We start from the raw sequence: 56,335 nt of genomic DNA, 5'->3' as shown, positions 1-56,335 counted from the left end.
CTGCGTGCTGTTCGTGACGACGCGGCCCGAGCCGGGTCCGTCACTGGAAGACGAACTGGTTTCCAGTCACGTCCATTCGCTGCTCGCCGCCCATCTGACTGACGTCGCAACCTCCGACCAGCATACCGTCAAGCCCTGGTTCAACGGCAAGATCGACTTCTCACCGCCGGTGGTCGATCTCAAGGACCGCGGCTTTCCATTGCTCGGCGGGCGGGTGGATTACCTCAACGGACGGGTGGTTGCCGCGCTGATCTATCGGCGCAACGGTCATGTCATCAATCTCTTCATCTGGCCGGCCGCGAGCGTCCCTGCGCCTGCCGGCGAGCGCGAGGGCTACTCCCTTCTGAACTGGACCCAGGCAGGACTGAATTTCTGGGCGGTTTCCGACCTGAACGAGCCGGAACTGAAGCAATTCCAGCAGGATTTCGCCGAAGCGACACCGAAGTGACGGCTGCGCTCCAGGATCGCGAAAAAGCCGGCGCCGGATGCCCTATAGCGTTTTGCGATCAGACGGAGTCACCAGGGATCGCAAAGACGCGTCAGAACAATGAGCTGGAGCAAATAAGCGTTCAGGCTTGAACGCGCTTTGCTCTAGGCAAGTCCCAGGCACGGCAAAATCGGGGGCGCCTATCCCACTGCGCGGCGGTAGAGATGCCAGGTCGCATGGCCCAGCACGGGCATGGCGACGATCAGGCCGAGCAGTGCGGGCAGCGAACCGAGCACCAGGGCACAGGCGACGATGAAGCCCCAGGCCAGCATCGGGCCGGGATTGGCGCGCACCACGTCCACCGACGTCCTGACCGCCGTGCCGATCCGCACCTTGCGGTCGAGCAGCATGGGGAACGACACCACGCTGATCGCCAGCACTACCAGCGCGAACAGGAAGCCGACGCCGACGCCGAGCACGATCATCGCCCAGCCCGCGGGCGTGGTGAAGACATCCGAGACGAAGGCGGAGACCGAGACCGGCAGGGCGGGGCCGAGCGTATAGCGATAGATCAGCGCGGCGACACCGAGCCAGAGCGCGAAGATCACCGCCAGGATCAGGCTGAGACCGAGGATGGCGCCGAAATTGGGCGAACGTGCCACGTCGAGCGTATGCGCCCAGGTGGCCTCGAGGCCCTGCTCGCGGCGGCGGCTCATTTCATAAAGGCCGATCGCGGCAACCGGGCCAACCAGCGCAAAGCCCGATACCAGCGGGAAGAGCATCGGCAGCATGCCGTTGCCAAAGGCGAATTGGGCCAGGACCAGCCCGGCGAGCGGATAGATCAGGCCGATGAAGATGACGTCGGTGCGATAGGCGCCGAAATCCTGGAAACCCTTGGTCAGGACCTCGCGCAGATCGGCAAAAGCGACCTGCCGGACGACGGGCGTCGAGGTTTCGAACTGGGCGGCGGGCCGATGCAGGGTGGTGCCGAGCGCGCCCACGCCATTGGCGGCACCGCGGACGGCATCGATACCCCATTCGACGGGATTTCTGATCGTCATGGTCCTACTCCCGAAAGGAATGAAGGCCGCGACCGAAGTGGAACGCCGGGCGGGGTGCCGACGCCGAAACAGCCACGACGAGCGCGACCTGTAGATCCGCGACAATACGCCTCATGCGCGCGGATGTCAGCCGTCTATCTCGTCAACATCCGGTCACTTGCGCGTGTGCTTGCCGCCCGTCCAGCCATTGGTAAGAGTAGGTATTCGGAACCGCCGCGGATTCGCCAATGATCACACTTCTCGCGCTCTCCGGCAGCCTCCGCCTCGGCTCGTCGAACACCGTGCTGCTTGAAGCCGCGGGATTGCTGGCACCGGCCGGCATGCAGATCGAACCCTATCAGGGCATCGGCACCTTGCCGCATTTCAATCCGGATCTCGATGACGACAATCCGCCCGAGACCGTCCTGGACCTGCGGCGCCGGGTCGGTGCCGCCGATGGCCTCCTCATATCCTGCCCGGAATATGCCCGCGGCATTCCCGGTTCCTTCAAGAACGCGCTCGACTGGCTGGTCGGCAGCTTCGAATTCCCGGGCAAAGCCGTCGCCCTCTTCAACGCCTCGCCGCGCGCCAGCGACGCGCAGGCAGCCCTGCGTCTGGTGCTGACGACGATGTCGGCCTGCATCGTCGAAGAAGCCTCGATCACCCTGCCCTTGCTGGCGACCCGGCTGGACGCAATGGGGATGGTCGAGGATCCCGAGATTGCCGCCTCGGTCAAGGCGGCGCTGGCAGCTTTCGCGCGGACGATCGAGACCTCGGCACAGGCGGAGCCGGAAGGCTCCGGCTAGCCCGCCCGTACCAGCCTGCGCACATCGGCTTCGAGCTGGCGGGTCAGGGTCTTGCGGTCGGTAGCGGCGTCGCAGGCGATCGCCTCGCCCCAGCTCACCACGGCGTCGATCGGCGGGCCTGACAGAATGCCGACGAGATGCGGCGCCAGATCCATGTCGCCGATCCAGGCAACCTCCTTCATGGCGCCGCGGCCGATCGGCAGCCCCCCGCGCTTGGCATAGCGCAAGGCGAGCGGCTGCACATAGGCCGCCGCCTCGCCGCCGTCGAGCGCCTCGCGCGCGGCCCCCACCAGGGCGGAACGGAAGGGCAGGACATGCACGCCATCGCCGGTGGTGCCCTCGCCGAACAGCACCATGGCGTCGCCGGCCTTCAGTCGGGCGCCGATGGCGGCGGTGGCATGGCCGGTCTTGTGGCGGCGTTCGCGCTCGATGAAGACCGAGCGCTGCAGCCGGGCGAACAGGCCGATCACAGGCCAGCCGCGCACCTCGCTCTTGGCGATGAAGGACAAGGGCGCCAGGGCGCCCAGCACCACGATGTCGAGCCAGGAAACATGGTTGGCAACGATCAGCAGCGGCCGCTGCCGGGCCTGGGTGCCGTTGACGGCAACGCGAACACCGATGATGGCGAGCACGCCGCGATGGAAGAACACCGGCAGGCGCCGAGCCAACGCCCAGTCCTGCCTCACCGCCAGCCATTGCAGCGGGATCAGGGGCATGGCCAGCAGGGCGACGGCGGCAATACGGCAGATCGCCTTGAGGCGCATGGGAAGGCATCCGGGAAAATCGGAGCCTTCATAAGCGAAAGAGCGGCCGGAGGGCAAATGAGGTTTCCCGGGCGCGCGGACGTCCCGTCACCTGCAAGCGTAGTGCTTCCAAGAGCGGGCAGGATGCCCGCGCACCCGGGAAATCTACTCTGCGGCGGTCATCAGGCCGGGCTTCTTCTCGGCGGTAATGGCCGGCTCGCCCGGCGCGGACGGCCTGACGTCGTGCTGCTCGGGCTCGGGCAGGACGTCGTCGGTGCGCGCCGGCAGGTTCTCCGGCTTGCGCGCGAACCAGCCCGCAACATGGTCGAGGGCGAGATAGACCACCGGCGTGATGTAGAGCGTGAGCAGCTGCGAGACGATCAGGCCGCCCACCACGGTGACGCCGAGCGGGCGGCGCAATTCGGCGCCGGCGCCGTGCCCGAGGGCAATCGGCAGGGCGCCGAGAATGGCGGCGAGCGAGGTCATCATGATCGGGCGGAAGCGCAGCACCGCCGCCTCCACGATGGCTTCCTTGGCCGGCAGCCCCGCCGCCCGGCGCTGCACAGCGAAATCCACCATCATGATGGCGTTCTTCTTGACGATGCCGATCAGCATGATCAGGCCGATCATGGCGATGATGGAAAGGTCCATCGAGAACAGCTGCAGCGTCAAAAGCGCGCCGATGCCGGCCGTGGGCAGGCCCGACAGGATTGTGATCGGGTGGATGAAGCTCTCATAGAGGATGCCGAGCAGGATATAGACCACCAGCACCGCGGCGAAGAGCAGCAGCGGCATGCTGGCGAGCGAATCCTGGAACTGCTGGGCAGTACCCTGGAACTGGGTGGCGATCGTCTTGGGAATGTCGAGCTCCGCCGTCGCCTGCTGGATGGCGTCGACCGCCTGGCTGAGTGCCACGCCGGGCTGGAGGTTGAAGGAGATCGTCACCGACGGCAGCTGGCCGATATGGGAGAGCGAGACCGCCGACGGCTTCTGCTCGATGCGCGCCACGCTGTCGAGCGGGATCAGCGCCCCTGAACTCGAGCGGACATTGAGCTTGCGCATCAGGTCCTGCGGCGAGCTATAGGCCTGGCTCGCCTCCAGGATCACTTCATAGGTGTTCTCCGGCGCATAGATGGTCGAGACCTGGCTGGTGCCATAGGCCGCATAGAGCGCGGAGCGGATCTGGTCGACGGTGACGCCGAGCTTGGCGGCGTTGTCGCGGTCGATCGAGACGACGGCATCGCGCGCCTTGATCTGCAGGTCGGAATTGACGCCGGTGATGCCCGGAATCTGGGCCATGCGCGCCTGCAGCTTCTGGGCGTTGGCCCTGAGTTCGTCGACGTCGGGCGACATCAGGGCGTATTGGTACTGGCTGCGCGAGCGGGTGGCACCGATATTGATTGACTGCACCGCCTGGAAATAGGTGTTGATGCCGGGCACCTTCGCCGCTTCCTGGGCGAGGCGCTTGATCACCACGTCGATCGGGTCCTTGCGGGCCGGCTTGTCGCGCAGCTGGATGTTCATGCTGCCGGAGCTGATCTGGCTGGTCGCCCCGCCGCCGATGCTCGACAGGATGGCGACGACGTCCGGATCCTTGCGCAATTCGGCGACGACGGCCTGCTGGCGCGCCATCATGGCCTCGAAGGAGACGTCGTCGGGCCCCACGGTCGAGACGGAAACGAAGCCCATGTCCTCCTGCGGGAAGAAACCCTTGGGGATGTTGACGAAGAGGATGGCGGTGACCACGAAGGTCGCCGCCGTCACGGTGAGCATGAAACCGGGCGAATTGACGGCCCAGCGTACCGTGAGGGCATAGCCCCTGGTCAGCCAGTTGAAGCCCGCTTCGAACAGGCGCAGCAGCAGCCCCGGACGCTTCTCTTCCGAATGCTCCTTGATCAGGCGCGAGCACAGCATCGGCGTCAGCGTCAGCGAGACGACGCCCGAGATCAGGATGGCGATGGCCATGACATAGCCGAACTCGGAGAACATGCGCCCGATGATGCCGCCCATGAAGATCACCGGAATGAACACGGCGATCAGCGACAGCGTCATCGAGAGGATGGTGAAGCCGACCTCGCGCGAACCGATCAGGGCCGCGGCGAAGGGTTTCTGCCCCAGTTCGACATGGCGGACGATATTCTCCAGCATGACGATGGCGTCGTCGACCACGAAGCCGACGCATAGCGTCAGGGCGAGCAGCGAGATGTTGTCGATGGAAAAACCGAGCACATACATGCCCGCGAAGGTGCCGATCAGCGAAATCGGCAGGGCAATGGCCGGGATCAAGGTGGCCCGCGCGCTGCGCAGGAAGAAGTAGATCACGATCACGACCAGCAGGATCGACAGGCCCAGCGTGAACTCGACATCCTCCACCGCCGCGCGGATCGGCACCGAGCGGTCCATCAGCGTGTCCAGGCTGACGCCGACCGGCAGGCTCTCGCGGATCTTGGGCAGGGTGTTCCTGACCGCGTCGACCACGGCGACCGTATTGGCGTCGGGCTGGCGCTGGATGGCAATGATGATGCCGCGGGTCTCGTTGCGCCAGGCCGCGGTCTTGTCGTTCTCCACGCTGTCGATGGCGCGGGCAACGTCCTGCAACAGCACCGGGGCGCCGTTCTTGGAGGACACCACGATCGGCATATAGCCCTTGGCATAGCGGATCGGCCCGGTGGCATCGAGGATGAGGTTGCGGCCGTTATTGCTGGTCGAGCCGACAGGCGTGTTGGAATTGGCCGCGGAGATGGCCTTCTGCAGGTCGTCGAGGGTGAGACCGCGCGCGGAAAGCTGATCGAGATCCGCCTCCACCCGCACGGCATATTGCTGCGATCCCCAGATATTGACCTGGGCGACACCCGGCAGGGTCGCCAGCAGCGGCTGGATGTTGGACTGGGCGAAACGGTCGATATCCGACATGCGCGCCTGGTCGGAGGTCAGCGCCATGAAGATCACCGGCTGGTCGGCCGGATTGACCTTCCTGAAGCTCGGCGGCGTGGTCATCTCATTGGGCAGCTGGCGCTGCGCCGTGGCGATCGCCGCCTGCACGTCCAGCGCAGCGCCGTCGACATTGCGATTGAGATCGAACTGCAGAACGATCTGCGTCGAGCCCAGATAGGAGGTCGACGACATCGTCGAGATGCCGGAAATCGCCGAGAATTGCTTTTCGAGAATGGCGGCCACCGAGGACGCCATGGTTTCCGGGCTGGCGCCCGGCAGGGTGGCGGTCACCGAAATGGTCGGGTAGTCGACGCGCGGCACGGCCGCTACCGGCAATTGCCGATAGCCGAACCAGCCGGCCGCAATGAAGGAGACCATCAACAGGATGGTCATGACCGGGCGGCGGATGCACAGTTCCGAAAGCAACGGCTTGTCTCCCGGTTTCAGCTTTTGGCACTGGTATTGGCGGCAGTGCTCTCCTTGGCTCCCGCATTGATGGCGACCGGCGCGCCGTCGACCAGGCGCAGCACCCCGTCGACCACCACCTGCTCGCCGCTCTCGACGCCCTTGGCGAGCACGGCGTCGGCGCCGCTGACGCGCGCCACGGTCACGGGCCGAAGCTCAGCCGTTTTACCATCTTTCACCACGAAGACGTAGCTTCCCTTCTGGCCGAGCTGGACGGCCGCGTCGGGAACCACCACCTGCGGGCTGGCATCGGGCAGGAACACCTGCACGTTGACGAAGGCGCCGCCCCACAGGATCTCGTGCGGATTGGGGATGTCGGCCTTGACCATGATGGTGCCCGTGGCGGCATCGATGGCGTTCTCGACGAAGGAGACCTGGCCGGTCAGGGTATTCTTTCCGGTGATGGCGTCGACGCGCACCGCCCCCTTCGCCATGGCCTCGCGCAGCTCGGCCAGGCGCGACTGCGGGATGGAGAAGGCCACCACGGCCGGGTCGAGCTGGTTCACGGTGGCGAGCGGGCTGGTGTCGGAGGTGCGCACCGTCGAGCCGGGCTTGACGGGGATCGAGCCGATGCGCCCGGGAACGGGGGCGCGGATCACGGTGTAATCGAGCGTTACCTCGGCTGCTTCCAGAGAGGCCTGGTCCGCCTGGAGTTGCGCCTGCCCGACCTTGAGGGCGGTGGCGGCGGTATCGCGCGTGGTCGCCGCGCCGGCATTGCGGGCAAGCAGGTCATTGGCGCGGGAAAGGTCGATCTGGGCCTGGGCGATCTGGGCCTGGTCGCGCGCGATCTGCGCCTGGATCTGCGCGATCTGCGCCTTGATGGCCCGATCGTCCAGCGTGAAGAGAACGTCGCCCTGCTTGACCTCGGAACCCTCGGCGACGCGAACGCTGGTCACCGCGGTGTTGTCGATGCGGGTGCGGATCTGGATGGAAGCATAGGGCGTGGCGGTGCCGACGGCATCGATCACCATCGGCATCTGCTTGGCGACCGCCTGGGCGAGCACCACGGGCACGGGCGTGACGTTGCGTTGGGAAGATTTGCTTCCCCCGGCCGCCTGCGGCGCTTCGGGAGCATGCAATGCATCGGAGAAGCCGGGAAGGGCGGCAATGAGAGTCTTGGAGGAAGGCACCGCCTGCACCAGCCAAGGCACCAGCGTGGCGCGCTGCCACCAGGCCAGGCCGACGATCAGGACGAGAACAAGCACCAAATTGAGAAGACGCTTCATCGAGCCGCCATCAGATCTGTATTAGGTCCGGGCAGGCGAGGCCTCCCCCTTTTTTCACGACGATACCCCCCGCCGCCGGTCATATCCGGAAACGGGTATAATGATGTATCAATGCGTACAAATTGCAGCGAGTATGTGAACGCATTGTTTCTCATCCGGCACAACGAGCCTCTAGCCGCACACGTTTTCGTGTAGGGAAGCCGAAATTTCGTGATCGACCAGCCAGCCGCAACGGCTCGGGATTTATAGTCTACAAAATTGATAGAAAGATGTTGACCGTTGCAACCGGCTTGCCTAATCGTCCGGCCCCAGGGCCGCAAACCGCAACATTCACCGCAGTTCGGCTGTCATGAGGTATGAAATGGGTAAGTTCTGGAACAAGGCGGGCATCGCCATGCTGGCCGGCCTGTCGACCATGCTGGTGGCCACGGCGCAGGCCGAAACCCCGCCCGGTCTGCTGGTGGTCGGCCAGTCGATCGACGATGCCGTCAGCTTCGACCCGGCCGAAGGCTTCGAATTGACGACGGTACAGGCGTTCAATGCCCTGTATCAGCGCCTCGTGCAGTCGAACCGGCAGGACGGAACCCGCATCGAGCCCGCTCTCGCCACCGCCTGGGAGGCCGGCAGCGACGGCAAGAGCCTGACCTTCACCCTGGCCAAGGATGCGAAATTCGCCTCGGGCAATCCCGTGCGCCCGGAGGACGTGATCTTCTCCTTCTCCCGGGCCGTGAAGCTCAACAAGTCGCCCGCCTTCATCCTGGGCGAACTCGGCTGGAACGCGGAGAATGTCGACAAGTCCGTCACCAAGACCGATGGCGGCAAGGTCAAGCTGACCTGGCAGGCCGATGTCGGCCCCGCCTTCGTGCTCGCCATCCTGACCGCGCCGATCGCCTCCATCGTCGACGAAGCCACGGTCTCTGCGCAGGCTGCCAATGGCGATTTCGGCAATGGCTGGCTGAAGTCGCACTCGGCCGGCAGCGGCGCCTTCAAGATCAACACCTATACCGCGCATGAAGCGCTGGTGCTGGACGCCAACCCGGCCTCGCCGGGCGGCGCCCCCAAGCTGCAGGGCGTGATCCTGCGCAATGTGCCTGATGCGGCCGCCCGCCGCCTCCTGGTCGAACAGGGTGACATCGACATCGCCCGCGGCCTGGGCGCCGACCAGATCGACGCCCTCAAGAAGGAGGGCAAGCTCAACGTGCTCGCCGTACCCTCGGCCCGTTCGGATTATCTCCTGATCAACACCAAGGCCAATGCCGCCCTCGGCAATCCGGCCTTCTGGGAGGCCGCTCGCTATCTCGTCGACTATGACGGCATCGCCAAGAACCTCCTGCGCGGCCAATCGCAGGTGCACCAGGCCTTCCTGCCCACCGGTTTCCCGGGCGCGCTGAACGACAATCCCTACAAGCTCGATGTCGACAAGGCCAAGAAGATCCTGGCCGATGCCGGCATCGGCCCGACCAAGATCGCCTTCCCCGTCTTCAACGAAGAGCCCTATCTGCAGATCGCCCAGTCCCTGCAGCAGACCTTCGGCCAGGCTGGCCTCACGCTTGACATCCAGCCCGGCGTCGCCAGCGACATCTATGCCAAGGGCCGCTCGGGCCAGTATGAATTCACGCTGCGCTACTGGATTCCGGACTATTTCGATCCGCATTCCAATGCCAGCGCCTTCGCCGTCAACCGCGACAACAAGTATAACACCATCGCCAAGCAGGCCGGATGGGTGATCCCCGAACTCAGCGACGAGACGGCCGCCGCGGTGAAGGAGCAGGATCCGGCCAAGCGCGCCGCCCTCTATGAGGACCTCCAGCGCAAGCTCCAGAAGAGCGCCCCCTATGTGCTGATGTTCCAGGGCAGCGACCAGGTGGTGCTCAGCAAGGCCGTCAAGGGATATGCCCAGGGCCTCAACGCCGACCAGGTCTATTACGATCAGGTCGAGAAGTGACTTGATGTCTCGCTCCGATCGTCGGGATTGGAACGAGACACTCTTCCCTCCCAGGGTGCCCGCTCATAAGATCCGCGCCACCTCCAGGATCGACGATGCAAGCTGATGAAACGCCGGGCGCCAGGCCCTTCCTCCGCCCGGTGCTCAGGCTGCTGCGCTGGCTGCTGTCCGTCGTGCTCACATTGTTCGGCCTGATCGTCGTCACCTTCATCCTGACCCGGCTTTCGGGCATCGATCCCGCCCTGCAGCAGGTCGGCGATCACGCCAGCCAGTCGAGCTACGAGGCCGCGCGCCGCGAACTCGGGCTCGACCAACCGCTGGTGATGCAGTTCCTGCGCTATCTCGGCCATGTCGTCCAGGGCGATCTCGGCATGGCCACCGCGACGGGCCAGCCTGTCCGCTCCGACATCCTGCGCACCTTCAGCGCGACGCTTGAACTCGCCACCGCCGCGGCGCTGATCGGCGCCACACTCGGCCTGGCCCTCGGCGTCCTGGCCGCGCTGCGGCCGCGCGGCCTGGTCGACACCATCGCCCGCCTGTTGTCGCTGATCGGCTATTCCACGCCGATCTTCTGGCTCGGCCTGATCTTTCTGCTGCTGTTCTATGCCCGGCTGCACTGGGCGCCTGGACCGGGCCGCCTCGACATCGTCTTCCAATACACCATGAAGCCGATCACCGGTTTCGCGCTGATCGACGCCTGGCTTTCGGGAACGCCGGGTGCCCTGCGCAGTGCCCTCGCCCATCTCGCCTTGCCGACGGCGGTTCTCGCCCTCTATGCCATGGCCGGTATTTCGAGGCTGACGCGCGCCGCCATTCTCGATCAGCTTTCCAAGGAATATGTGCTCACCGCCCGCGCCAAGGGAGCCGGGAGCCTGCGCGTGGTGCTGGTCCATATCCTGCCCAATGTGGCCGGCACGCTGATCACCGTGGTCGCCCTTGCCTATGCCAGCTTGCTCGAGGGCGCGGTGCTCACCGAGACGGTGTTCGCCTGGCCGGGCATCGGGCGCTATCTCACCGTCGCCATGTTCGCCGGCGATACCGCCGCCATTCTGGGCTCCACTTTGGCGATCGGCATGGCCTTCGTGCTGCTCAACAGCCTTACCGACCTGCTCGTCACCCGGGTCGATCCGGCCGCATTGGCGGAGCGCGGCTGATGGCCTTCCTTGCCTCCGTCCTGTCGGCCCTGCGCCGTTCGCCATCCGCCCTGATCGGGACGAGCGTACTCGTCCTGCTCGTCTTCATGGCGCTGGCAGCCCCGCTGATCGCCCCCTACGATCCCGACCTGCAGGACAGCGCCATCCGCCTCGCCGCCCCGTCCTGGCAGCATTGGCTCGGGACGGACGGCTTCGGGCGCGACCTGCTTTCGCGCCTGATCTACGGCGCCCAGCCGACCCTGCTGCTGATCGCCCTGGTCACCGTGCTGATGGCCCCGCTCGGCGTGGCGGTCGGGCTGCTCGCCGGCTTTTTCGGCGGCCTTACCGAGCGGGTACTGATGCGCCTGACCGACATCGTGATGTCCTTCCCGCGCCTGGTGCTGGCCTTCGCCTTCGTCGCCATTCTCGGCCCCGGCCTGGTCAATGGCGCCCTCGCTTTGGCCCTGACGAGCTGGCCCGCTTATGCCCGGCTCGCCAGGGTGGAAACCGCCGCCCTGGCGCGCAGCGACTATCTCGCCGCCGCGTCCATGGTCGGCATCAGGGGGCCGCGCCTGCTTCTCGGCCATGTGCTGCCGCTCGTGCTGCCCTCGGCCATCATCCGCCTGGCGCTCGACCTCGCCGGCATCATCCTCGCCGCGGCGGGCCTGGGTTTCCTCGGCCTCGGCGTGCGCCCGCCCATGGCCGAATGGGGATCGATGGTGGCGGACGGCACCAAGGTCATCTTCGACCAGTGGTGGATTGCCGCCGCGCCGGGCCTCGCCATCTTCGTCACCAGCCTCGCCCTGAACCTGCTGGGTGATGGGTTGCGCGATATCCTGGATCCGCGCCATGACTGATAGCTTGCTGCAGGTCGAAGATCTTGTTGTCGAGACCAGGGACAGGACGGTCCGGGACGAAGAGGCCGGGACACTGCCCCGCCAGCTCGTGCACGGCATCTCCTTCACGGTCGGACGCGAGAAAGTGGCGATCGTCGGCGAATCCGGCTCGGGCAAGTCCCTCACCGCCCGGGCCATCATGGGCCTGCTGCCGACCAGCCTTGCAGCACGCGCCGCCGGGCTGAGGCTGGGCGAGACGGATCTCGCCGGCCTCGATGCCCGGGGCTGGCAGCGCCTGCGTGGCCGGCGCATCGGCCTAGTGCTGCAGGATCCGAAATTCTCGCTCAATCCGGCTCACCGTATCGGCCGCCAGGTGGAGGAAGTCCTGCTTCTGCATGGCCGCCTGTCCAAGGCAGAACGGCGGCGAAAGGCCCTCGCCATGCTCGCTGACGTCGGGCTCGACGATCCGGAACGTATCTATGCCAGCCTGCCAGCCGAACTCTCCGGCGGCATGGGCCAGCGCGTGATGATCGCCGCCATGCTGATCGGCGAACCCGAGTTGCTGATCGCCGACGAACCGACTTCCGCGCTCGACCATGTCGTACGCGATCAAATTCTCGCCTTGATCGAACGCCTGGCGCGCGAGCGTGGCATGGGCCTGCTGCTGATCAGTCACGACCTGCAGCAGGTTTCCCGCTTTGCCGACCGCGTCCTGGTGATGCGCCGGGGCTCGATCGTCGATGCCCTCCCGGCCAATCAACTCGCCCAGGCAACACACCCCTATACGCGCGGCCTGTGGCAGGCCCGGCCCTCGGCGGCGACCTACGGCACCCGCCTGCCGGCGCCCGACACGCCGCAAGCGCCTTACCCGGGGGATGCATGGCCATGACGGCGCTATCGATCGATGATCTGGAGGTCAGCTTCCAGCGCCGCGGCCGAAGCTTTGCCGCCGTGCGCGGGGTGAGCTTTGCCGTGGAGCCGGGCGAGACTTTCGGCCTGGTCGGCCCGTCGGGCTGCGGCAAGAGCACGGTGCTGCGCGTTATTGCCGGACTGAACCTGAACTGGCAGGGCAGGATCTCGGCATTCGGGCATCTCCTGCAACCGGGGCACGCCATCGACGGCACGCTGCGGCGCGACATTCAGATGGTATTCCAGGATCCCTATGCCTCGCTGCACCCGCGCCACACGGTCGCGCGCGTGCTCGGCGAACCGCTGGAAATACGGGGGCTGGCTGATATTCCCCGCCGTGTCAGGAGCAGCCTGGCCGATGTCGGCCTCGCCGCCGAGATCGCCGGCCGCTATCCGCACCAGTTGTCCGGCGGCCAGCGCCAGCGCGTGGCCATCGCCCGGGCGCTGCTGCTCGAACCCCGCCTGCTGCTGCTCGACGAGCCGACCTCGGCGCTCGACATCTCGGTACAGGCCGGCATCCTCAATCTGCTCAACGATCTCAAGCGGCGCCATGGCATGACGCTGGTGCTGGTGAGCCATGATCCCGACGTGATCGGCCATATGTGCGACAGGGCGGCACGCATGGCGGGCGGCCGGATCGAGGCGCTGCTCGACCGGCAGGATCTGGCACGCGGCTGAAGCTTGGAGAAAGGGCGATTTCCCTGAATCGCCCTTTCTCTCTAACCCTTTGTTTTGACCAAGATCGGATTGCCCTTGAGCGTGTTGCTGACGGTGCAGATCCGCTCCGCATCGGCAATGATCGCCGCCTTGGTCGCCTCGTCGAAATCGCCGCTGACCTCGATCGCGACATGGAAGCGTTCGATCCGCGAAGGTTTGTCTGCGGCCTTTTCGCCCTTCACCTCGGCACGGACCTCGCCGAGCCTGTCGAGCACGCCGAGATTGCTGGCAGCGATGCGGGCGCTGAGCACGAGGCAAGCCGACAAGGAGGCATAGAGCAGGTCGAGCGGATTGAAGCCGGCCTCCGAGGGACGGGTGACCACACCGATCTCGCCGCCGGTGACCGATGTCACCACCGGCTGTCCCAGGCGGGAGAGCACGGCCGTCGCCCCCGTCTGCCTCGGCTTCACTTTGACAACCGACATACCGTTCTCCTCAAGGCGTTTTGCGACCGGATGCCCCCAACGCGATGCCGGAGCAAACAGCCACCTGCCGACACGTCCAGGCCTTCGGCGGGGGGCGCGAACGAACTTCGCACTCCCGCGTTTAGCGATAGGCGGAGACGGTTCAGCCTTCCGGCCATGGTGCCACCAAATTACCGCTCTAGCCTCGGCGCGGTTCCAGCGCCTGGCTGCAGGCGCTCGCCGTATTGCTTTCTTCATTCAACAGGCCGGAGACATTTTCAATGACCTTGACCATGCTGAACCGTCGCACCCTCCTTGCGTCCGCGACAGGCATCGCCTTGGCGGCCGGTGCCGGAACCGCTCCCGCCGGCGCCGCCGCCTCGGCTTCCGCCGGCCCGAAAGGCCCGGCCGAACTGCCGCCTCTCCCCTATGAGGCCGCGGCTTTGACACCCATCATCGATGCCGAAACCATGACGCTGCATCACGACAAGCACCATCAGGCCTATGTCAGCAATTTCAACGCGGCGCTGAAACAGGAGCCGTCGCTGGCAGATCTCAGCTATCCCGATATCCTGGCCGGTCTGGACAAGGTGCCGCAGGGCGTTCGCCAGGCGGTGCGCAACAATCTGGGCGGCCATGTCAACCACACCATGTTCTGGCAGATCATGGGCGCCAAGGGCGGCGAGCCCGAAGGCGACGTCCTCGCCGCCATCGAGCGCGATTTCGGCGATGTCGCCAAGCTGCAGGAAGCGTTCGGTGCCGCCGGCGCCAAGGTCTTCGGCTCAGGCTGGGTGTTCGTCACGGTGACGGGCGAGGGCAAGCTCGCCCTCGATACCAGGCCCAACCAGGATACGCCGCTGATGGACGGCAAGCGCGTGCTCTTCGGCAACGATGTGTGGGAACACGCCTATTACCTGACCTATCGCAACCGCCGGCCCGATTACCTCAAGGCGTGGTGGAAGGTGGTCGACTGGCGCAAGATCGGGGAACGCTATGCGCTCGCGAAGCAAGGCAAGCTGGTGATCTGACGTTCGTAGCGGGCACGAGAGAACAGATAGCAAAAAGCCCTCCCCGCGGCTGCGGGAGGGGCTGGAATGCGGGCGCGCTGCGCGAACTCAGTAACGGTAGAGTTCCGGCTTGAACGGGCCGTTCTGGTTCACGCCGATATAGGCCGACTGCTTGTCGGTGAGCTTGGTCAGGGTGGCGCCGACCTTGGCGAGGTGGAGCGAGGCGACCTTCTCGTCCAGATGCTTGGGCAGCGTGTAGACCTGCTTGCCGTATTGGCTGGGATTGGTCCACAGCTCGATCTGGGCCAGCGTCTGGTTGGTGAAGGAGGCCGACATCACGAAGGAGGGATGGCCGGTGGCGTTGCCGAGATTGACCAGGCGGCCCTCCGACAGGAGGATGATGCGATGGCCGTCGGCGAACTGGATCTCGTCGACCTGCGGCTTCACATTGGTCCACTTCAGGTTGCGCAGGCTGGCGACCTGGATCTCGCTGTCGAAGTGACCGATGTTGCAGACGATGGCGCGGTCCTTCATGGCGCGCATATGGTCGATGGTGATGACGTCGACATTGCCGGTGGCGGTCACGAAGATGTCGGCGCGCGGGGCGGCCTGCTCCATGGTGACGACTTCATAGCCTTCCATCGCAGCCTGCAGGGCGCAGATCGGATCGACTTCCGAAACCAGCACGCGGCAGCCGGCATTGCGCAGCGAGGCAGCCGAGCCCTTGCCGACGTCGCCGAAGCCGGCGACCATGGCGATCTTGCCGGCCATCATCACGTCGGTGCCGCGGCGGATGCCGTCCACCAGCGATTCGCGGCAGCCATAGAGATTGTCGAACTTCGACTTGGTCACCGAGTCGTTCACGTTGATGGCGGGGAACAGCAGCGTGCCCTTCTTGGCCATCTCGTAGAGGCGATGCACGCCCGTGGTGGTCTCCTCGGTCACGCCGCGGATGGCGAGCGCATTCTTGGTGTACCAGCCCGGATGCGTGGTGAGGCGCTTCTTGATCGCGGCAAAGACGACTTCCTCTTCCTCATTGGTGGCGCCGTCGAGGAAGGCGGTGTCGCCCTTCTCGGCGCGCAGGCCCAGATGCATCAGCATGGTGGCGTCGCCGCCATCGTCGAGGATCAAATTGGGCGTGCCGCCATCGGCCCATTCGAAGATCTTGTGGGTGTATTCCCAGTATTCTTCCAGCGTCTCGCCCTTGACGGCGAAGACCGGCGTGCCGGCGGCGGCGATGGCCGCGGCGGCGTGGTCCTGGGTCGAGTAGATGTTGCAGGACGCCCAGCGCACGTCGGCGCCGAGAGCCTTCAGCGTCTCGATCAGCACGGCCGTCTGGATGGTCATGTGCAGCGAGCCGGCGATGCGGGCGCCCTTGAGCACCTGGCGCGGGCCATATTCGGCGCGCGTGGCCATCAGGCCCGGCATTTCGCTCTCGGCGATCTCGATTTCCTTACGGCCCCAATCGGCCAGACCGATATCCTTGACGATGTAATCGTGCGTGCTCATTCGATGCTTCCCGCATTTGACATGGCGGGCGTCTAGCACAGTCGGCCGTTGTCGGCAATAAGGATATAAGGATTTCTTTATGTGATAGGCCGGGTGTGCCTCCCTCTCCGCCCGGCACCACGCAAAAGGGGCGGGCCAAACCGCCCGCCCCTGTTTCGATCGGATGCCGTGATCCGGCAGGCCGTGCCTTACTGGCCGAGCTCTTCCCGCGTTGGGAGGCGACCATTCGGCGTCAGCTTGTTGATGATCTCGGGCAAATGCTGCGCGAGCTGGCCGAGCAGGTCGTTGGGATTGACCCCCGCTTTCTGAGCGAGGTTGTTCAGCGTGTCCTGACCGAGGACCTGCCCGAGTTGGCCCGGCTGGATGGGCTGATTTTGTCCGCCTCCGATCCAGGAATTGATCACGTCGCCATGGCCCGATTGCTGGAACTTCTCCAGCAGGCCGCCAAGGCCGCCGAGCAATCCGCCATCGCCGGAGGTATCCGCCTGCTGCGCAGACGGCGCCGGAGCCGGAGCAGGGCTGGAGGCCTGCGTATCGGGCTGGGCCTCATCGCTGCTGCCCCCCTTCAGCCATTTCGCGAGCAGAAGCGCGCCGGCCGCGATGATCAGCGGCTTGGTGAAATTGTTCTGTGGCACCGCATCGTTCACGGCAGTGTCGAAAAGGCCCATGTCTGCGTCTCCTCGTGTAGGAATAGGGTGCCGCGATAGCCGCGGTCGCCTCTAGTCTTGTGTATCCTGTCTCCGACGACAAGCATTTTACAACAATGAATGCGGCAAAATTTTTTCCGAGATTGGTTTGCCTTACGGCAGGTTAGGCCTTGCCAAAAGAATTTGTCACCCTACGATCGTTTAATGGTAAGATTCGGATCTGTTATCCGCCACGAGGGAAAGGCGACTCCATGGGTATCTTGTCTTGGATTATTCTGGGCTTGATCGCGGGCTTTATTGGCAGCAAGGTCGTCAACAAATCGGGTTCCGGTTTGCTGATGGATATCGTGATCGGCATTATCGGCGCACTCGTCGGCGGGTTCATCGCCAAGGCCATGGGCATCGGTACCGTCGATGGCATCAATATCGGCAGCATTCTCATCGCCATTGCCGGTTCGATCATCGTGCTGGTGGGCTACAACGCCCTGGCCCGGCGCTGACCTTGCCAGGATCACACTGTACTGAAAGGCCGGTCGACCGGCCTTTTTCTTTGGAGCCAAGAGTCCTTAGAGCCAAGAGCGCTTGGCCAAGCGCGATCCGTTTCAGATCCTCGCCGGCATGCGTCCTCGCGTTCGAAGCGATCGCATCACATCCCAAAACGCGTCAGCGATGCAGCACGAAGGCCGGGTCGTAGGGCACGCTGAATTCGCCGACATCGGACAGCACCGCCAGCCTCTCGGCGCGTGCTTCCACCTCCGTCACCCTGTCCCATCCCGCCGGCACCGGCATGATGCCGATGGCCTGCCGCAGGTCGACCTCACCCGACGGCGTCAGGCTGATCGAGGTCGCGATGCCCTGTTCGCTGTAGTCGTTCGGCTCGATCGAGGCCTTGTGGCCAGCCAACAGATAGGTTCGCACTTCCTCAAGGCCGAGCACGCCGCGATGGCGGCTGTTCCAGGGACTGTAGTAGCGGCCGCCATTGCTCATCCACAACAGGGTGGAGGGAAAGTCTTCCGGCCGCTTCAGGCTAAGCACCAGATCCGCCTCCCGGTGGCGCAGCGCAGCGCCCCAGGCGAGTTCCCGGCCCGGCGCCTCGGGCATCATCACGCAATCCTCGTGGTTGCGGTCGAAGGGATAGCAGCTGAGATTGGCCGTGCCGCCATCGGCAAGGGGAGCCTTCTTGAGATCGCCAAAGCGCGCGGGATAGACCAGGGCCGAGCGCCCTCTGAGCGGATCGGCCTCCTGCGGATCGGCAGGCGTCTCGACGAAACGCTTGGGCGAAAAGCTCAGATGGCCGCCCTGCGGCAGCGACACCATCATGTGCAGGCCCACGGAGACGGCGCCGTCGCCTCCCTGGAACAGATGGCGCTGATAGAGAAAGGGATGGCCGTCGCGCAGGGTGAACTCCTTGACGACACGCGCCCCCATCACCCTTTTTTCCAGCTCGAAGCGGGCCTGGCGCCCGCCATCGACAGCGCGGGTTTCCACGTGTTTCCAGGCCGAATTCGCCGGCCAGCCATGGGCCGGCGAGCCATCGATATCGCTCAGGCCGAAAGGGGCGCACAGGAAATCGCCCGACAGGCGCTGCAGATGGGCCGGCGTATCGGCGGCATGCGCTTCCTCGAGCCAGGGGGCGCGGTGCAGCGGCGCGACCTGGCGCCCGTCGCGCTCCACCACGAGTTCCCGGATATGCCCGACCGCAAGATCCAGAGTCACGCGGATGCCGCGCGCTTCGACCGTGACAAACTCTTCATCGGCGGCCATCGACTGCGTCTCCCCTGAATCGGCTGGTTTTTATTCGTGTCAAAACAACAGGATAGAGTTCTTGCACCGCCAGTATGATCCAAACTCGGACGGACGCAACAGGCCGGCTTGCCGGGGTCACCGGTTTGTCCTGCCAGGGTATCTCGGTCACCTTCAAGAAGACGCTTGCAACCATATCAATGCACTAATATATTAATCGACGCCACGCAGGGACCGATCACCGGAGCCACCCATCATGCTGGACACGCTGCGACATGCGAATGTGAGGCCGCGCTCCACCGCAACCAATGTCTATGAGATGTTGCGCAGCGACATCGTACTCGGCGTGCTCAGGCCTCAGCAGCCGATTCGTGAAGCCGAGATCGCCGCCAGCCTTTCCGTATCGCGCACACCGGTACGCGAGGCCCTGCTGCGCCTTGCCAATCTCGGTCTGGTCGAGATCTTTCCCCAGAGCGGCACGGTGGTGGCGCCGATCCGGGTCGAGAAGGTCAAGGCCGCCCAGCTGATCCGCGAGGTCGTCGAGGTGGAGGTCAGCCGCAGGGCCTGTCAGGCGGCGAACCAGGCCGATCTCGACGCGCTGGCAGGCATCGTCGACGAACAGGAATTCGCGGCGAGCCGCAAGGATGTGCGCCGCTTCTATGAACTGGACGAAGCCTTCCATCGCCGTATTTTCGCAACGGTCGACTGTCTCGCCGCCGCGGACGAGCTGGAGGACATGAAAGCCCATCTCAATCGGCTGCGCTTCGTCACCGTGAACTGGCCGAACCGGCTGGAAGCCATCATCGCCGAACATCGCGACATCCTTGCCGGCCTTGCGGCTGGCGACGAGGACGCCACCGTCATCGCGATGCGCAACCATCTGCGCACCATTCTTCAGGCGCTCGACAGTTTCGTCACGCGCGCGCCTTGAACCAGAGCCGCCGCAAAGGTGGCCGCCACAACGACAAAACCAGGGCTGCGGCAATGACCGCAGGCAGGAGGGAACCCATGATCTTCACCAAGCTACGTGCGGCGGCCGTTGCCGGCCTGCTCGCCGCGGGATTGCTGGCTCCGGTGAGCCACGCCGCCGACAAGCCACAGCTGACGGTGTCGCATGACAAAGCCGGCTGGCAGGCCAATTTCGAAGCCTATGGCAAGGACGACCCTACCGCGAGTTGGCTCGTCACCCCCTTCGGCGATACCACCAATTACCAGGCCGCCGTGAGGGCCGCCCTGCCGACGCCCTCGGCGCCCGGCATGTTCACCTGGTGGTCGGGCTACCGCATGAAGGATCTGGTGGAGGCCGGCCTGCTGGAGGACCTGACCGCGATCTGGAAGCCGCTGCTGGCCGAAGGCAAGGTCAAGCAGGAAGTCGCCGATGCCTTTTCCTTCGACGGCAAGATCTACGCCGTGCCCAACAATGTCGCCTATTGGGCGATGTTCTACAACAAGAACGTCTACAAGGAGCTCGGCCTCGAGGTTCCCAAGACCTGGGAAGAACTGGAAGGCAACCTTGCCAAGATCAAGGCCGCCGGCAAGGTGCCGATCGGCCAGACCATCGAGGGGCGGTGGCCCGCCTTCATCTGGTTCTCCGAATTCCTGGTGCGGTCCGATCCGGATTTCTACGTCAAGCTGATGGCCGGCAAGGCTAAATATACCGATCCACAGGTCGCGGCGGCCTTCGCCACCTGGAAGGACTGGATGAGCAAGGGCTGGATGGATGACGGCACCTCGCCCTTCGGCTTCACCACCGGCGACAGCATGAACAACTCCTTCGCGCAGGGGAAGGTCGTGCACATGCTGGTCGGCACCTGGTTCGCCGACACCGTCACCAAGGCCGGCACCATCGAAGGGCGGGACTGGGGCCTGTTCGTGCTGCCCAACAAGACCGCCAGCCTGCCGCCGAGCGTGATCTTCGAGGCAGGACCGCTGCTGGTGTCGAAGAATTCCGACACGCATGACACCGCGGTGAAGGCTGCCGCCTATTGGATGAGCAAGGAAGGCGAGCAGCGCTGGGCCGACCTCACCGGTTTCCTCGTCGCCAACAGCGATGCCAAGCTGCCGGCCGACAAGGAAGTCGCCAAGCTCAACGACACCGTGGCCAAGGGCAATTACAAGCTGCTCGGCCGCTACTGGGAATCGACGCCCTCGCCGATCGCCGAGGCGGCCGTGGACGAAATCTCCAAATTCGTGCTCGATCCGAATTCCGCTCCGGAGGTGATGCAGAACCTGCAGAAGATCGCGGACGATTACTGGGCTGCCCAACCCAAACCGTGAGAGAAAGCGCGACCTTTGCCATTGCCGGGCCTGTCCCGGCAATCCAGCCAGCCTTCCCGCACGGGCAAGGCCCTTGGGGGCTGGAGGCCCGGGTCCGAGCCCGGGCATGACAACCGGGAGTGCATTGTCGTTGCCGATCTAAGGGCGAATTGAGCGTGCATGTCCTTGTGCCGCTCGGAAAAAGCCAGCGATGCCCCCGCCTGACCTCGAACAAGAAGCCCGACGCAGCGATCATGACTCCCCTGTCCGACCACAAGCAGCGCGAAGCCTATCTCTATGTCGCTCCCGCGGCGTTGATGGTGGGCGTCTTCCTGATCCTGCCGATGCTCTACACCACCGTGCTCGCCTTCACCGACTGGAACGGCATGACCGCGCCGCGCTTCATCGGCCTCGCAAACTTCTTCAAGCTGGTGGCGGACACCAATTTCACCCGGCCCTTCGTGAACACCCTGAAATGGATGGTGCTGGGGGTGGTGCTGCCGGTCGGGCTCGGCTTCTTCTTCGCCTATGCTATTTCGGGGCTGAAGGGCGCGAAGCTGATGCAGATCTGCATCTACATTCCCGCCACCATCTCGGCCTCCGCCGCCGGCATCGTCTTCGGCTTCGTGCTGCGCGATCAGGGCGCCCTCAACATCCTGCTGGACGCCATCGGCCTCGGGGCGCTCAAGGTGAACTGGCTCTATGTCCAGCCCTACAACACCTATGCGATGATCGGGGCCTATACCTGGCAGGCGACCGGCATCAACGTGATGATTTTCCTGGTGGGCCTGCAGAACCTGCCCAAGGAACCGGTGGAAGCGGCGACGCTCGACGGCGCGGGCGGCTTCGTGCTGGCTACCAGGATCATCATTCCCATGCTGATGCCCTATGTGGTGATCGCCTCGCTCCTGGCGGTGATCAACTCCTTCAAGGTGTTCGACACCATCTGGGTGATGACCGGCGGCGGGCCGGCCCGCATGTCCGAAACCCTGGCGGTGACCATGTACAAGGAGGGTTTCGCCAACTTCAAGATGGGCTACGCCTCCGCCGTCGCCGTGGTGATCTCGGCGCTCTCGCTGGTGTTCTCCTATCTCTATCTGCGCAACATGCTCGCGCGGGAAAGCCAGGTATGAGCAGGCAACGCACGATCACCGCGGCCCCGCGCGACCTCAGGAAGACCGTGGCCTCGGGCGCCATGCTGGCGGTAACGCTGGTCTGGCTGTCGCCGATGGCCTTCCTTGTGATGAACACGCTCAAGACGGCCACCGACTACACCCGCGGCCCGCTCAAGCTGCCGACCAGCTTCAACCTCCTCGACAACATCGCCAAGGCCTGGGCGCAGGGAATCCAGGGCGGCTTCATCAACTCGCTGATCTATGGCGCGGCGAGTTCCCTCCTGGCCGTGCTGCTCGCCGCCTTCGCGGCCTATGGCATCGTCAGGCTGAAGCTGCCGCGGGGGCTGGCGTGGTTCTTGTTCATCTATTCGGGCACCATCTTCCCGCTGCAGATGTATCTGATCCCGCTGTTCAAGAGCTATATCGCCCTCGGCATCTACGATACCAAGCTCGGGCTGTTCGCCTTCTACACCGCGATCTGCATTCCCTTCGCCACCTTCGTGATGCGCGGCTTCTTCCTCACCGTACCCTGGGACATCCAGGAGGCGGCGGAGATGGATGGCGCCTCGAGCTGGCAGGTGTTCTGGAAGATCATGATGCCGCTCGCCAAGGCGCCCTTCCTGATGCTGACCCTGGTGCAGTTCACCTGGGTGTGGAACGACCTGCTCTTCGGCATGATCCTGGTGCGCTCGCCGGATGCCCGGCCCGTCCAGGTCGCCCTGCTCGGCATGCAAAGCCTCTATGGCCAGGCCGACGCGCCCACCATCATCACCGCCACCCTGATCGTTTCGCTGCCGACGCTCATCCTGTTCCTCATGCTGCAGAAGCACTTCGTCCGCGGCCTGGCCCTGGGAACCACGAGCTGATGCGCCATTCATCCCCTTTCTCCTTCTGCAACCGGATAATGCGATGAAGATCGTCGACCTCAAGGCCACCACCGTCGCCGTGCCGCTCGAGGCGCCGCTGCGCCATGCCGCGGGTGCGCATTGGGGGCGCTTCATCCGCACCATCGTGGAAGTGATCACCGACGAAGGGATCATCGGGCTCGGCGAGATGGGCGGCGGCGGTGAATCGGCCGAGGCGGCGGTGCGCGCCCTGCTGCCCTATCTCGAGGGGCATGATCCGCTGCAGCTCGAGCAGTTGCGCTGGAAGATCATGAATCCCACCGCCTCGCTCTATAACAATCGCATGCAGCTCCATGCCGCCATCGAAATGGCCTGCATGGATGCCGCCGGCAAGAAGCTGGGCATCCGGGCCTGCGACCTGATCGGCGGGGCCGTCCGCGAGGCGATTCCCTTTGCCAGCTATCTTTTCTACCGCTACCCCCATGAAGCGACCGGCCAGGGCGGAGAAACCGGCCCCGACGAAATCGTCGCCCACGCCCGGGAGCTCAAGGCGCGGCACGGCTTCACCAGCCACAAGCTGAAGGGCGGCCTGTTTCCACCGGATCATGATGTCGAGACCTTCCGGGCCCTGGGCGCGGCCTTTCCCGGGGACCGGCTGCGCCTCGACCCCAATGCCGCCTGGTCGGTGGAGGAAGCGGTGCGCGTCGGGCGCGCGATCGAGGATCTCAACAACGATTATTTCGAGGATCCGACCTGGGGTCTGGAAGGCATGCGGCGGCTGCGTGGCCTCGTGCGCATTCCCACCGCAACCAACACGGTGGTGGTGAATTTCGAGCAGCTCGCCGCCAATCTGCGCCTGGAGGCGGTGGACGTCGTGCTGCTCGACACTACCTTCTGGGGCGGCCTGCGCCAGGCGCACAAGGCCGGCACGGTGCTGGAGACCTTCCAATATGGCGCCGCCGTGCATTCTTCGGGCGAGCTCGGCATCCAGCTCGCCTCGATGCTGCATCTGGGCGCGGCGCTGCCGAATCTCTCCTTCGCCGCCGACGCGCATTACCATCATCTCACCGACGACATCATCGTCGGCGGCCCGCTGCGCTATGTCGATGGCACCATGACGCTGCCGCAGGGTCCGGGCCTCGGCGTCGAGCTCGACCGCGACAAGCTCGCCCGCTACGCCGAGTATTACCGCGAGGTCGGCGGCTACACCTATGACCGCGACCCCGGCCGTCCGGGCTGGTATTCGATCCTGCCCGAACAGCGCTTCGCCGATCCCCGCAAGTAGAGGCCCGTTCAGGCTGCCCGATAGCGCTCGGCCGCATGCTCCTGACGGAAGTTCGGCAGCATGGCGCGACGGGCGGCGTCGAAGGCCTCCCACTGCCCCGCATCCGGCAGAGGCGGAATGGTGATGGCTTCACGCCTGTCGAAGCCGACCAGCGCGGCGTCGACCAGTTCGCCGACCTCCATTACCCCCTCCAGCGCATTCACGTCGCGGCCGGAGCGCTCCCAGATCTCGGTGCGGGTCGCCGCCGGCAGCACGGCCTGGGTATAGAGACCGCGCGCACCGAACTCGACCTGCAGGGTCTGCGACAGGGTGAGCACGAAAGCCTTCGTTGCCGCGTAGATTCCCAGGGAAATTTCCGGGGCGAGCGCCACCACCGAGGCGATGTTGATGATGGAGCCGCCCCCCGCGGCCAGGAAGCGGGGCGTCACCGCTCCGGCCAGGCGGGTCACTGCCGTCACGTTGAGGCGAATGAGCTTGTCCAGCGCTTCCGAGTCCTGGTCGGCAAAGCTGCCGCGGGAGGCAGCACCGGCATTGTTGACCAGGATGCCGATCTTCGCGTCCTCGCGCAGGCGCGCCTCGATGCGTAGGAGATCCTCCGAAACCGTCAGATCCGCCTTCAGGACATCGACGGCGACACCGTTCTCCTGGCGAAGGCGGTCGGCAAGCGCATTCATGCGCGCTTCGTCCCGCGCCACCAGCACAAGGTCATGGCCACGCCGCGCAAAGCGTTCGGCATAGGTCGCGCCGATGCCGGTCGAGGCACCGGTGATGAGGACCGCGGGAAGGGATTTGGTCATGGCAACTCTCCAAATTTATTCATGATGATTATCATGTATAGTGCATTCATGATGGATATCATGTATAAAGTCAAGCGAGACAGGAGGAGCCGTGATGAAAGTCAGTCGTGAGCAGGTCGCCGAACATCGCCACCGCATTCTGGATGCGGCCGCGCGCCTCTATCGGGAAAAGGGGCTGGAAGGGGTGAGCGTCGCGCAGATCATGGCGGCTGCCGGCCTGACCCATGGCGGCTTCTATGGCCACTTCAAGTCGAAGGAGGACCTGATCGCCCAGGCTCTCGCCCATGTGCTTTCCGAAACCAAAGCCGCCAAACCTCCGGGCCGGACGATGGCCGCCTATGCCGCGGCCTATCTCGACCGGAGCCATTGCGATGCGCGGGCCGAGGGCTGCCCCTTTGCCGCGCTGGGCTCGGAAGCCGTGCGCGGCTCACAGGACACCCGTGCCGTGCTGACCCGCTCCCTGCGCGAGCAGATCGAGGATTTCAGCGCGACCGCCCCCGGCGAAACGCTGCAAGAACGGCGCCGCGCCGCGATTGCCGGCTGGGCCGCCATGGTCGGCGCGCTGATTCTGGCTCGTATCGCCGATGATCCCGCCCTTTCCGACGAGATCCTGGAGGCAACGCTCCGGCAGGTGACAGCTCCGTAGCGGACCCGGCCTTCTGCCCCGGCAGGTCCCTGCGGTTCGGTCGTGCGCGAGTCAGGCCCAGCCGAACAAGGTGGGCTCGGGCTTCGGCAGGACGCCTTCGATCTCAAGCAGGCGACGCTTGGTCGCCACGCCGCCATAGGCCGAGAAGCCGCCGAACTTGCCGCCGGCCGCCATCACCCGATGACACGGCATTACGATGGTGAAGGGGTTCTGCCCCATGGCCTGGCCGACATCGCGCGCCAGCAGGGGGTCCCCCAATTGCTTGGCGATCTCGCCATAGGTCATGGTGGAGCCGGGAGGGATGGACCGCGCCACGGCATAGACCCGGCGATTGAATTCCGGCACTGCCGTCATGTCGAGCTCGATGAAGCCGAGATCGGCGGCTTGCCCCGCCAGCAGGGCTTGAATGGCGGTGATGGCGCGGCGGACCGGCGCCGGCGGTTCGCTCTCCACCGCCCCCGGCAGGGAGCGCAGCATGCGCGCCCTCAGGCCCGCCGGGCTATGGGATGGCAGTTGCACGCTGACCAGGCCCTTGTCGCCCCAGGCCAGGGCGCAGGTGCCGATTTCCGTGTCGAACAAGGCAAAGTGGGGGGAAGTCATCGCTTCGTCTCCCTGTGGTGGAACTTGGCGCGATATCACCGCAAAAAGCCCCGCGCTTCCACCCGATATCTATGGCGGGCAAGTATTGTCTGCCAGACCCGTGGCGCTGTCTAAAACTCCACCATAAAGGCTTTTAGTTTACCAAACGGCATCACCAGGCAGGCCTTCGCAAACTCTAATCGCTCCAAACAAGGGCTGAGTGCGAGAAAATCCGTTCATATCCGTTAAAAAAGCAGGATTTCCGCGCGTTTCCGGTGTACATGCGATGGCGATATCGAACCGGTCATGCGATAACGCGATCGGACGAATCATCGAAAGGATAACATCATGCCTGTCAGCACCAGCGATCTTGCCGACCGTATTGCCGCCGCTCATGGCCTGACTAAGACTGCCGCTAAGGCAGCTGTCGAGGACGTTCTGAAAGGGATCACCGAAGCGGCTGTCAAGGGTGAGGAAGTCTCCCTGAACGGCTTCGGCAAGTTCAAGGTGCAGGCCAAGCCCGCACGCGAAGGCCGCAACCCTTCCACCGGCGCGACCATCAAGATCGCCGCCTCCAAGAAGGTCGTCTTCCAGCCTGCCAAGGCGCTGAAGGATGCCGTGAACGGCTGATTTCGCGGGCCGCAAGCCCCGTTTCAAACACGGGACGGTGTCGTCATGACACCGTCCCGTTTTATTTTGCAGGCACGAACACCGCCTCCGACTGACCGAATAATCGGTAAAAGCCCGGTTTTTTGTCATGCCCGTCCAATCAAATATTATTTTTGATCGGCCCCTCAAGCCGGCGGCATGGCCAGCCCGCAGCCGCGCAGGACGATCTCGCCGATGGCGAGCGCGGCCGCCTCGAAATCCTTCTTGGTCAACCGGCTGACCTCCATGGCGTCGCAGGCCAGTACCTCGAAATCGGCGTAGAACTGCGTCGTGCTCCACAGCATGATGAAGAAATGCGGAATGGCGATCGGTGCCATCCTGCCGGCGGCGATCCAGCCTTCGATCACGGCGGCCTTGGCCCGGGTCGCCTGCTTGACATGGTTGCGACCGGCCTTGTCGAGGAATTTCGCGCCGCTGAGGATCTCGTTGGCGAACAGCTTCGACTGGGCGGCGAAGCGGCGTGAATAGTCGAGCTTGGCCCGGATATAGGCCATGATGGCCTCGGCCGGATCGCGCCCGGGCTGCAATTCCTCCAGCGCCGTATCCCAGCTGGCGATCAGCCGGTCGATCAGGGCGCGGTAAATATCCTCCTTGGCCGGGAAGTAATAATAGACATTCGCCTTGGGCAGCCCCGAATGCTCGGCGACCTCGGCGATCCGCGTGCCGTCGAAGCCCTTGCGGGCAAACAGGTCGATCGCGGCGGTCAGGATCGCGGCCTCGTTGCGGGCCCGGATACGCTCTTCGCTGTCCGAGCCGTCCTTACGCGCCTTCTTTGCGCTGGTCGTTGCCACCTTCTCCTCCCGCACTGTGCAATGCGCCCCGTGTCCCGGAAATGCCGGTATCGGAACCCGATGTCAAAACCTGACCGAAGCGTCAGATTTTTTCAACAGATAACTTGACGTTTTGGTCAGGTTTTGCCTATCCTTCTCGCAATTGAGGGGATGCAGGGACGATGCCAACATCATTGCGCGAAATCATGCGGGAGGTGCTGGATGGCTGGCAGGCCGACCTGCCGCCCGCCTGGCGTGCGGTCCTCGCCTCGGTCGAGCTGGGCTTCGCCGACATGGATGCCGGCCTGACGCTGGAACCCTGGGAACCGGTTTTTCCCGTGCGCAAGGGGCGGCTCTTTCCCGGCCAGCCCAAGGGCGCGCATATGCTGCGGGCCTTCGACGGCCTTGATCCCGCCCAGGTGCGCTGCGTGGTGCTGGGACAGGATCCCTATCCCAGCCCCGATTTTTCGACCGGACGGGCCTTTGAGGCCGGCAATGTCGCGCAGTGGCGCGAGCTCGAAAAGATGTTCTCGGTCAGCATCCGGACGGTGATGCAGATGATCGTCGCCGCCCGTACCGGCGAGGCGGGCTGGACCGGCAGCACCGCCGACTGGCCGCGCCTGCGCGCCGCCATCGAGGCCGGTATCGTCGCACTCGAACCGGCCGATATCGTGGCCGATCGCTGGGTGGCCAGCGGTGCCCTGCTGCTCAACGCCTCGCTGACCCTCAGCCGCTTCCAGGTTTCGATCGATCCGCATCAGAGCCAGGGCCATCTGCCGCTGTGGCGCCCCTTGATGATCGCCGTGCTGCGTCATCTCGCCGGCACCGGCCAGCCCGTGGTCTTCCTCGGCTTCGGCGAGGCGGCAGCACAGACCCTGCTGGCCGCCGGAATCCCGGAAGGTCCCGATTGCATCCTGCGCGAACACCCCGCCCGCGGCGATGCGGTGCTCAGCCTGCCCAATCCCTTCATTCTCGGCAACGAGCGGCTCAAGGCGCTCGGCGCCGCTCCCATCGATTGGTGAAACCATGCCTCGTGACGCCGAGTATGACTATGTGATCATCGGCGCCGGTTCGGCCGGGTGCGTCGTCGCCAACCGCCTGTCGGCGGACCCGGACAATCGCGTGCTTCTGCTCGAGGCGGGCGGGCGCGACCGCAATCCCCTGTTCCGCCTGCCCATGCTGATGGGCAAGCTCTTCAATTCCGGGCTCTACAACTGGAACTACCGCACTGAACCGGAGCCCCATCTCAACGATCGCACGCTCTACTGGCCGCGCGGCAAGGCCCTCGGCGGCACTTCCACCATCAACGGCATGATCTATGTGCGCGGCAACGCCCATGACTATGACCGCTGGGCACAGATGGGCCTGCCGGGCTGGTCCTATGATGAGGTGCTCCCCGCCTTTCGCCGCTCCGAGGCCCATGTCGAACGCAATGGCGCCTACCACGGCACGGACGGCGCCCTCACGGTCTGTCGCGCCCGCGGCCGCAACGGGCTGTTCGATGTCTTCATCGAGGCCGGCGTGCAGGCGGGCTATCCCCGCAACGACGACTTCAATGGGGCCGAGCAGGAAGGCTTCGGACGCTACGACTTCACCATCCGCAAGGGCAAACGCTGGTCGACCTCCCATGCCTTCCTCCGTCCGGTGCTCGATCGCCCGAACCTGACGGTGGAGGTGAACGCGCTCAGCCAACGCATCCTGGTGGAGAACGGCCGCGCCACCGGCGTCCAGTTCTCCCAGGCCGGGCGGCGGCGCAACGTGTGGGCCAGCCGCGAGGTCATCCTGTGCGGCGGTGCCGTCAACTCACCGCAATTGCTGATGCTCTCCGGTATCGGTCCGGCTGATGAGCTGGCTAAGCATGGCATTGGCGTGCTGCACGATTTACCGGGGGTCGGGCGCAACCTGCAGGATCACGTCGATTGCTGCCTCGCCTATGAATGCAAGCAACCGGTGACGCTGTACGGCGATCTGCGCGCCGACAAGCTGATCGCGTCGGTGGCGCAGGGTATGGTACTGGGCACCGGCATCACCACCACCTTTCCCTATGAGGCCGGCGCCTTCATGAAGTCGCGGCCCGATCTGCTGGCGCCCGACATTCAGGCCCATTTCATGCCGGCGTTGGAAAAGACCGCCAACCTGCATTGGCCCAATCCCTTCCGCAAACAGGCGGTGGAAGCCAATCACGGCTTCACCATCCGGGTCGGCCCGGTCAATCCGGAGAGTCGGGGCACCATCACGCTGCGGTCGGCCGATCCGGCAGCGGCGCCCCGGATCCGCGCCAACTACCTCGCCACCGAATTCGACCGCAAGACGATGATATCAGCCATCCGCATGATGCGCGAGGTCATCGCCCAGCCGGCCTTCGATCCCTATCGCGGCAAGGAACTGGCGCCGGGCCCCGGCGTTCTCGGCGACGACGAGCTGCTAGCCTGGCTGCGGGCTTCGGCCCTGACCACCCTGCATCCGGTCGGGACCTGCAAGATGGGCAAGGATGCCGAGGCCGTGGTCGATGCCGAGCTCAGGGTCCATGGCATAGCGGGCCTCAGGGTCGCCGACGCCTCGATCATGCCGATCATTTCCAGCGGCAACACCAACGCGCCGACCATCATGATCGGCGAGCGGGCCGCCGACTTCATTCTCAACGCCAAATCCTGAGCCGGGAAAAGCCGCCATGATCGTCGAACAGCGCACCTATAGCTTCAAGCCAGGCCAGCTCGACCGCTGGCTCAGGAAATACGAAACCGAGGGCCTGCCGATCCAGAAGAAGCATCTGGGCACTTTCATGGGCCTTTGGGTGACGGAGATCGGCCCGCTCCACCAGATCGTGATGATGTGGGCTTATCAGGGCCTCGGCGACCGCGAGACGCGCCGCGCCGCAATGGCCGCGGACCCGGCCTGGACGAAGTTCATCGGTGAAGTCTGGACCCTCGACGCCATGGTCTCGCAGGAGGTCAAGATGCTCAAGCCGACAGCGATCTGCCCGCCCTTGCCGGCGGCCTGACGACGACGTGACGACGACGTGACGACCCCTGGCGCCGAAGCGCCTCGGCAAAACAACAAGAACCGACACCATCCAGATCAAGAGAAGGGAACTGACAGATGACCAACACTCCCTCCGCCTCCGGCCTGTTCCGGTATTCGGCCTCGCGCCGGCAATTCCTGATCGGCACCGCCGGCGCGGCGTCGCTCGGCCTCTTCTCGGGCCAGGCCCGGGCGGCAGAAGGCCTGGTGGCGCTGGTACATACCCAGGCGGCCGGCGACAACGGTCCGGTCGACGGCATGATCGCCTCGCTCAAGAAACTGGCCGGCGAGAAGGGCTTTGCCACTCGCATCATCTATGCGCAGGACGCCGCGACCTATGAATCGATCTTCCGCAGCCTCGGTGATGCCGGTGCCAGCGTGGTCGTCTCGACCTTCAACGAGGTCGCCGAACCCTTCAAGGCCGTGGCGCCCGAATATCCCAACACCAAATTCGTGCAGCTCTATGCCGACCCGTTCGAGCCGCCGATCCCCAATGTGGTGACGGTGGCCTATGACTATTATCTGGGCTGCTATCTCTCCGGCCTGTTCGGCAGCCGCATCTCCAGGACCGGCGCCATCGGCTATATCGGTGGCGCCAGCATTCCCGGCCAGATCGCCGATCTCAACGCCCTCAAGGCGGCCGCCGCGGTGATCGGCCCCAACATCAAGTTCACCGGCGCCTTCGCCGGCTCCTTCCAGGACCCCGCCAAGGGTCACGAGATCGCCAACCAGCTGTTCCAGTCCGGCGTCGACTATATCCAGACCGACTCTGCCGCTACCGACACCGGCATCATCCAGGCCGCCACGGAAGCGCCGGGCCGCCTGGTCAGCGCCATCTCCCGCGAGCAGTACAAGCTCGGTCCCAAGGCGGTCGCCGCCATCGTCAAGCTCGATTTCGGCCTGTCGCTCTATCAGGAAGTCAGCAAGGCTCTGGCCGAAGGCTGGAAGGGACATCACGTCTCCACCGGCATCGATACCGGCGTGATCGATTTCGAGCTCTCTGACACCTTCCTCAAGGAAGGCCCGGCCGACCTCGTCGCCAAGGCCAAGGAGATCTGGCCCGACATCGAGAAGACGAAGAAGGAGATCATCGCCGGAACGCTGAAGGTGCCGCTCAACACCACGCTGTAAAGCTCGAAGCCGGCCTGGCTACGATCGCGATGAAATTTTCCGTCATTGCGAGCGCGGCCAAGCAATCCAGTCTTGGTCAATGCATCGCTCGTGGCTCCTGGATTGCTTCGCCGCGCTCGCAATGAGGCAAGCCAACCGTCTCGGCCGAACCACGATTGTAGTGATAGCCCATCAACCCACAGGACGCAGCCCCATGGCCCTTGCATCCGGGAAATCACCCATGCCCCAGCACGCCCTCGCATGCGGCGATGTCAGCGTCCTCTTCGGCGAGGTCGCGGCCCTCAGCCAGGTGAGCCTGGGTTTCGAGGCCGGCCGCATCCATGCCGTGGTGGGGCAGAACGGCGCCGGCAAGACCACCTTCGCCCGCGTCTGCGCCGGCATCGTCAGACCCTCCTCCGGGCAATTGCTGATCGGGGGAGAGCCCGTCCCGCTGGGCAAGGTCAATGCCGCCCGCGCCGCCGGGGTCGAGCTCGTGCATCAGAGCTTTGCCCTGCCGCCCTCCTTCACCGTGGCCGAGGCCATGGAATTCGGGGCGCAGGGCGGCGGAGCGCTGTTCTCCGCCAACGCGCTCAGGGCACGCTGGGCCGCCCATCTCGAAGGCCTTGGCGTCGAGGTCGATCCGCGCGCCCGCATCCGCGATCTGCCGGTGGAAACCCGCCAGGCCATCGAGATCGCCCGCGCTCTGGTGACCGATGCCCGCATCCTGATCTTGGATGAGCCCACCGCCGTGCTGTCGCCCTCGGGCATCGACACCTTGTTCGAACGCCTGCGCGGCCTGCGCGAACGCGGCGTCACCATCATCCTGATCCTGCACAAGATCCGCGAGGTGCTCGGCATCGCCGAGACCGTCAGCGTGCTGCGCGGCGGGCGCCTGATCGAAGCCTGCGTGCCCGTCGGCGAGATCGACGCCGCCCGCCTCGCCAATTCGATCATCGGCAGCGCGGCCGGTCTCGACAAGGCGGACAAGGCAGCCCTGGTCGGCGACGCCGCCGGCGCGCCCGCTCCCCACACTGCCTCGCGGACCGCCGCGGCGCCCATCCTCCAGATGAACGCCGTCACCACCCGCCCCGATGGCGAAGGGCGCCCGCTCGACCGGGCCAGCCTCATCATCCGCAGCGGCGAGATCGTCGGCATCGCCGGTGTCGAAGGCAACGGCCAGCAGACGCTGGTGCGCGCCCTTGCCGGGCTTGTCGGCCTGGAACACGGCACGATCACGCTCGACGGGCGCGATGTCACCCGACGCCCTTTGTTGGAGCGCCGCGCCGCCGGCCTGCGCATCATTCCCTTCGACCGCAACAGCGAGGGCCTGAGCCTGACCAGTTCGCTGTGGGAGAACTGGTCCGCCCGCCGCCTGCTGCTCGGGCGCATCCTCTCCTTCGTCGCGCCGGCCCGGCTGCGCAAGGCCTGCCAGGCCAGTCTCACGGGATGGGATGTGCGCTTCGCCACCACCACCCAGCCGGCCGGCTCGCTGTCGGGGGGCAATGCCCAGAAAGTCATCCTCGCTCGCGAGATCGACGAGACGGCGCGGCTGGTGATCGCGGCCCAGCCCACCCGCGGCCTCGACATCGGCGCCACCGCCTTCGTCTGGCGCGCGTTGAGGGCCAGCCGCGACCAGGGCTGCGGCGTCCTCTTGATTTCCTCCGATCTCGACGAGCTCTTCGATATCGCCGACCGCGTTGTGGTGATGTTCTCCGGCCGCATGGTGGCCGAATTCACGGCGCCCTTCGAGATCGCGGCGGTGGGCCAGGCCATGGTCGGCGACGTCAGCCTGGAGCAAGCCGCATGACCGATCGCCTTCTTGCCATCCTGCGCGCTGTCAGCTTCGTCGCCCTGGCCCTCGGCCTGTGCGGCATCGTGTTCGAATTTGCCGGCTATTCGGCCCCGGAGATGTTCCGCAGCATCGCCGACGGTGCCTTCACCTCACCCAGTGCCCTGATGAAGAGCCTGCGCTGGGCCCTGCCGCTGGTGATCACCGCCGCCGGCGTGCTGGTGTGCTTTCGCTGTGGCTATTTCAATGTCGGGGCGCAGGGCCAGTTCTATCTTGGTGCCATCGGCGCGGCGACGGCCGTCGAACTGCTCAATGGCGCGCCGGCCCTGGTGGTGGTGCCCGTGGCCATGCTGGCCGGCATGCTGGCCGGCGCCTTGTGGGCGGCCTGGCCCGGCATCCTCCGGCTGCGCTACGGCACCGACGAGGTGATCACCACGCTGATGGGCAATTTCATGGCCGGCCTGCTCCTGGTCTATGTCACCTCCGGCCCGCTCAAGGATCCTTCCGGCACCGGCCAGGTCACGGCCAGCCGCCCCGTCGCCTCCGCCTATCGCATCGCCACCTCGGTCGGCGTCTCCCCCACGGTGATCGTGCTCTCCTTGCTGGTGCTGGTGCTGGTCTGGCTGCTGGTGAACCGCACCGCCTATGGCGTGCTCTCGAGCCTGGCCGGCCGCAACGCGGTGATGATCGCCTGGCAGGGCGCCCGGCTCTCCCGCCTCGGGCTGTCGGCCTTCCTGATCAGCGGCGCCCTGGCGGGCCTCGCCGGCTCGATCGAACTGCTCGGGCCCAATGGCCGCCTGGTCAGCGGCTTCCTGCCCGGCCACGGCTTCACCGCGATTCTGATCGCCCTGGTGGCCGGCCTGTCGGTGGCAGGCGCCGCCATCGTCTCGCTGTTCTTCGGCGGCCTCGCCGCCGCCAGCCTCTATCTGCCGGTAATCGCGGGTCTGCCGGCGGCCGCCATCGACGTGATCAACGCCGCCATCGCCCTGTTCATCACGGCGCGCAGCTGGCTGCTGCCCGACTTCATCAAGCGGCGCCTGCCGGCGCGGAGGACCCAGTCATGAGCGACATCCTCATCGCCATCCTGCGCTCGGGCACGCCGCTGATCTATGTGGCCATGGCCGGCATGCTGGCCCAGCGCGCCGGCATCTGGAACCTCGGCCTGGAAGGGCTGATGATCGCCGGTGCCTGCGCCGCCGCCGTCGGCACCGCCAAATCGGGCTCGATCGCCTTCGGCCTCGGCCTCGCCATCGTCGTCTGCGTGCTCGGCTCGATGCTGCTGTGGTTCGTGGTCGAGAAGCTGCGGGCCCATCCCATCATCGCCGGCCTCGGCCTCACCGGCCTCGGGCTCGGCGGTACGGACCTGGCCGTCCAGGCCATCTATGGCAGCCAGGCCTCGGTGATGGCCGGCCGAGGCCTGCCCCGGCTCGGTGAGGCCTTCGGCCCCTTCGGCGTGCTCTCCGTGCTGGTGATCGCCATGCCCTTCGTGGTGCTGGCGCTCTGGGTGATCGTGCGGCGCACCCGTTTCGGCCTGCAATTGACGGCCTGCGGCGAGCACCCCTTCGCCGCCCGCAGCGTCGGCGTGGCACCGGCCCGCATGCGCCTGATCGCGCTGATGGGCGGCGGCGTGCTCTGCGCCCTCGGCGGCGCCGAACTGGCGCTCGGCACGCTCCAGCTCTTCAGCATCAACATGACGGCTGGTCGCGGCTTCATGGGCTTCGCCTCGGTGATCTTCGGCGGAGGCCATCCGATCGGCTCGGCCCTGGCCGCGCTGTTCTTCTCCATCGTGGATGCCCTGGGCATCCGGGCCCAGCTCGTCTTCGGCGACAAGGTGCCCCGCGATCTCCTGCTCGCACTGCCCTATCTCGCCACCGTGCTGGGCATGTGGATCAGCGGGCAGCTGCGCGGCGGCGTCAAGGCGGCCGCGACGGGCGGCGAATTACGGGATTACTGACAATGACGGCCTTTGCCCAGCGCCATGCGATCAGCGATGTCTGCATCCTCACCGCGGATATCGAACGCTCAATCGCCTTCTACACCGGCAAGCTCGGCTTCACCTTGAAGCACCGCGCTCCCGGCTTCGCCGATTTCAACGGCGCCGGACTGACCCTGGCGCTATGGGAGATCGGCCATATCAGCCAGCATGCCGGCCTGTCGGCCGAGCGCAGTTCGGGCCACCACAATGTGCTGATCGCCGTGCTGATGTCGTCTCCCGCCGAGCTCGATGCCTGCCATGCCGAACTCACCGCCAAGGGCGTGAGCTTCCAAAGGCCGCCGGCCGATTATGCCTGGAACGCACGCTGCTGCTATTTCGCCGGCCCTGACGGGGAAGTCTGGGAGCTCTATGCCTGGCTGGATGGCGGCGCCCCGGGGAAACTGGCATGAGCACCATCCTGATCCGCAACGCCACCATCCTAGCCATGGGCGGCGAGCAGGGCAGTACGCCCTTCAGCGGCGATCTCCTGATCGAGGGCAATCGCATCGCCGCCATCGGCCCCGACCTCGGCGACCACCCCGGCTCGAAGCTGATCGACGGGCGCGGCCGCCTGGTGATGCCGGGCCTCGTCAATGCCCATACCCATTCCGGCGAAACCTTCTTCCGAGGCCGCTATGAGCGCCTGCCGCTGGAACTGTGGCTGCTCTATGCCTATCCGCTGCTGATGGGCCCGCTCCTGCCGCCGCGCCTGCTTTATCTGCGCACGCTGCTGCTCGCGATGGAATCGCTGAAGGGCGGCGTCACCCTGCTGTGCGACGATTTCTTCGACCCGCCCCATCACGATCTCGATCGGCTCGGCACCGTGTTCCGGGCCTATGAGGATGCGGGCATCCGCGCCAATGTCTCCAGCGCGGTGATGAACATCCACCCGCTCGACGCCATCGCCCATGGCCGGCAGACCATGCCGCCCGAGCTGCAGGCTCGCCTCGATTTCGGCCCGCCGATCAGCGCTGCCGGCTATATCGACTATTGCCGCTCCGCCTTGGCGGCGTTCCAGGACAAGGCCGAGCGGCTGCGTTTCATGATCGCGCCCTCCGCGCCCCAGCGCTGCACGCCCGACCTGATGCTGGCCTGCGACGAGCTGGCCCGGCAATGGCACGTGCCCTTCCACACCCATGTCCTGGAGACCAAGGTCCAGGCGGTGACCGGCCAGCTTTTCCACGGCAAGAGCCTGATCCGCTATTTGCACGATCTCGGCCTGCTGCATGCCGGCATCACCATCGCCCACTCTGTCTGGGTCGACGACGACGACATCGCCCTGATGGGCGCGGCGGGCTGCTCGGTGGCCCACAATGCCGTCTCCAATCTGAAGCTCGGCGCCGGCATTGCGCCGCTGCGCCGCCTCATCGATGCCGGCGTCAGCATAGGCCTCGGCACCGACGGGGTCTGCTCCAACGATACGGCCCGGATCTTCGACGTGATGCGTACGGCCGCCCTGGTGCAAAGCGCCACCGGCCCGGATCATGAGCGCTGGGTCTCGGCACAGGAAGTCCTCAAGGCCGCCACGCTGGGTGGCGCGCGCACCGCCCTTCTGGAAGAACGCACCGGTTCGCTGGAGGTCGGCAAGCGCGCCGATCTGATCATGCTCCGGCTCGACAGCCTGGCCTTCACGCCACTCAACGACATCGTCAGGCAACTCGTCTATGCCGAGAACGGCGCTTCGATCGAACGTGTGATGGTCGAGGGCGAGATCGTGGTGGAGGAGGGCCGCTTGACCCGCATCGACGAGGACGCCGTTCTCGCCGAAATCCGGCAGGCCATGCCGGCCTTCCTGGCCGAGCATGCCGAGATCGAGGCCCGCAACAGCGTCTTCCATCCCTATTTCGACGAGATCCATCGCCGCGCCACGGCCCAGGATGTAGGCATGGACAGATATGCCGGGACGCGTGGGTAATTGAAGCCCGACCGTCATCCCGGCGGGGCCACCGGCCGAAGGAAGGGGACCCAGGGGCCATAAGTTGGGCCGCCGGGTCAGGCAGCGGCCGAATCCGGCCGCCGTCCCGTCTCGACCAAGCCGGCCCAGCGCCCCGGCGTCATGCCATAGGCCTTCTTGAAATGGCGGGTGAGATGGCTCTGGTCGGCAAAGCCGGTGGCGACGGCGACCTCGGCGAGCGGTTCGCCGGCCGCAATCAGGGCACGAGCCCGGCCCAGGCGCCGCATCACCAGGAAACGGTGCGGGCTGGTGGCGAAAGCAGCACGAAAATGCCGTGACAGGGCATAGCGGTCCAGCCCGGCAATCTCCTCGAGGTCTTGAGAGCGCACGGCATGTAGGGCATGCGCCTCGAGATAGTCGCGCACCCGGTCGACTTGCCGCCAGGCAAGGCTGCCGATGGATTTGAGCGGCTGGCCGGCGTGCCTGGCGAGTCCTTGTGCCAGACGCGCAATGAGATCATCGGCGGCGAGCTGCTCCAGCCCGCGATCCAGCGGGCCGAGCAATCCGAGAATGTCCTCGCGCAGCGCCGGATCGCTGAACACCGGCTGGCGCACGAAGGGCAGCGACACCGCGCCCTCGCCGAGACCGCGCATCAGCAGCGACGGCTCCAGATAGAGGATGCGGTAATGCAGTCCCGCTTCGGTGCCAGCCCCGCCGTCATGCAGCTCGTCGGGATGCAGCACCATGACCTGCCCTGGCAGGCTGGCACGCGCGACGCCGCGGTAATGGAAGCTCTGGACACCTTCCAGGGTGACGCCGACAGCATAGGTATCGTGGCGATGCAGTTCGAAGGCATTGCCTTGGAACCAGGCTTCCATGCGTTCGATGCCGGGCAGCGGCGGTGCAGTACGAATGCTGTCGGCGCACGAACGTTCAAGACCCTGGAAGGCCTGGCGTCCTATGGCTGGGCTAGTCCCACTCGAAGACTCTGACTCGAAGGTCGTCATTCATGTTCGATACCAAGTTTGCCATCGTGTTGCGAGACGATCTTGCGTCCTGGCAGGCGCTCAACGTCACCGCCTTCCTCACCAGCGGCATCGTCGCCCAGGCACCCGACATGATCGGCGAACCCTATCGCGACCGGGCCGGGCGTTTCTACAATGCCCTGTCGGTGCAGCCGGCGATCATGCTGGCGGCGGACGCGGAAACGATGAGCGCGATCCATCGCCGCTCTCTCGATCGGAACGTCAGGACCTCGCTCTATATCGAAGAGATGTTCCGGTCGGGTCACGATGCCGCCAATCGCGCCGTCTTCGCCGATTTCGCCGTCGATGATGCCAAGGTGGTGGGCATCGCGCTGCGGGCCGACAAGAAGGTCGTCGACAAGATCGTCAAGGGCGCGAAAATGCACCCGTGAGACCGGAAATGCTCAAGCCTTCACATTGGCCACCGAACCGCCGATCACCCGCACGAGATCGGCAGGGGTGGTGCGGAAGGCATGACTGGGTGACCCGGCCGCGGCCCAGACGGGATCGAGGGCCAGCAGATCCTCGTCGATCAGGATGAGGGCCGGCGCCAGATGGCCGACCGGCGCCACGCCGCCCACGGCAAAGCCGGTGGTGGCCTCGACCCAGGCCGGGTCAGCCCGCTCGACCTTGCGCCCGAGGGCAACGCCGACCTTGGCGCGGTCGATGCGGTTGACGCCGGAGGCGACCACCAGGATCGGCGTCTCGCCGGAGCGGAAGATGATGGATTTGGCGATCTGGGCGATGCTGCACCCCACCGAAGCGGCAGCCTCGGCCGCGGTATGGGTGCCCTCGGCGAACATGGCGATAGTGTCGGGATGCCCGGCCTGCAGCAGGGCCTGCCGGACCCGGTCAATGGCTTGCGTCATGAAAACGTCCTCATTCGGAAGCTGGGCAAGTTAGGGCAGGCGAGGAAGAGTGCCAAGCGAGGCCTCTTTCCCGGGTGCGCGGACCTCTCGCCCGCCTCTTCCTCTCCGCGAGCGAGCGTTTCCAGGAGCGGGCAAGATGCCCGCGCACCCGAAAACCACTCACACCATGCCGTAGCAGAAGCGCGGGATCAGGCCGTTCTCGCGGGCCTCGCGTTCCAGGCCCTCCCGGAAGTCGGGATGAGCGAGGCCGATCAGCGCCTTGGCGCGCTCGGCCACCGAACGTCCCTTGAGGTTGGCTATGCCATATTCCGTAACGACATACATCACGTCCGTGCGCGGTGTGGTCACCACATTGCCCGGCGTGAGATTGAGCACGATCCGGCTGCGGCGATCGCCGCGCTTGTCGAAGGTCGAGGACATGCATAGGAAGGATTTGCCGCCCTTGGAGGCGTAGGCGCCGCGCACGAACTGCAGCTGGCCGCCGGTGCCGCTGATATGGCGATGGCCGTCGCTCTCGGAAGCCGCCTGGCCCTGCAGGTCCATCTGCGTGGTGTTGTTGATCGATACGACGTTGTCGTTCTTGGCGATGTTGTGCGGCAGATTGGTGTAATCGACCGGATAGGACTTGAAATGCGGGTTGCGGTTGATCGCCTCATATTGACGGCGTGAACCGGCCGCGAAGGTGAAGGCGGCGCAGCCCTGGTCGATCGTCTTGCGCGCGCCGGTCACCAGGCCCGCATCGTAGAGCGAGACGATGCCGTCCGTCATCATCTCGGTATGGATGCCGAGATCACGGATGCCGCTGTCCTTGAGGATGGTGCAGACGGCATTGGGCATGCCGCCGATGCCGATCTGCAGGCAGGCGCCGTCGTCGATCTCCTCGACGATGCGCGCGGCAACCGCCCGGTCGATCTCGCTCGGCTCGGGATTGCCGATCTCGGGCGTCTTCTGGCCGTCGCCATCGATGATATGGTCGACCGAACTGACATGGATGGCGTTGCCCTCGCCATAGACATAGGGCAGGTCTTCGTTGACTTCGACGATCACCGTGCGCGCCCGCTCGAGAATGGCCTCGACATAGGTGGCACCGCCGCCGAAGTTGAAATAGCCCTCGGCATCCATCGGCGCGGTCTTGATCACCGCGACATCGACGGGATCGATGAAACGGCGGTAGAAGTCAGGCGCCTCGCCGAAATTGAACGGGATGTAATTGCAGCGCCCGGCATCGTGCTGCTTGCGGTCATAGCCGGAGAAATGCCAGTTGAACCAGCCGAAATGCTCGCCATTGGGGTCGCATTCCTGCGTGGCGCGCGGGCGCATGGTGAGGCAGTGGCGGATCTTGACGTCATGGAGCTCATCGCGCCGGGCGGCAAGGGCGACCTCGAACGCATCGGGCTGAGTCAGGCCGAAGCCATAGTCGAGCCACATGCCCGATTTGACCAGCGCCGCCGCTTCGGCGGCCGTGATCTTCGTCGCCTGCTTGCCCCGAAGGCCGATGGTCATGGCGCTTCCTCCCCCAATCGTGCCGGCGCTCAGGCGCCTTTTGCGGCAGCTTCCCCGACGGCCGGGGCCCTGTCAACCAAAGGGGACGGTCGGAAATGGGTTTCAGGAAACTCGGCGCATCCACGATGGACGACTTCGATGCCGGCGACACCGGCGCGCCGACGTGACGATCGCCGAAAAGGCAGCCTTTCGATCTTCCAACATAATGCGACAATCCTTCCCTCTGGACGCAGCCCGATTCCAGGTCTAACCTTGAACCCGTTCCGAGGGGTGTCCTGCGCGAGCGGGGCTGAGATGGCCGAGAGCCGAACCCTTCGAACCTGATCCGGGTCATGCCGGCGAAGGGACGGGAACAGGGCTTCTGCCATTCTATTTGGCTAAAGTCCCGGAGCCGGCTGAGACGCCGGTTCGGCCCAGACAATCGTCGCCCCGGATCTCCATGACTCGCAACGAGGAGGAGATCCATGAACATCCAAAATCCCAAGAACAAGATCGCGGCGCCGCAAAGCGTGACCACGGGGCCGATCGCCGGCTCCCGCAAAGTCTATGCGGCTCCCGCTTCGCATCCCCGGATGCGGGTGCCCTTCCGCGAGATCGCGCTGAGCGATGCTTCGCTCGCCCCCATCCGCGTCTACGACCCCTCCGGCCCCTATACCGAGGACAATGCCAGCATAGATTTGAAGCAGGGCCTGCCGACCCTGCGCGAAGACTGGATCGCCGCCCGCGGATTCGGCGCGATCGAGGGCCGGGCCGTCAGGCCCGAGGACAATGGCAATGTCTCCGCCGACAGGCTGGTGGCCCCCTGCCCGGCGACACGCAAGCTGCGCCGCGGCGCCGACGGCCAGCGGGTCACCCAGTATGAATTCGCCAGGGCCGGCATCGTCACCGAGGAGATGGTCTATGCCGCCTTCCGTGAGAACCTCGCCCGCGAGAAAGCCCTTGACGGCGCAGCCGAGCGCCGTGCGGACGGCGAGGACTTCGGCGCGGCCATTCCTGAATTCGTTACGCCGGAATTCGTGCGCGACGAGATCGCCCTGGGGCGCGCCATCCTGCCCGCCAATATCAACCATCTCGAACTCGAGCCGATGGTGATCGGCCGCAACTTCCTGGTGAAGGTCAACGCCAATATCGGCAATTCCGCCGTCACTTCCGGCGCCGCGGAGGAAGTGGAGAAACTGGTCTGGGCCACGCGCTGGGGCGCCGATACCGTGATGGATCTCTCCACCGGGCGCAACATCCACAACATCCGCTCCTGGATCCTGCGCAATTCGCCGGTGCCGATCGGCACGGTGCCAATCTACCAGGCGCTGGAGAAGGTCGACGGCGACCCGCTCAAGCTCGACTGGGAGGTGTTCAAGGACACGCTGATCGAGCAGGCCGAGCAGGGCGTCGATTATTTCACCATCCATGCCGGCGTCCGCCTCGCCCATGTGCCGCTCACCGCCAGCCGCGTCACCGGCATTGTCTCGCGCGGCGGCTCGATCATGGCGCGCTGGTGCCTGGCCGGCCATCGCGAGAGCTTCCTCTATGAGCATTTCGGCGACATCTGCGACATCATGCGCCGCTATGACGTCTCCTTCTCGCTCGGCGACGGCTTGCGTCCCGGCTCGATCGCCGATGCCAACGACGCGGCCCAGTTCGCCGAACTGGAGACCCTGGGCGAATTGACCAGGATCGCCTGGGACAAGGGCTGCCAGGTGATGATCGAGGGTCCCGGCCACGTGCCGATGCACAAGATCAAGCAGAATATGGACAAGCAGCTTGCCGCCTGCGGCGAAGCGCCCTTCTACACGCTCGGGCCGCTGACCACGGATGTCGCGCCGGGCTACGACCACATCACCTCCGGAATCGGCGCGGCGATGATCGGCTGGTTCGGCACCGCCATGCTCTGCTACGTCACGCCCAAGGAGCATCTCGGCCTGCCCAACCGCGACGACGTCAAGACCGGCGTGATCACCTACCGCATCGCCGCCCATGCCGCCGATCTCGCCAAGGGCCACCCCGCCGCCAAGATCCGGGACGACGCCCTGTCGCAAGCCCGCTTCGACTTCCGCTGGGAGGACCAGTTCAACCTCTCGCTCGATCCGGATACCGCGCGCGCCTATCACGACGAGACGCTGCCCAAGGACGTGCACAAGGTCGCGCATTTCTGCTCGATGTGCGGGCCGAAATTCTGCTCGATGAAGATCACCCAGGATCTGCGCGAGGAGGTCCGGGCGATGGAAGAAGCCGCCCGGCAGGGCATGGCTGAGAAATCGCGCGAATTTCTCGAACAGGGCGGGGCCCTCTATGTCCCGGCCGAATGACGTCAAGCGCGTCACCGTGGTGGGGGCCGGCGTCGCCGGCCTCGTCACGGCGATGGAATGCGCGGAGCGCGGCGCCGAGGTCGAGATCCTGGAGCGGAGCCAGGTGCTCGGCGCCCAGGCTTGCTCCTGGCTGGCGGGGGGCATGCTGGCGCCCTGGTGCGAACGCGAAAGCGCCGAGATCGAGGTCGAGCGGCGCGGCGAACTCGCGCTGGCCTGGTGGCCGCGTCATGTGCGCGAAACCGTGCAGCGCGGCACCCTGGTGGTCGCGCCGGCCCGCGACGGCAGCGAGATCGCCCGTTTCGCCCGCCGCACAAAGGCGCATGTCCCGGTGGACGGGCCGGGCATCGCCACGCTCGAGCCGGACCTCGCCGGCCGCTTCCAGCAGGGCCTGTTCTTTCCCCGCGAGGCCCATCTCGACCCGAGGCGGGCGCTGGAGGTGCTGGCCGGGCGTCTCGCCGCGCTCGGCGTGACGATCCGCTTCGGCACCGAGGCCGAACCGCATGCCCTCGATGCGGATGCCGTGATCGACTGCCGGGGCTTTGCCGCGCGCGCCGAGCTGCCGGATCTGCGCGGTGTCCGGGGCGAGGCCATCGTGGTCCACGCACGTGGCGTGACCCTCTCCCGCCCCGTACGCTTCCTGCACCCGCGCTTTCCGCTCTATATCGTGCCGCGGGCCGACCATCGCTTCATGATCGGCGCCACCATGATCGAGAGCGAGCATGACGGGCCGCCGACTGTGCGCTCGGCCATGGAGCTGATGGCGGCGGCCTTCAGCCTGCATCCGGCCTTCGGAGAGGCCGAGATCCTGGAGCTCGAAGCTGGGCTGCGCCCCGCCTTTCCCGACAATCTGCCGCGCCTCACCGTTACAGGGCGCGTCCTCTCGCTCAACGGCCTGTTCCGCCACGGCTTCCTGCTCTCGCCGGCCTTGGCCCAGCAGGCAGCCGACAGGATTCTCCCGGCGCGGACAGCCCAGCAAGGAGTTTGCGCATGACCCTCATCATCAATGGCGAGCGCCAGCAAACCGAGGCTGCCACCCTGGCCCGCCTGCTCGAAACGCTCGAACTCGGCGACAGCGTGGTGGCCACCGCCCTCAATGGCCGCTTCGTCAGGGCCGTCGACCGCGAGCGGACCGCCCTCAAGGACGGCGATGCGGTCGAGATCCTTGCGCCTCGGCAGGGGGGATGATCCCGGGTGCGCGGGTGTCACAGCGACATGCATGCATGTCGCGGCGCCCGCACCTTCCTTTCCGCACACACGCGCTTCCAAGAGCGGACGAGACGTCCGCGGACCCGGAAATGAAACCATGACCGACATCCTTACCTTCTACGATATCCCCTTCACCGCCCGCCTGCTGCTCGGTACGGCGCAATATCCCTCGCCCGCCATTCTCGCCGAGGCCGTGCGGGCGTCTGGAGCCGGTATCGTCACCGTCTCGTTGCGGCGCGAATCCGGTGGAGAACGCAGCGGCCAGAGCTTCTGGAGCCTGATCCGCGAACTCGGCGTCAGGGTGCTGCCCAACACCGCCGGCTGCCACAGCGTGAAGGAGGCTGTGACGACGGCCCAGATGGCGCGCGAGGTCTTCGGCACCAACTGGATCAAGCTGGAGGTAATCGGCGAGGCCGACACCCTGCAGCCCGATATCTTCGGCCTGGTGGAGGCTGCCCGCATCCTCGTGTCCGAAGGCTTCGACGTCTTCCCCTACACGACCGAGGACCTGGTGGTCGCCGAACGCCTCGTCGAGGCCGGCTGTCGGGTCCTGATGCCCTGGGGCGCGCCGATCGGTTCGGGGCGCGGCCTCAACAATGTCTATGGGCTGCGCAGCATGCGGGCGCATTTCCCCGGCATTCCCCTGGTGGTCGATGCCGGCATCGGCACGCCCTCGCATGCGGCGCACGCCATGGAACTCGGCTATGACGCGGTGCTGCTCAATACCGCCGTCGCCAAGGCAGGCGACCCCGCCGCCATGGCGCGGGCCTTCGCCCTCGCCATCGAGGCCGGGCGCCTCGCCTTTCTCGCCGATCCCATGACGCCACGCGACATGGCGGCTCCCTCAACGCCGGTGCTCGGCAAGGCGGTGCTGGCATGAGCGTCATCGATCACATTTGGCGGCTCGATCCCTTCTACCCCGTGGTCGACAGCGTTGATTGGGTGGAGCGCCTGGTGCGGCAAGGCACCAGGCTCGTGCAGTTGCGCATCAAGGATCGCGACGACGAGACCGCCCTGCCCGACATCCGCGCGGCCCTCGCCATCTGCCGCGCTCATGGCGCCGACTTGGTGGTCAACGATTACTGGCGGGCAGCCATCACGGCCGGCGCCGATTTCCTCCATCTCGGCCAGGGCGATCTCGACACCGCCGATCTCGCCGCGATCCGCGCCGCGGGCATGAAGCTCGGCATCAGCACCCATGATCATGATGAACTCGCGCGCGCGCTCGCATGCGAACCTGATTATGTGGCATTGGGCCCGATTTACCCAACCACGCTCAAGGTCATGCCCTTCGCCCCGCAGGGGCTCGAGCGCATCGGCGAATGGAAGAGGCTGATCGGCGACCTGCCCCTGATCGCTATCGGCGGCATCACGCTCGAGCGGGCTGCGGACTGCCTTTCTGCCGGCGCCGATGTCATCGCCATGGTCAGCGACGTCACCCGTCATCCCGACCCCGATGCGCGGATCAAGGCATGGCTGGCGGCAACCCGGCCTGCAGCAGTGAAGACATGACGGCGATCGCCCTCACCATTGCTGGTTCCGATTCGGGCGGCGGGGCCGGCATCCAAGCCGACCTTGCCGCCTTCCGCGCCTTCGGTGTGTTCGGCACCACGGCGATTACCGCCGTGACGGCGCAGAATACCCTTGGCATCAGCGCCATCCATGTGGTGCCGCCGGAAATGCTCGCCGCGCAGATCGAGGCCGTGCTTGCCGATTTCGAGGTCGGCGCCGTCAAGGTCGGCATGGTGCCGAGCGCCGGGCACGCGCGGATCATCGCCGAATTGCTGACGGGCCGGGAGCTGCCCATCGTGCTCGATCCGGTGATGTCGGCGACCACAGGCCGGCTGCTCGGTGAGACGGGTACGCTCGCAGCGCTCAAGGCCCATCTGCTGCCGCTGGCCACCTGCCTCACACCGAATCTGCCGGAAGCCGCGATCTTGCTGGGCGGCGCACCGGCGGGGAGCGAAGCACAGATGATCGAGCAAGCCGAAGCCCTCTTTGCACTCGGTCCGCAGGCGGTGCTGCTGAAGGGCGGGCATGGTCATCTCGGCGAGGCCGTCGACATTCTCGCCGGCCGCAATGGCATCCGGCGCTTTGCCGGGGCCTGGGTCAGAACCACGAACCTGCACGGGACGGGCTGCGCCCTCTCCTCGGCCATCGCGGCAAACCTCGCACGCGGCTGCACGCTCGCCGACTCGATCCAACAGGCCAAGCAATGGCTGGCGTCCCGCCTCGAAGCCGGAATCGCGCTGCGGATCGGGGGGGGCAGCGGCCCGGCCGTACCTTTTTGAGGGAAAATCGGGCAGCCATGCAAAAGGCGCAAGCCTGCCCCTTCATTGCAGCAAAGCAATCCAACGTCACATTCGGAGCCATAATGTGGCACAAATGGGGCATGTTCTTTGCACAATTGCCGAGTGGATCGACTTGCCATGAAACGTGCTGCATAGCAGCATGAAGCGTCTCGCAAGCATAGTTCTCCCCTCTTTGCCTCCGCGACTCTCGATATTCCGCGGCTAATTCCTCGACGTTCGATTCAAGCAACACGTATAGATTTCAAAATTTGAGGAGTTATCTCCGTTCTTAGGTTTTATTGAGAGAAAAGTTAAAAAAAATAAAGTCATTTAATTACAATTTAACTATGTGATGCCATCGCGGCGGTCTTATTTTCGCCTTGAAATCTGCGCGGGCCTGTCACCAGTTCGAAAGCCGGTGTGGCGAAAACGCTACAGACTCCGTCAACGCTTTCTGCTTATATCCAGCCACTGTGATTTTCCGGTTTTTGGAGTATCGAACTATGAAAATGCGTTTGGCCCTCGCGGCTCTCCTGCTCACCTCGACCTCGGCTTTCGCTGCCGACCTGGCTCCCCAGGCCGTCGAGCCGGCCGCTCCGGTCGTCGCTCCCGTCTACAACTGGACCGGCTTCTACGCCGGTGTCCATGCCGGTGCTACCATCGCTCAGGGCAAGATCGGCTCGGTCAAGGCTGACGGTGCTGGCTTCCTCGGCGGCGCGCATGCCGGCTACAATGCGCAGTTCGACGGCGGCTTCGTTGTCGGCCTCGAGACCGACATCGATTATTCCAGCTTCAAGAAGTCGAAGACGGACGCTGCTGGTCTGCGTGGCACCCTCAAGAACGAGTGGCAGGGTTCGACCCGCGCTCGCTTCGGCTATGCCTTCGACAACATCCTGCCCTACGTGACGGGCGGTGTTGCTTACGGCAACGTCAAGACCAGCATTGCCGGTATCGGTTCCAAGACCGACACCCGCGTGGGTTGGACGGCTGGTGCTGGCGTCGAATACGCCATCGACCAGAACTGGATCGTCCGTGGCGAAGCTCGCTATGTCGATCTCGGCGACAAGAGCGTCACCATTGCCGGCAACCGCACGAAGGTGAAGTTCGACGCCGTCAACCTGAACCTCGGCGTGAGCTACAAGTTCTGATCCGCGTATCTGGATCATTGCGTAAGGAAGAGCCCGGCGAAAGCCGGGCTTTTTCTTTGCCCGATGGCGGATTGCAGAACGGTCGCGCCAAAACAGCGGCTGTCATCATGGCGGACGCCGCCCAGGACAGCCCACCTTTCCGACAGTACCAGCGAGTCCCGGAACAACACGTTCCGACAGCGCATCCATTCGGCTGAACGTGCTGAAAAAGAACACATTGCGCTTCGCTCCAGCCACGGGACGTTGCAGTTCGCTCTTGGCCCCTGCACCGGAATGTACTGGTACCGTACGAGCCTTTGGCAAGGCCGGCCTCTATCGCGGGGCGGTTGCCGCAAAGCTAGTCCCGGCGCTGTACCTGGATTCAAGATGGCACGACTGGCCTTATCCGATACAACCGCACTGCATCGCATTTCCATATCCGAAATTTATTTCGGATAACTCTAATATTAAGCACCTAACTCTTAAATCTAATGAAATTTTAACCTTATTTCGGCGATCGCATTTTTGAATTTCGGAAACGAGCATCGCTCCGGCTTCGGTCGTTTGTCTAGCAGTGTGGCCGGAATGCTACAGACTCTCCCAGCCGCTTCTGCTTATATACCTTCACATAGAATTTCGGTCTTGGAGTTCCAGTAATGAAAATGCGTTTGGCCCTCGCGGCTCTCCTCCTCACCTCGACCTCGGCTTTCGCTGCCGACCTGGCGCCCCAGGCTGTCGAGCCGGTCGCTCCGGTCGTCGCTCCGGTCTACAACTGGACCGGCTTCTATGCGGGTCTGCATGCCGGCGCCACCTTCGGCAAGGGCAAGGCCGAAGTTCCGTCCATCCCGGCCCGGGCCTCCTATGATGCCACCGGTTTCCTGGGCGGCGCCCATCTCGGCTACAACGCTCAGTTCGATGGCGGCTTCGTCGTCGGCCTCGAGACCGATATCGACTATTCGAGCTTCAAGAAGAGCAAGACCGTCCTTGGCACCCGCACGGAGTTCAAGAACGAGTGGCAGGGTTCGACCCGCGCCCGCGTCGGCTACGCCTTCGACAACATCCTGCCCTATCTCAGCGGCGGTGTCGCTTACGGCAGCGTGAAGGCCAGCGCGGCAGGCCTGGGGTCGGTCAGCGACACCCGCGTCGGCTGGACGGCCGGCGGCGGCGTCGAATACGCCATCGACCAGAACTGGATCGTGCGCGGCGACGTGCGCTATGTCGACCTCGGCGAGGACAGCTCGCTCGTGCAGGGCGCTCGCGTCAAGACCAAGTTCGATGCGGTCAACGCCACCATTGGCGCAAGCTACAAGTTCTGATCCGCGTAACTGGATCAATGTGCAGGAAAAGCCCGGCCTCGCCGGGCTTTTTCTTTGTCCGGAGTAGTACCTAAGACGCCACTCTGGCAGGAACACTGAAAGGCCCTTTTTCAAGCCGATACGGCAGCCCCTTATTTCAATCCATTTTCCACTATCCCGTTGAAAGTCCCGACATGTCCGCCCCCGCACAGGACACGCCCTCCCTTCTTCGCCATGGCGGTTTCAGACAGTTCTGGTCGGCCCGCGTGCTCTCTACCGGCTGTTTCCAGATCGTCTCCGTGGTGATCGGCTGGCAGATTTATGATCTCACCCATTCGGCCCTCCATCTCGGCCTGGTCGGCCTCTGCCAGTTCCTGCCGATGCTGGTGCTCACCATTCCGGCCGGTCACATCGCCGATCGCTTCGACCGGCGTACCGTCGTGCGCTGCTGCCAGATGGTGGCGGGACTGACAGGAGCCGCGCTCGCTCTTGCTTCGTGGCAAGGCCTGATCAACCCGGCGATCATTTTCGCCGCCGCCGTCGTGATCGGCGCCGGCCGTACCTTCGAGATGCCGACGACGGCAGCTCTGTTGCCGATGATCGTTAGTCCCGGCCAATTGCCGCGAGCCCTGGCCCTGTCCGCCTCGGCCATCCAGACCGCCACCATCATTGGCCCCGCCCTGGGAGGCCTGCTCTATATCGTCGGCCCCGGCCCCGCTTATCTCTTCGTCGCTTTCTTCTACGGCCTGGCTTCGATCCTGGTTTCGCGGCTCCGCATCCTCGCGCCGCCGGCTGCACGCGAGCCGGCGACACTCAGATCGGTGTTTTCTGGCTTCTCCTTCATCCGGAGCAGGCCGATCATTCTCGGGGCGATCTCGCTCGACATGGTCGCGGTACTCCTCGGCGGCGCGACGGCACTGCTGCCGATCTATGCCCGTGACATCCTCCACACCAATGCCTTAGGCCTCGGTGTGCTCAGGGCTTCCCCGGCCATCGGTGCCCTCCTGATGTCCCTGGTTCTGGCCCGTTGGCCGCTGGAGCGGCGGGTCGGCCTGAAGATGTTCGGGGCCGTCACTCTGTTCGGCCTGGCCACCGTCGTCTTCGGCCTGTCGTCCTGGTTTGCTCTCTCGCTGCCGGCCCTGATGGTCATGGGCGCGGCCGACGTCGTCAGCGTGGTGGTACGTTCGACCCTGGTCCAGCTCGGCACGCCCGACGCGATGCGCGGGCGAGTCAGCGCCGTCAACGCCATGTTCATCGGCACTTCGAACCAGCTGGGGGAGTTCGAATCGGGCCTTACCGCGGCGCTGTTCGGCCCGGTGGAGGCCGTGGTGCTCGGCGGCCTGGGCACGATCCTCGTCGCGCTGATATGGTCGCGCCTGTTCAAGCCGCTGCGCGATGCCGACCGCTTTCCGAGCAGGAGCGCCTGAGGGCAACCGGCCCTCTTCGACAGCCGGGTCATCCGACCCGCACGACATGCCTCGACAAGTCGCACCGGCCTGCCCATGGTGCTGACATGCGCACGCCCTCCTTCAAACGCGATTCGAAGCCGCCCCCTCCCGGCGAAGTACCGGCCGACCTGACGATCTCCGGCATCATCGACCGGGTGACCTATCACAACGCCGAAAACGGCTTCGCCGTGCTGCGCGTCAAGGTCAAGGGGCGCAAAGACCTTGCCACCGTGATCGGCCGCACCGCTGCCATCGCGCCCGGTGAAAAGCTCGAAGCGGACGGGCGCTGGAGCGTCGATCCCGAGCGTGGACTGCAGTTTCGCGCCGACGCCATCCGCACCACCCCGCCCGGCTCCGCATCTGGCATAGAGCGCTATCTCGCCTCCGGACTGGTCCGCGGCATCGGCCAGGAAACCGCCAAGAAGCTGGTGGCCACCTTCGGCAAGGACACGCTCAAGGTCCTCGACAGCGAGCCGGACCGGCTGAGCGAGGTCGCCGGCCTGTCACCCCAGCGCATCCGGCTGATCCGCGAAGGCTGGAGCGCCCAGCAGGAGTTCCGTGACGTCCTGGTGTTCCTCACCGAGCATGGACTCGGGGCGACGCGCGCCGCCAGCGTGCAGAAGGCGCTCGGCAACAATGCGGTCGAGCTGATCAAGGCCGATCCTTACCGGCTCTCGCGCGAGGTCAAGGGCTTCGACTTTCGCACCGCCGACCAGTTCGCCCTCAGTCTCGGACATGAGCGCGAGGATCCTTCGCGCCTGACCGCCGGCCTGCTCTGGGCGCTGGGCGAGGGCGCCACCAACGGCCATTGCGGTGTGCCGCGCGAAGCTCTGTTCGAGCGGGCCGGCCGGGTCCTGGAAGTGGACGACTATCTCTTCAACGATGCCGCCACGCGCCTGCTGCAGACCCGCTCGATCATCGGTGACACCATCGAGGGGGCACCCTCTTATTTCCTGCCGGCGCTGTGGAATGCCGAGGAAGCCGTTGCCACCAGGCTGAAGCAGATGGCCGGCGGCAGCCCGCCCTGGCGACAGGAAGGCCTGCACCAGGCGGTGCTGGATACCGAGGCACGCACCCGCAAGCGCCTCGCCCCCGCCCAGGCCCTGGCGGTGGAAACGGCGCTGGCCTCCAAGCTGCTGGTGATCACCGGCGGCCCCGGCGTCGGCAAGACCACCATCATCGACACCATCATCAAGGCGCTCGAGCGCAAGGACGTGACGATCGCCCTGTGCGCGCCGACCGGCCGGGCCGCCAAGCGCATGGCCGAAAGCACCGGCCAGGAAGCCAAGACCATCCATCGCCTGCTGGAAATCGACCCGCTCTCCGGCACGTTCCGCCGGCAGCGGGCCTATCCGCTGGATGCAGACCTCGTCATCGCCGACGAGGCCAGCATGATCGATATCGAGCTGATGCGCGCCCTGCTCGACGCCCTGTCGCCGCGCGCCGCCCTCGTCCTGGTGGGCGATGCCGACCAGCTGCCCTCGGTCGGCCCCGGCCAGGTGCTGGCCGACATCATCGCCTCCGAGGTCATTCCCGTGGTGCGGCTCACCGAAGTGTTCCGCCAAGCCGAGACCAGCCGCATCATCGCCGCGGCCCATGCCGTCAATCATGGCGAGGTGCCGGAAGGCGCCAAGAGCCCGGAGGACGGCGATTTCTTCGTCGTCGACATGGCGACGGCCGAGGACGGGGCCAACAAGGTGATCGACATCGTCACCAACCGCCTGCCACGCCGCTTCGGCCTGGATCCCGTCAGGGACATCCATGTGCTGACCCCGATGAACAAGGGACCCCTCGGCTCACAGACCCTGACGCAGGCCCTGCGCGAAGTCCTCAATCCGGCCCGCGAAGGCGCGATCGTGCGCGAATTCGGTACCTTCGCCCCGCATGACAAGGTCATGCAGATCGACAATGACTACGACCGCGAAATCTTCAACGGCGATATCGGCTTCGTCACCCGCACGGATGTGAAGGCGGGGCAGCTCACCGTCACCTTCGACGGACGCGACGTCCACTACACCACCGCGCAGCTCGACAGCCTGGTGCCGGCCTATGCCACCACCATCCACAAGGCCCAGGGCTCGGAATATCCGGCGGTGGTGGTGGTGATCTCCAACGCGCATTACCCGATGCTGGCCCGCAACCTGCTCTATACCGCCATTACCCGCGGCAAGCGCCTCGTGGTGGTGGTCGCCGAAAAGCGGGCTCTGCGGCTGGCAGCGGAAAATGCCATGGGGCGCCGGCGCTGGACCCGGCTCCGCGAAAAATTGAGGGCCGCCAACCCGATTGTTTCCTGAAGAACGCTTGCCGTCATGGAGCGGCGCTATACAAAGATTGGTGCAGCTGGGTGACGGGGGGACCACGAAAATGCGGCGGACACGGACGATCGGCGCTTGCGTGCTGGCGATTGCGGCTGTCTGGGCCGGCCATGCCGCCGCCCAGACCAAGCCGCCCTCGGCCGCCCCGCCGGCCCCGGCAGCCCCTGTTCCCGATCCCACTTTCGAGGCCGCCAAGGCTGCGGCCGCGGCGATGGGCGCGGAAGATTTCGCCTCCATCCAGCAGGACCTGATCTGGACCGGCGATCTCAACTCCCTGCCATCCGGCGAGATGGGCAAGCGCAGCTATGAGGCGATCCGCGCCTTCCAGAAGCGCATCAAGGCCAAGGAAACCGGCATATTCACGCCGCCCCAGCGCATCACTCTCGCCCAACACGCCGCCAAGTTCACGTCGCGCTATGGCTTCGAAACCATCACGGAACGCGGCATCACGCTGGGCTATCCGGCCAAGCTGACCACGGTCCGGACGGACGGCAAGAACGGCCCTCATTTCGCCACGCCCAAGAACGACGTAACCCTCGACATCCTCGCCATCCCCGCCGACAAGGAGAATTTCGAGGCCCTGTTCACCCGGCTCAAGACGGAGCGGCCGGGACGCAAGGTCACCTATTCGCTGCTGCGCCCGGATTTTCTGGTGGTCGCCGGCGCCAATGACGGCAAGAGCTTCTATCTGCGCTTCGTCAAGACCGATGCCGATTCACGCGGTTTCGCCCTCGGCTGGGACCCGGTGCTTTCCCCGGGCTTCGACCGGGTTGCCATCGCAATGGCCTCTTCGATGAAATTGGCGGACGGCGACCAGCCGGCCCACGTCCCGCCGGCGGCCAAGCCCGCGGAACCGCCCGCGCCTCCCGCCGAGCCGCCCAAGCCCGTGGGCCCGCCCATTCCCCTGCCGCCAGGCGCTTCGACGGCGGCCAAGGTCGGCATCGGCGTCGTGGTATCCGCGAACGGGGACATTCTGACCTATGCCGGCCTCGTGGCCGGATGCGAAACGGTGACCCTGCAGGGCGGGGCCACGGCCAAGGTGGTCGGCGGCGACCTCGGCAACGACATCGCATTGGTGCGGGCAAGCCCAGCCCCTGGCCTGGCGGCACTGGCCTGGCGCCAGCCTGCGCTGACGGAGGGCGAGGCCGTGTCGCTGCTGACAGGCGCGGCGCCCACCCCCACCACTGTCACGGCTCTGACCGGCAGTCATGACGACAGCCGTAGAGTTTCGCTGGCGTCAGGTGCGCCCGGCGCGCTGATCGACAAGGACGGGGCTTTGGCGGGCCTTGCCGCCGCCAATGGCGAGCCGACCGCCCTGAAGGGATTGTTCGTGACCGCCTTCCTGCGCGCCGCCGGCGTTACTCCTCCTGAACGCGGGGGTGATCCGACCAAGGCAACCGCCAGCCTGACGTGCACCCCCGGCAAGCCTTAACGTCGGCCGTCCCCGAGCCCCTTGAAAGACGGGCCTTCCGGCTAAGAAACGACCGGTTGCCGCGACGATCTTCGGCAAAGCTCCGCTACGACACTTACCGATGCATCGCGGTTGCAATTTTTCATTATTCAACAACTGCCGATCGTTGTAACAAATGGCTCAGGCTATAAAACTTCACCTTTCGGGCCCTGCATGGCTTTGAACCGCCGTGCGGGTTTGAGGAACGCTAGGAAAATTGGCATGAAAGCGATCGGTGCTCGGTTTGCCGTGATCCTTGCATTGCTGCTCGTCTCGGCACCCTTAGCGTCGCCCGCGAGGGCGGAAGCCGATTTCTCATCGGCCCAGAGGGCCGCCGGCCAGTACAGCCGGGAGGAAATCACGGCACTTCAGAGTGACCTTCCCTGGGTCGATGCCTTCGCCGATCTCAGCACTCTGCCAGAACTCGGCAGCTTCGACAGCGCCACCTTCCAGGCCATTCGCCAATTCGAACGCAAGTCGGGCATGGCCGATAGCGGCACGATCACGCCGGCTTTGATTGCCGCGGTGCGCAGCCAGGCCGATGCCTTCCGCAAGACGGTCGGCTTCAAGGAAATCACCGAGCGCGGCGTCACGCTCGGCTACGCCGCTTCGCTCATGAGCGTCCGCGAGGATCGCGCCTCCGGGCCGCGCTTCAAATCGCCGGCGGGCGACGTCGTTCTCGATATCCTCACTATACCCACAAGCAAGGAAAGCTTCGACGCCCTCTTCCAGCGGCTGCGGAAATCGCAGGGCGGCAAGAAGGTCCTCTATGCCGACACATTCGGCAATCCCTATATGGGCACCTATCAATTCGTGATCTACGGCAAGAACGGCAGCCAGTTCTTCTATATTCGCTTCCTGCAGACCCGGGACGGTTCGCGCGGCTTCACGCTCGGCTGGGACGATGAAAGTGCCGGCCCCTTCTTCAACGTGCATGCCTCGGCCATGGCGCTGTCCTTCAGGGCGGCGGGCGACGGCACGGCCAACGCGGCTCCGGCAGATGGCGTGATCTCCACCGCCGAAATCAACCGGCAGCTCGAGATCTGCGCCAAATCGAAGGACGCCGCCGAGATCGTTACGGCCTGCACGACGGCGCTCTCGGCCAGCACGCTGCTGCCGGCCAACCGGCCGACCGTCCTGTACAATCGCTCTGTCGGTTATAACAGGCAGAACAAGGCCGATCTGGCTCTTGCCGATATCGACCAGGCCATCGCCCTCGATCCCGACCAGGCGAGCTATTACACGCAGCGCGGACATATCCGCTACGGCCAGGCGAAGTATGACGCGGCGGTGGCCGATTACAGCCAGGTCCTCGCCAAGAAAACGCCGGCGGCGGCCGACTACACCTATCGCGGCAACAGCTATTACGGGTTGGAGGACTACCAGAAGGCCGTTGCCGACTATGACGCGTCGCTGCGCCTGGATCCAAATGATGTCGATACCCACGCATTTCGGGGGTCGGCGCTGCTGAGGCTGAGCCGGCCGGCCGAAGCCATGGCCGATCTGAACTTCACCATCGAGCGGGGCGGCGACAAAGTCGGTGCCGGCGAGTACAAGAATCGCGGCGAGGCACTGGTCGAGCTTGGACGCGGCGACGAAGGCAGGCCCGACTTCGTCAAGGCCGAGGAGATCGCCACCGCGAAGCTCGAGACGGACAACTACAATTTCGTCTATCGCGCCTTCGCCCGCGCCTTTATCGGCAATGGCGAGGGCGCCATTGCCGATGCGGACAAATATTTGTCCATCGACCCCAAGGCGAGCGAAGCCTTCCACGCGCGCGCGCTCGGCAATGTGGCCAGGCAGGATTTCACCAGGGCGATCGCCGATTTCTCCCAGGCCATCAGCATGGGGCGCAAGCGATTGTTCATCCAGCGCCAGCGTGGCGATGTCTATCTGAGAATTGGCCAGCCCGAACAGGCGATTGCGGACTATCAGGCCCAGCTCAGCCTCACCCCCGGCAATGCCCTTGCCATGGTCGGCCTCGAAAAGGCCAGGCAGGCGATGGCCGCCAAATCGCTGGCATTGGCCAGCCCCCCGCAGGGCGGCGGTGCCCCGGCCACGACCGGTTCGCCACAGGTGGCCACGCTGGCCGCCCTGCAGCCTGCGGCCAAGGCCGAGCTCGGCCGCCGGGTCGCCCTGGTGATCGGCAATTCCGCCTATGCCCATGTCGCGGCCCTGCCCAACCCGAAGAATGACGCGGCCAAGGTCGCCGACACCCTGCGCAAGATCGGCTTTGCCGAGGTGACGCTGGTGGAGGA

52 protein-coding genes and 1 riboswitch (1 of these 53 cut by a window edge) are annotated in these 56,335 nt (G+C 65.3%); of the genes, 38 read left to right on the top strand and 14 right to left on the bottom strand.

Annotated elements, in window-relative coordinates; all coding sequences use genetic code 11:
* A protein-coding gene (locus J8I29_RS23860) for an anti-sigma factor (protein ID WP_245197302.1) crosses the window boundary here: on the top strand, positions 1 to 448 show its 3' portion. The gene continues 335 nt to the left of window position 1, outside the view; only the last 448 of its 783 coding nucleotides appear in the window; its start codon lies off the left edge, out of view; its stop codon occupies positions 446 to 448.
* A gap of 179 nt (positions 449 to 627) precedes the next feature.
* On the opposite strand, the gene J8I29_RS23855 is transcribed toward J8I29_RS23860, so the two are convergent.
* On the bottom strand, positions 628 to 1,488 hold the full coding sequence (locus J8I29_RS23855; protein ID WP_209433550.1) for a DUF2189 domain-containing protein: 861 nt from the start codon (positions 1,486 to 1,488) through the stop codon (positions 628 to 630).
* A 227-nt stretch (positions 1,489 to 1,715) separates the two neighbouring features.
* On the opposite strand from J8I29_RS23855, the gene J8I29_RS23850 reads away from it, so the two are divergent.
* A complete protein-coding gene (locus J8I29_RS23850; RefSeq protein WP_209433549.1) occupies positions 1,716 to 2,273 on the top strand; it encodes an NADPH-dependent FMN reductase in 558 nt (185 codons plus the stop codon).
* Here the strand turns inward: J8I29_RS23850 and J8I29_RS23845 are convergent.
* From J8I29_RS23845 to J8I29_RS23835, 3 genes are all read right to left on the bottom strand, one after another.
* A complete protein-coding gene (locus tag J8I29_RS23845; protein ID WP_105863660.1) occupies positions 2,270 to 3,037 on the bottom strand; it encodes a lysophospholipid acyltransferase family protein in 768 nt (255 codons plus the stop codon). The genes J8I29_RS23850 and J8I29_RS23845 overlap by 4 nt on opposite strands.
* Positions 3,038 to 3,181: 144 nt before the next feature.
* Complete coding sequence (locus J8I29_RS23840) at positions 3,182 to 6,376, bottom strand: efflux RND transporter permease subunit (protein WP_245197299.1); 3,195 nt, start codon at positions 6,374 to 6,376, stop codon at positions 3,182 to 3,184.
* A 17-nt stretch (positions 6,377 to 6,393) separates the two neighbouring features.
* Positions 6,394 to 7,641, bottom strand: coding sequence for an efflux RND transporter periplasmic adaptor subunit (locus J8I29_RS23835; protein ID WP_209433548.1), 1,248 nt, complete (start codon positions 7,639 to 7,641; stop codon positions 6,394 to 6,396).
* Between the two features lie 394 nt (positions 7,642 to 8,035).
* On the opposite strand from J8I29_RS23835, the gene J8I29_RS23830 reads away from it, so the two are divergent.
* From J8I29_RS23830 to J8I29_RS23810, 5 genes are all read left to right on the top strand, one after another.
* Positions 8,036 to 9,586: an ABC transporter substrate-binding protein gene (locus tag J8I29_RS23830; RefSeq protein WP_348536146.1), complete on the top strand. Its 1,551-nt coding sequence runs from the start codon at positions 8,036 to 8,038 to the stop codon at positions 9,584 to 9,586.
* A 95-nt stretch (positions 9,587 to 9,681) separates the two neighbouring features.
* The gene (locus J8I29_RS23825; RefSeq protein ID WP_105863492.1) at positions 9,682 to 10,740 is read left to right on the top strand and encodes an ABC transporter permease; all 1,059 of its coding nucleotides are present in this window, start codon (positions 9,682 to 9,684) and stop codon (positions 10,738 to 10,740) included.
* Positions 10,740 to 11,576, top strand: coding sequence for an ABC transporter permease (locus tag J8I29_RS23820; protein ID WP_105863493.1), 837 nt, complete (start codon positions 10,740 to 10,742; stop codon positions 11,574 to 11,576). The genes J8I29_RS23825 and J8I29_RS23820 overlap by 1 nt, the downstream gene beginning before the upstream one ends.
* Positions 11,569 to 12,444, top strand: a complete 876-nt coding sequence (locus J8I29_RS23815) for an ABC transporter ATP-binding protein (RefSeq protein ID WP_209433546.1) — start codon at positions 11,569 to 11,571, stop codon at positions 12,442 to 12,444. The genes J8I29_RS23820 and J8I29_RS23815 overlap by 8 nt, the downstream gene beginning before the upstream one ends.
* Positions 12,441 to 13,142: an ABC transporter ATP-binding protein gene (locus J8I29_RS23810; protein WP_209433545.1), complete on the top strand. Its 702-nt coding sequence runs from the start codon at positions 12,441 to 12,443 to the stop codon at positions 13,140 to 13,142. The genes J8I29_RS23815 and J8I29_RS23810 overlap by 4 nt, the downstream gene beginning before the upstream one ends.
* Before the next feature lie 41 nt (positions 13,143 to 13,183).
* On the opposite strand, the gene J8I29_RS23805 is transcribed toward J8I29_RS23810, so the two are convergent.
* On the bottom strand, positions 13,184 to 13,606 hold the full coding sequence (locus tag J8I29_RS23805; protein ID WP_209433544.1) for an OsmC family protein: 423 nt from the start codon (positions 13,604 to 13,606) through the stop codon (positions 13,184 to 13,186).
* A 266-nt stretch (positions 13,607 to 13,872) separates the two neighbouring features.
* On the opposite strand from J8I29_RS23805, the gene J8I29_RS23800 reads away from it, so the two are divergent.
* Positions 13,873 to 14,613, top strand: a complete 741-nt coding sequence (locus J8I29_RS23800) for a superoxide dismutase (RefSeq protein WP_105863662.1) — start codon at positions 13,873 to 13,875, stop codon at positions 14,611 to 14,613.
* Between the two features lie 87 nt (positions 14,614 to 14,700).
* On the opposite strand, the gene ahcY is transcribed toward J8I29_RS23800, so the two are convergent.
* Positions 14,701 to 16,101, bottom strand: a complete 1,401-nt coding sequence (gene ahcY / locus J8I29_RS23790; RefSeq protein ID WP_105863497.1) for an adenosylhomocysteinase — start codon at positions 16,099 to 16,101, stop codon at positions 14,701 to 14,703.
* A 188-nt stretch (positions 16,102 to 16,289) separates the two neighbouring features.
* Positions 16,290 to 16,769 (bottom strand): YidB family protein, encoded by a 480-nt coding sequence (locus J8I29_RS23785; protein ID WP_209433543.1) that lies wholly within the window; start codon positions 16,767 to 16,769, stop codon positions 16,290 to 16,292.
* Positions 16,770 to 16,999: 230 nt separating this feature from the next.
* Here J8I29_RS23785 and J8I29_RS23780 point away from each other — a divergent pair, with 230 nt between their 5' ends.
* Entirely contained in the window at positions 17,000 to 17,248 is a 249-nt protein-coding gene (locus J8I29_RS23780; RefSeq protein ID WP_105863499.1) for a GlsB/YeaQ/YmgE family stress response membrane protein, read from the top strand.
* Between the two features lie 163 nt (positions 17,249 to 17,411).
* Here the strand turns inward: J8I29_RS23780 and J8I29_RS23775 are convergent, their stop codons facing one another.
* On the bottom strand, positions 17,412 to 18,512 hold the full coding sequence (locus J8I29_RS23775) for a hypothetical protein (RefSeq protein ID WP_209433542.1): 1,101 nt from the start codon (positions 18,510 to 18,512) through the stop codon (positions 17,412 to 17,414).
* Between the two features lie 235 nt (positions 18,513 to 18,747).
* Between J8I29_RS23775 and J8I29_RS23770 the strand changes: the two genes are divergently transcribed.
* The 5 genes from J8I29_RS23770 to J8I29_RS23750 all read left to right on the top strand — a co-directional run bounded on the left by J8I29_RS23770 (position 18,748) and on the right by J8I29_RS23750 (position 23,992).
* Positions 18,748 to 19,422 (top strand): GntR family transcriptional regulator, encoded by a 675-nt coding sequence (locus J8I29_RS23770; protein ID WP_105863501.1) that lies wholly within the window; start codon positions 18,748 to 18,750, stop codon positions 19,420 to 19,422.
* Between the two features lie 77 nt (positions 19,423 to 19,499).
* Positions 19,500 to 20,768: an extracellular solute-binding protein gene (locus J8I29_RS23765; RefSeq protein ID WP_209433541.1), complete on the top strand. Its 1,269-nt coding sequence runs from the start codon at positions 19,500 to 19,502 to the stop codon at positions 20,766 to 20,768.
* Between the two features lie 233 nt (positions 20,769 to 21,001).
* Entirely contained in the window at positions 21,002 to 21,880 is an 879-nt protein-coding gene (locus J8I29_RS23760) for a sugar ABC transporter permease (RefSeq protein WP_209433540.1), read from the top strand.
* Positions 21,877 to 22,728, top strand: coding sequence for a carbohydrate ABC transporter permease (locus tag J8I29_RS23755; RefSeq protein WP_105863504.1), 852 nt, complete (start codon positions 21,877 to 21,879; stop codon positions 22,726 to 22,728). Before J8I29_RS23760 ends, J8I29_RS23755 begins: the two co-directional genes overlap by 4 nt.
* A 43-nt stretch (positions 22,729 to 22,771) precedes the next feature.
* Positions 22,772 to 23,992, top strand: a complete 1,221-nt coding sequence (locus tag J8I29_RS23750; RefSeq protein WP_209433539.1) for an enolase C-terminal domain-like protein — start codon at positions 22,772 to 22,774, stop codon at positions 23,990 to 23,992.
* Positions 23,993 to 24,000: 8 nt separating this feature from the next.
* Here J8I29_RS23750 and J8I29_RS23745 read toward each other — a convergent pair whose 3' ends face one another.
* A complete protein-coding gene (locus J8I29_RS23745) occupies positions 24,001 to 24,789 on the bottom strand; it encodes an SDR family oxidoreductase (RefSeq protein ID WP_209433538.1) in 789 nt (262 codons plus the stop codon).
* 94 nt (positions 24,790 to 24,883) lie between these two features.
* On the opposite strand from J8I29_RS23745, the gene J8I29_RS23740 reads away from it, so the two are divergent.
* Positions 24,884 to 25,435, top strand: coding sequence for a TetR family transcriptional regulator (locus J8I29_RS23740; protein WP_209433537.1), 552 nt, complete (start codon positions 24,884 to 24,886; stop codon positions 25,433 to 25,435).
* Positions 25,436 to 25,486: 51 nt separating this feature from the next.
* Here J8I29_RS23740 and J8I29_RS23735 read toward each other — a convergent pair whose 3' ends face one another.
* Positions 25,487 to 26,035 (bottom strand): methylated-DNA--[protein]-cysteine S-methyltransferase, encoded by a 549-nt coding sequence (locus J8I29_RS23735; protein ID WP_209433536.1) that lies wholly within the window; start codon positions 26,033 to 26,035, stop codon positions 25,487 to 25,489.
* A gap of 327 nt (positions 26,036 to 26,362) precedes the next feature.
* Here J8I29_RS23735 and J8I29_RS23730 point away from each other — a divergent pair, with 327 nt between their 5' ends.
* The gene (locus J8I29_RS23730) at positions 26,363 to 26,644 is read left to right on the top strand and encodes an HU family DNA-binding protein (protein ID WP_068297566.1); all 282 of its coding nucleotides are present in this window, start codon (positions 26,363 to 26,365) and stop codon (positions 26,642 to 26,644) included.
* Between the two features lie 164 nt (positions 26,645 to 26,808).
* Here the strand turns inward: J8I29_RS23730 and J8I29_RS23725 are convergent, their stop codons facing one another.
* The gene (locus J8I29_RS23725; RefSeq protein ID WP_105863509.1) at positions 26,809 to 27,474 is read right to left on the bottom strand and encodes a TetR family transcriptional regulator C-terminal domain-containing protein; all 666 of its coding nucleotides are present in this window, start codon (positions 27,472 to 27,474) and stop codon (positions 26,809 to 26,811) included.
* A gap of 161 nt (positions 27,475 to 27,635) precedes the next feature.
* Here J8I29_RS23725 and J8I29_RS23720 point away from each other — a divergent pair, with 161 nt between their 5' ends.
* The 9 genes from J8I29_RS23720 to J8I29_RS23680 all read left to right on the top strand — a co-directional run bounded on the left by J8I29_RS23720 (position 27,636) and on the right by J8I29_RS23680 (position 37,263).
* Positions 27,636 to 28,475: a uracil-DNA glycosylase gene (locus tag J8I29_RS23720; protein ID WP_245197296.1), complete on the top strand. Its 840-nt coding sequence runs from the start codon at positions 27,636 to 27,638 to the stop codon at positions 28,473 to 28,475.
* Between the two features lie 4 nt (positions 28,476 to 28,479).
* On the top strand, positions 28,480 to 30,108 hold the full coding sequence (locus tag J8I29_RS23715; RefSeq protein ID WP_209433535.1) for a choline dehydrogenase: 1,629 nt from the start codon (positions 28,480 to 28,482) through the stop codon (positions 30,106 to 30,108).
* Between the two features lie 16 nt (positions 30,109 to 30,124).
* Complete coding sequence (locus tag J8I29_RS23710) at positions 30,125 to 30,454, top strand: NIPSNAP family protein (protein ID WP_209433534.1); 330 nt, start codon at positions 30,125 to 30,127, stop codon at positions 30,452 to 30,454.
* A 98-nt stretch (positions 30,455 to 30,552) separates the two neighbouring features.
* The gene (locus J8I29_RS23705) at positions 30,553 to 31,605 is read left to right on the top strand and encodes a BMP family ABC transporter substrate-binding protein (RefSeq protein ID WP_105863512.1); all 1,053 of its coding nucleotides are present in this window, start codon (positions 30,553 to 30,555) and stop codon (positions 31,603 to 31,605) included.
* 220 nt (positions 31,606 to 31,825) lie between these two features.
* A complete protein-coding gene (locus J8I29_RS23700; protein WP_209433533.1) occupies positions 31,826 to 33,391 on the top strand; it encodes an ATP-binding cassette domain-containing protein in 1,566 nt (521 codons plus the stop codon).
* Entirely contained in the window at positions 33,388 to 34,437 is a 1,050-nt protein-coding gene (locus tag J8I29_RS23695; protein WP_209433532.1) for an ABC transporter permease, read from the top strand. The genes J8I29_RS23700 and J8I29_RS23695 overlap by 4 nt, the downstream gene beginning before the upstream one ends.
* Positions 34,434 to 35,327, top strand: a complete 894-nt coding sequence (locus tag J8I29_RS23690) for an ABC transporter permease (protein ID WP_209433531.1) — start codon at positions 34,434 to 34,436, stop codon at positions 35,325 to 35,327. The genes J8I29_RS23695 and J8I29_RS23690 overlap by 4 nt, the downstream gene beginning before the upstream one ends.
* Positions 35,328 to 35,329: 2 nt before the next feature.
* Positions 35,330 to 35,758, top strand: a complete 429-nt coding sequence (locus tag J8I29_RS23685; protein ID WP_209433530.1) for a VOC family protein — start codon at positions 35,330 to 35,332, stop codon at positions 35,756 to 35,758.
* Positions 35,755 to 37,263, top strand: a complete 1,509-nt coding sequence (locus tag J8I29_RS23680) for an amidohydrolase (RefSeq protein ID WP_209433529.1) — start codon at positions 35,755 to 35,757, stop codon at positions 37,261 to 37,263. Before J8I29_RS23685 ends, J8I29_RS23680 begins: the two co-directional genes overlap by 4 nt.
* Before the next feature lie 77 nt (positions 37,264 to 37,340).
* Here the strand turns inward: J8I29_RS23680 and J8I29_RS23675 are convergent, their stop codons facing one another.
* Positions 37,341 to 38,249, bottom strand: coding sequence for an AraC family transcriptional regulator (locus J8I29_RS23675; protein ID WP_209433528.1), 909 nt, complete (start codon positions 38,247 to 38,249; stop codon positions 37,341 to 37,343).
* A 2-nt stretch (positions 38,250 to 38,251) separates the two neighbouring features.
* Here J8I29_RS23675 and J8I29_RS23670 point away from each other — a divergent pair, with 2 nt between their 5' ends.
* A complete protein-coding gene (locus J8I29_RS23670) occupies positions 38,252 to 38,659 on the top strand; it encodes a DUF2000 family protein (protein WP_209433527.1) in 408 nt (135 codons plus the stop codon).
* A 12-nt stretch (positions 38,660 to 38,671) separates the two neighbouring features.
* On the opposite strand, the gene J8I29_RS23665 is transcribed toward J8I29_RS23670, so the two are convergent.
* The gene (locus tag J8I29_RS23665) at positions 38,672 to 39,136 is read right to left on the bottom strand and encodes a YbaK/EbsC family protein (protein WP_209433526.1); all 465 of its coding nucleotides are present in this window, start codon (positions 39,134 to 39,136) and stop codon (positions 38,672 to 38,674) included.
* 159 nt (positions 39,137 to 39,295) lie between these two features.
* On the bottom strand, positions 39,296 to 40,639 hold the full coding sequence (locus J8I29_RS23660) for an acetyl-CoA hydrolase/transferase C-terminal domain-containing protein (protein ID WP_105863521.1): 1,344 nt from the start codon (positions 40,637 to 40,639) through the stop codon (positions 39,296 to 39,298).
* A gap of 256 nt (positions 40,640 to 40,895) precedes the next feature.
* Positions 40,896 to 41,003: riboswitch (TPP riboswitch) on the top strand.
* A 100-nt stretch (positions 41,004 to 41,103) separates the two neighbouring features.
* On the opposite strand from J8I29_RS23660, the gene thiC reads away from it, so the two are divergent.
* The 12 genes from thiC to J8I29_RS23600 all read left to right on the top strand — a co-directional run.
* Positions 41,104 to 42,945, top strand: coding sequence for a phosphomethylpyrimidine synthase ThiC (gene thiC, locus J8I29_RS23655; protein WP_105863522.1), 1,842 nt, complete (start codon positions 41,104 to 41,106; stop codon positions 42,943 to 42,945).
* Complete coding sequence (gene thiO, locus J8I29_RS23650) at positions 42,929 to 43,936, top strand: glycine oxidase ThiO (RefSeq protein WP_209433525.1); 1,008 nt, start codon at positions 42,929 to 42,931, stop codon at positions 43,934 to 43,936. The genes thiC and thiO overlap by 17 nt, the downstream gene beginning before the upstream one ends.
* Positions 43,933 to 44,130 carry a sulfur carrier protein ThiS gene (thiS, locus tag J8I29_RS23645; RefSeq protein WP_209433524.1) on the top strand — a complete coding sequence of 66 codons (198 nt, stop codon included), beginning with the start codon at positions 43,933 to 43,935 and terminating at the stop codon, positions 44,128 to 44,130. Before thiO ends, thiS begins: the two co-directional genes overlap by 4 nt.
* Before the next feature lie 127 nt (positions 44,131 to 44,257).
* The gene (locus J8I29_RS23640; protein ID WP_209433592.1) at positions 44,258 to 45,031 is read left to right on the top strand and encodes a thiazole synthase; all 774 of its coding nucleotides are present in this window, start codon (positions 44,258 to 44,260) and stop codon (positions 45,029 to 45,031) included.
* Between the two features lie 14 nt (positions 45,032 to 45,045).
* Positions 45,046 to 45,663 (top strand): thiamine phosphate synthase, encoded by a 618-nt coding sequence (locus J8I29_RS23635; protein ID WP_209433590.1) that lies wholly within the window; start codon positions 45,046 to 45,048, stop codon positions 45,661 to 45,663.
* Positions 45,624 to 46,442, top strand: a complete 819-nt coding sequence (gene thiD / locus J8I29_RS23630; RefSeq protein WP_245197293.1) for a bifunctional hydroxymethylpyrimidine kinase/phosphomethylpyrimidine kinase — start codon at positions 45,624 to 45,626, stop codon at positions 46,440 to 46,442. The genes J8I29_RS23635 and thiD overlap by 40 nt, the downstream gene beginning before the upstream one ends.
* Before the next feature lie 503 nt (positions 46,443 to 46,945).
* Positions 46,946 to 47,590, top strand: a complete 645-nt coding sequence (locus J8I29_RS23625; RefSeq protein WP_105863527.1) for an outer membrane protein — start codon at positions 46,946 to 46,948, stop codon at positions 47,588 to 47,590.
* A 635-nt stretch (positions 47,591 to 48,225) separates the two neighbouring features.
* Entirely contained in the window at positions 48,226 to 48,885 is a 660-nt protein-coding gene (locus J8I29_RS23620) for an outer membrane protein (protein WP_105863528.1), read from the top strand.
* A 173-nt stretch (positions 48,886 to 49,058) separates the two neighbouring features.
* On the top strand, positions 49,059 to 50,291 hold the full coding sequence (locus J8I29_RS23615) for an MFS transporter (RefSeq protein WP_209433523.1): 1,233 nt from the start codon (positions 49,059 to 49,061) through the stop codon (positions 50,289 to 50,291).
* 86 nt (positions 50,292 to 50,377) lie between these two features.
* Positions 50,378 to 52,606: an ATP-dependent RecD-like DNA helicase gene (locus J8I29_RS23610; RefSeq protein ID WP_209433522.1), complete on the top strand. Its 2,229-nt coding sequence runs from the start codon at positions 50,378 to 50,380 to the stop codon at positions 52,604 to 52,606.
* Positions 52,607 to 52,676: 70 nt separating this feature from the next.
* Positions 52,677 to 54,059: a S1C family serine protease gene (locus J8I29_RS23605; RefSeq protein ID WP_209433521.1), complete on the top strand. Its 1,383-nt coding sequence runs from the start codon at positions 52,677 to 52,679 to the stop codon at positions 54,057 to 54,059.
* Positions 54,060 to 54,299: 240 nt separating this feature from the next.
* Positions 54,300 to 56,335, top strand: a 2,036-nt coding sequence (locus J8I29_RS23600) for a tetratricopeptide repeat protein (RefSeq protein ID WP_209433520.1), incomplete at its 3' end; no start/stop codon positions are given.

This window comes from Labrys sp. LIt4 (genome assembly GCF_017813775.1).
Lineage (GTDB): Bacteria > Pseudomonadota > Alphaproteobacteria > Rhizobiales > Labraceae > Labrys > Labrys okinawensis_A.
This window is presented reverse-complemented; position numbering and strand designations above follow the sequence as displayed.

What these genes read in the sequence shown, in the direction of transcription:
- J8I29_RS23855 (WP_209433550.1), bottom strand. Translation starts at nt 1,488, where the DNA reads ATGACGATCAGAAATCCCGTCGAATGGGGTATCGATGCCGTCCGCGGT.
- J8I29_RS23850 (WP_209433549.1), top strand. Translation starts at nt 1,716, where the DNA reads ATGATCACACTTCTCGCGCTCTCCGGCAGCCTCCGCCTCGGCTCGTCG.
- J8I29_RS23845 (WP_105863660.1), bottom strand. Translation starts at nt 3,037, where the DNA reads ATGCGCCTCAAGGCGATCTGCCGTATTGCCGCCGTCGCCCTGCTGGCC.
- J8I29_RS23835 (WP_209433548.1), bottom strand. Translation starts at nt 7,641, where the DNA reads ATGAAGCGTCTTCTCAATTTGGTGCTTGTTCTCGTCCTGATCGTCGGC.
- J8I29_RS23830 (WP_348536146.1), top strand. Translation starts at nt 8,036, where the DNA reads ATGCTGGCCGGCCTGTCGACCATGCTGGTGGCCACGGCGCAGGCCGAA.
- J8I29_RS23825 (WP_105863492.1), top strand. Translation starts at nt 9,682, where the DNA reads ATGCAAGCTGATGAAACGCCGGGCGCCAGGCCCTTCCTCCGCCCGGTG.
- J8I29_RS23820 (WP_105863493.1), top strand. Translation starts at nt 10,740, where the DNA reads ATGGCCTTCCTTGCCTCCGTCCTGTCGGCCCTGCGCCGTTCGCCATCC.
- J8I29_RS23815 (WP_209433546.1), top strand. Translation starts at nt 11,569, where the DNA reads ATGACTGATAGCTTGCTGCAGGTCGAAGATCTTGTTGTCGAGACCAGG.
- J8I29_RS23810 (WP_209433545.1), top strand. Translation starts at nt 12,441, where the DNA reads ATGACGGCGCTATCGATCGATGATCTGGAGGTCAGCTTCCAGCGCCGC.
- J8I29_RS23805 (WP_209433544.1), bottom strand. Translation starts at nt 13,606, where the DNA reads ATGTCGGTTGTCAAAGTGAAGCCGAGGCAGACGGGGGCGACGGCCGTG.
- ahcY (WP_105863497.1), bottom strand. Translation starts at nt 16,101, where the DNA reads ATGAGCACGCACGATTACATCGTCAAGGATATCGGTCTGGCCGATTGG.
- J8I29_RS23785 (WP_209433543.1), bottom strand. Translation starts at nt 16,769, where the DNA reads ATGGGCCTTTTCGACACTGCCGTGAACGATGCGGTGCCACAGAACAAT.
- J8I29_RS23780 (WP_105863499.1), top strand. Translation starts at nt 17,000, where the DNA reads ATGGGTATCTTGTCTTGGATTATTCTGGGCTTGATCGCGGGCTTTATT.
- J8I29_RS23775 (WP_209433542.1), bottom strand. Translation starts at nt 18,512, where the DNA reads ATGGCCGCCGATGAAGAGTTTGTCACGGTCGAAGCGCGCGGCATCCGC.
- J8I29_RS23770 (WP_105863501.1), top strand. Translation starts at nt 18,748, where the DNA reads ATGCTGGACACGCTGCGACATGCGAATGTGAGGCCGCGCTCCACCGCA.
- J8I29_RS23765 (WP_209433541.1), top strand. Translation starts at nt 19,500, where the DNA reads ATGATCTTCACCAAGCTACGTGCGGCGGCCGTTGCCGGCCTGCTCGCC.
- J8I29_RS23760 (WP_209433540.1), top strand. Translation starts at nt 21,002, where the DNA reads ATGACTCCCCTGTCCGACCACAAGCAGCGCGAAGCCTATCTCTATGTC.
- J8I29_RS23755 (WP_105863504.1), top strand. Translation starts at nt 21,877, where the DNA reads ATGAGCAGGCAACGCACGATCACCGCGGCCCCGCGCGACCTCAGGAAG.
- J8I29_RS23750 (WP_209433539.1), top strand. Translation starts at nt 22,772, where the DNA reads ATGAAGATCGTCGACCTCAAGGCCACCACCGTCGCCGTGCCGCTCGAG.
- J8I29_RS23745 (WP_209433538.1), bottom strand. Translation starts at nt 24,789, where the DNA reads ATGACCAAATCCCTTCCCGCGGTCCTCATCACCGGTGCCTCGACCGGC.
- J8I29_RS23740 (WP_209433537.1), top strand. Translation starts at nt 24,884, where the DNA reads ATGAAAGTCAGTCGTGAGCAGGTCGCCGAACATCGCCACCGCATTCTG.
- J8I29_RS23735 (WP_209433536.1), bottom strand. Translation starts at nt 26,035, where the DNA reads ATGACTTCCCCCCACTTTGCCTTGTTCGACACGGAAATCGGCACCTGC.
- J8I29_RS23730 (WP_068297566.1), top strand. Translation starts at nt 26,363, where the DNA reads ATGCCTGTCAGCACCAGCGATCTTGCCGACCGTATTGCCGCCGCTCAT.
- J8I29_RS23720 (WP_245197296.1), top strand. Translation starts at nt 27,636, where the DNA reads ATGCCAACATCATTGCGCGAAATCATGCGGGAGGTGCTGGATGGCTGG.
- J8I29_RS23715 (WP_209433535.1), top strand. Translation starts at nt 28,480, where the DNA reads ATGCCTCGTGACGCCGAGTATGACTATGTGATCATCGGCGCCGGTTCG.
- J8I29_RS23710 (WP_209433534.1), top strand. Translation starts at nt 30,125, where the DNA reads ATGATCGTCGAACAGCGCACCTATAGCTTCAAGCCAGGCCAGCTCGAC.
- J8I29_RS23705 (WP_105863512.1), top strand. Translation starts at nt 30,553, where the DNA reads ATGACCAACACTCCCTCCGCCTCCGGCCTGTTCCGGTATTCGGCCTCG.
- J8I29_RS23700 (WP_209433533.1), top strand. Translation starts at nt 31,826, where the DNA reads ATGCCCCAGCACGCCCTCGCATGCGGCGATGTCAGCGTCCTCTTCGGC.
- J8I29_RS23695 (WP_209433532.1), top strand. Translation starts at nt 33,388, where the DNA reads ATGACCGATCGCCTTCTTGCCATCCTGCGCGCTGTCAGCTTCGTCGCC.
- J8I29_RS23690 (WP_209433531.1), top strand. Translation starts at nt 34,434, where the DNA reads ATGAGCGACATCCTCATCGCCATCCTGCGCTCGGGCACGCCGCTGATC.
- J8I29_RS23685 (WP_209433530.1), top strand. Translation starts at nt 35,330, where the DNA reads ATGACGGCCTTTGCCCAGCGCCATGCGATCAGCGATGTCTGCATCCTC.
- J8I29_RS23680 (WP_209433529.1), top strand. Translation starts at nt 35,755, where the DNA reads ATGAGCACCATCCTGATCCGCAACGCCACCATCCTAGCCATGGGCGGC.
- J8I29_RS23675 (WP_209433528.1), bottom strand. Translation starts at nt 38,249, where the DNA reads ATGACGACCTTCGAGTCAGAGTCTTCGAGTGGGACTAGCCCAGCCATA.
- J8I29_RS23670 (WP_209433527.1), top strand. Translation starts at nt 38,252, where the DNA reads ATGTTCGATACCAAGTTTGCCATCGTGTTGCGAGACGATCTTGCGTCC.
- J8I29_RS23665 (WP_209433526.1), bottom strand. Translation starts at nt 39,136, where the DNA reads ATGACGCAAGCCATTGACCGGGTCCGGCAGGCCCTGCTGCAGGCCGGG.
- J8I29_RS23660 (WP_105863521.1), bottom strand. Translation starts at nt 40,639, where the DNA reads ATGACCATCGGCCTTCGGGGCAAGCAGGCGACGAAGATCACGGCCGCC.
- thiC (WP_105863522.1), top strand. Translation starts at nt 41,104, where the DNA reads ATGAACATCCAAAATCCCAAGAACAAGATCGCGGCGCCGCAAAGCGTG.
- thiO (WP_209433525.1), top strand. Translation starts at nt 42,929, where the DNA reads ATGTCCCGGCCGAATGACGTCAAGCGCGTCACCGTGGTGGGGGCCGGC.
- thiS (WP_209433524.1), top strand. Translation starts at nt 43,933, where the DNA reads ATGACCCTCATCATCAATGGCGAGCGCCAGCAAACCGAGGCTGCCACC.
- thiD (WP_245197293.1), top strand. Translation starts at nt 45,624, where the DNA reads ATGGCTGGCGGCAACCCGGCCTGCAGCAGTGAAGACATGACGGCGATC.
- J8I29_RS23625 (WP_105863527.1), top strand. Translation starts at nt 46,946, where the DNA reads ATGAAAATGCGTTTGGCCCTCGCGGCTCTCCTGCTCACCTCGACCTCG.
- J8I29_RS23620 (WP_105863528.1), top strand. Translation starts at nt 48,226, where the DNA reads ATGAAAATGCGTTTGGCCCTCGCGGCTCTCCTCCTCACCTCGACCTCG.
- J8I29_RS23615 (WP_209433523.1), top strand. Translation starts at nt 49,059, where the DNA reads ATGTCCGCCCCCGCACAGGACACGCCCTCCCTTCTTCGCCATGGCGGT.
- J8I29_RS23610 (WP_209433522.1), top strand. Translation starts at nt 50,378, where the DNA reads ATGCGCACGCCCTCCTTCAAACGCGATTCGAAGCCGCCCCCTCCCGGC.
- J8I29_RS23605 (WP_209433521.1), top strand. Translation starts at nt 52,677, where the DNA reads ATGCGGCGGACACGGACGATCGGCGCTTGCGTGCTGGCGATTGCGGCT.